Here is a 55,010-nt window from a genome sequence, read left to right on the forward strand (position 1 = left end):
AAGGCCGGGCTGATCACCCTCAAGCCGGGCGTTGGCTACAAGGCCACCGAAGAAGACATCGTCAGCAACCCGAAGAAGATCAAGATCCTCCAGGTCGAAGCCGTGCAACTGGTGCGCGCCTATGACGACGCTGACCTGGTCCAGGGCTACCCGGCCTACATCCGCCTGGCCAAGACCTTCGATGCCGGCTCGGCGCTGCTGTTCGACGGCCTGGACCACAAGGAATACGTGATCCAGTTCGTCATCCAGCCCAAGAGCAAGAACGACCCGCGGCTGATCAAGTTCGTCGACATCTACCAGCACTCGCCTGCCGTTCGCAACGCTCTGGATAAAGCCCACGGCAAGCTCTACCAAGCCGGCTGGGAAGGTTGAGATGAGTGTCGCGACGCTACAGCGCAAGCTGCCGGAAGCGGCGCCCCGGCGCGCCGAGCAGACCGAGCTGCACCCCGAACTGAATCGCGCCCAGGTGCGCTTTATCGGCCTGGGCAAGACCTACCAGGGCCAGCAGGGTCCGGTGCAGGCCTTGCACGATATCGACCTGTCGATCCAGCGCGGCGAGGTGTTCGGCATCATCGGCCGCAGCGGCGCCGGCAAGTCGTCGCTGATCCGCACCATCAACCGCCTGGAGCAGCCCAGCAGCGGCCGGGTGCTGATCGACCAGGTGGACATCGGCGACTTCGACGAAGACCGACTGGTGGCCCTGCGCCGGCGCATCGGCATGATCTTCCAGCACTTCAACCTGATGTCGGCCAAGACCGTATGGCACAACGTCGAGCTGCCGCTGAAGGTGGCCGGGGTACCCAAGGCCGAGCGCGAGCGCAAGGTGCGCGAGCTGCTGGATCTGGTGGGCCTCAAGGACAAGCACCGGGCCTACCCGGCGCAGTTGTCCGGCGGCCAGAAGCAGCGGGTGGGAATCGCCCGGGCCCTGGTCCACGATCCCGAGATCCTGCTGTGCGACGAGGCCACTTCGGCCCTGGACCCGGAAACCACCCAGTCGATCCTCGGCCTGCTGAAAGAGATCAACCAGCGCCTGGGCCTGACCATCATCCTGATCACCCACGAGATGGCGGTGATCCGCGATATCTGCGACCGGGTGGTGGTACTGGAGCACGGGCGCATCGTCGAGCAGGGGCCGGTCTGGGAAGTCTTCGGCAACCCGCAGCACGAGGTCAGCAAGACCCTGCTGGCGCCCCTGCAGCACGGCCTGCCGGAAGAACTGCAGAACCGCCTGCAAAGCCATCCGACGTCTTCCGATGCGGCGCTGGTGCTGAGCCTGCGCTTCACCGGCAGCAGCCATGAGGAACCGGACCTGGCGGCGCTGTTCGGCGCCCTGGGCGGCCGCGTACGCCTGCTGCAAGGCGGCGTGGAACGCATCCAGGGCCACGCCCTGGGGCAACTGCTGCTGGCAGTCCAGGGCTCGTCCCTGGAGGCTGCGCAACTGCGCCAGCGCGCCGGGCAATGGGCACAGCAAGTGGAGGTACTGGGCTATGTGGTTTGATCGCTTGTTGCAGGGCGTCCTCGACACCCTGCTGATGGTCGGCGTGTCCTCGCTGATTGCCCTGCTGGCGGGGATTCCCCTGGCGGTGATCCTGGTCACCAGCGGCAAGGGCGGGATCTACGAGGCGCCGAACCTGAACCGGGCGCTGGGGGCCTTTGTGAACCTGTTCCGCTCGATCCCGTTCCTGATCCTGATGGTGGCGCTGATCCCCTTTACCCGGCTGATCGTCGGCACCACCTACGGCGTGTGGGCCGCCGTGGTGCCGCTGACCATCGCCGCCACGCCGTTCTTTGCGCGGATCGCCGAAGTCAGCCTGCGTGAGGTCGACCACGGCCTGATCGAGGCCGCCCAGGCCATGGGTTGCCGGCGCTGGCATATCGTCTGGCACGTGCTGCTGCCCGAGGCGCTGCCGGGCATCGTTGGTGGCTTCACCATCACTTTGGTGACCATGATCAACTCCTCGGCGATGGCTGGGGCGATTGGCGCGGGTGGCCTGGGGGACATTGCCTACCGCTACGGTTATCAGCGTTTCGACAGCCAGATCATGCTCACGGTGATCGTGCTGCTGGTGATTCTGGTAGCCGCGATCCAGCTGGGTGGCGACCGTCTGGCGCGGGTGCTGAACAAGCGTTGAGGGCTGTGGTGTCCGTTCGGACGCCTTAGCGAGCAAGCTCGCTCCTACCAAGGACGGTGATCATCCCGTAGGAGCGAGCTCGCTCGCGAACAGGCCGCCAGGCCGTCATTGGCGGTATATTGGCCGCCTCCTCTCTAGCCACGCAGCCCGCCATGAAACTCGCCCCCGACGATCTCGACAGCATCACCGCCACCACCCTCGGCCACTACCAGCAGGTGGCCGAGGACTTTCGCGAAGGCACCCGCAACCACGATGTGAGCCAGAACATCGACGCGCTGCTGCGGCACATTCAGGGCTCGGCGCCATTCACCGTGCTGGATTTTGGCTGCGGCCCCGGCCGCGACCTGCAGGCCTTTACCCGCCTGGGCCATGTCGCCGTCGGCCTCGACGGCTGCGAGCGCTTCGCCCAGATGGCCCGGGAAGACAGCGGCTGCGAGGTCTGGCAGCAGGACTTCCTCAAGCTCGACCTGCCGGCTGAACGCTTCGACGGGATCTTCGCCAACGCGGTGCTGTTCCACATTCCCCGCCAGGAACTGCCGCGGGTGCTCAAGCAACTGCATGCCAGCCTCAAGGACGGTGGCGTACTGTTCAGCTCCAATCCCCGGGGTGACAACCAGGAAGGCTGGAACGGCCCGCGCTATGGTGCCTACCACGACCTGGCGGCCTGGCAGGCGTTGCTGACGGATGCCGGGTTCGTCGAGCTGGAACACTACTACCGCCCCGCCGGCCTGCCCCGGGAACAGCAACCGTGGCTGGCCAGCGTCTGGCGCAAGGCCTGATCCCCCTGCGAGGAGCCGGCTCGCCAGCTGCTACGAGGCCGTGGGGGGCCTACGCCCCCTGCAACGCCGCATACCCCGTAGGAGCCGGCTTGCCGGCGAAGGCACTTGCGAGTCAGGCGCCTGTCTCTCGGGCCTCTTCGCTGGCAAGCCAGCCCCTACGGAAATAGCCAGCGCCTACGAGGCCGTGGGCCGGGTGCGCTCGGTGTCCTTGCTCGGTTCCTTGATCTTGTACCAGGCCACGTACAGCGCCGGGAGGAACAGCAGGGTGAGCAAGGTGGCAACGATGATGCCGCCGATCATGGCGTAGGCCATCGGCCCCCAGAACACTTCCCGGGCAATCGGGATCATCCCCAGGCTGGCCGCCGCCGCGGTCAGCAGGATCGGCCGCCGTCGATGGTGGGTGGCTTCCAGCACCGCGTCCCAAGGGTGATAGCCCTCACGCTCGTATTCGTCGATCTGGGTCACCAGGATCACCGAGTTGCGGATGATGATGCCGATCAGCGCCAGGATCCCGAGGATCGCCACAAAGCCCATGGGCGTGCCCGTGGGCACCAGGGCCAGGACCACGCCGATCAGCCCCAGGGGCGCCACGCTGGCCACCAGGAACAGCTTCTGCACGCTGTGCAGCTGGATCATCAGGAAGGTCGCCATGAGGAACAGCATCAGCGGCACCACCTTGGCGATCGGCCCCTGGGCCTTGCCGCTTTCCTCCACGGTGCCGCCGGTGGCCACCGAATAGCCGGCGGGCAGTTGCGCGGCGAAATGGTCGATGTCCGGCTTCAGTTGCTTGACCAGGTCGGTGGGCTGGATCGCATCGCGCACCGCGGCCTTGATGGTGATGGTCGGCTTGCGGTCGCGACGCCACACCAGCGGCTGCTCCAGCTCGTAGCGCACGCTGGCGAACGCCAGCAACGGGATCGAAGTGCCGTTGGGGGTGACGATCTGCAGGTTCTGCAGGGTTTCCGGGGAGCCGCGCTCGTTGTCGTCGGCGCGACCGACCACGTTGATCAGGTAGATGTCGTCATGCACCTGGGTCACGGTGGAGCCGCTGACGATGCTGTTCATCAACTGCGCCACGTCTTCGGAGGACAGCCCCAGTTGCCGCGCCTTGTCCTGGGCGATGTCGATGCGCAGCACTTTGCCGGGCTCGTTCCAGTCATAGATGATCTCGCCGATGTGCGGGTTCTTGTCCAGCTCGGTGGCCAGTTCGATGGCGTGCTTGCGCACCTGGTCGATGTCCTTGCCACTGACCCGGTACTGAATCGGCCGCCCCACCGGCGGGCCCATTTCCAGGGCCTGCACATAGCTGCCGATGCCGACGAAATCTTCCCGCAGGCGTTTCTGCAAGCGCTGGGTCAGGGCCGTGCGTTGCTCCAGGCCCTTGCTGACGATCACCAGCTGGGCGTAGTAGGGGTTCTGCAGTTGCTGGTCCAGGGGCAGGTAGAAACGGATCGCGCCCTCGCCGATATAGGTGCTCCAGCGCTCGATGTCCGGGTCGTCCTTGAGGGTGGCCTCCAGGCGGTCCACGGCCTGACGGGTCTCGTTGATCGAAGCGTTCTGCGGCAGGTTGAGGTCAACGAGGATCTCCGGCCGGTCCGATGACGGGAAGAACTGGTTCTGCACGAAACGCATGCAGAACACCGAAGCCACGAACAGCAGCACGGTGATGCCGATGGCCCACCAGCGGTTGCGCATGGCCCACAGCAGGCCACCGTTGAAGGCCCGTCCGATACGCCCCGGCTCATCGGAATGGGGTTTGACGTTGGTGCTGAGGATGTGGATGCCGATCACCGGGGCAAACAGTACCGCGACTATCCACGACACCAGCATGGCCACCGCGATCACCGCGAACAGGGTAAAGGTGTACTCACCGGCAGAACTGGCGTTGAGGCCGATGGGCACGAAGCCGGCCACGGTCACCAGGGTCCCGGTGAGCATGGGAAAGGCGGTGGAGGTGTAGGCGAAGGTCGCTGCCTGCTCCTTGCTCTCGCCCTTCTCCAGCCGCGTGACCATCATTTCCACGGTGATCATCGCGTCATCCACCAGCAGCCCCAGGGCGATGATCAGCGCCCCCAGGGAGATCCGCTGCATGGTGATGCCGCTGTACTCCATGAACACGAAGACCATGGCCAGCACCAGCGGAATCGAGCAGGCCACCACCAGCCCGGCGCGGACCCCGAGGCTGATGAAACTCACCACCAGCACGATGATCACCGCCTCGAACAGGGCGCTGGTGAAACCGCCCACTGCCTCTTCCACCACCTCGGCCTGGTCGGAAACCTTGTGCACCCCGACGCCCACCGGCAGGTCGGCGGTGAGCTGGTCCATGCGGGCGTGCAAGGCCTTGCCGAAGTCCTGGATGTTGCCGCCCTTCTTCATGGCGATCGCCAGGCCGATGGCCGGCTTGCCATTGAAGCGGAACAGCGGCGTGGAAGGGTCGACATAGCCGCGGCTGATCTCGGCGATGTCCGCCAGCCGGTAGAAGCGGTCGTTGAGCCGCAGGTTGACCGTGGCCAGGTCCTTCTCCGAGGCGAACTGCCCGGACGTGCGCACCGAGATGCGCTCCGGCCCAGCCTCGATCACCCCGGCCGGAGTCACCGCGTTCTGCGATTGCAGGCTCTGCAGGACCTGGCGCTGGTCGATGCCCAGGGCCGCCAGCTTGCGGGTGGAGAAGTTCAGGTAGATGACTTCATCCTGCTCGCCGACCATCTCCACCTTGCCCAGGTTCGGCACTTCGCGGATCTGCGCCCGTACCTGTTCCACGTAGTCGCGCAGCTGGCGCATGCTCAGGCCATCGGCGGTGAAGGCGTAGATCGAGCCGAACACATCGCCGAACTCATCGTTGAACCCCGGGCCCTGCAGGCCCTGGGGAAAGTCGCCGCGGATGTCGTTGATCTTCTTGCGCACCTGGTACCAGATCTCGGGAATGTCCTTGGCACTGGTGGTGTCGCGCAGGTAGACGAAAACCGTCGATTCGCCGGGGCGGGTGTAGCTTTTCACGTAGTCCAGCGAGTCCAGCTCTTCGAGTTTCTTCTCGATGCGGTCGGTGACCTGCTTCAGGGTTTCTTCCTGGGTCGCACCGGGCCAGCGGGTCTGGATGACCATGGTCTTGATGGTGAAGGACGGGTCTTCCTCGCGCCCCAAATTCATGTAGGAAAACACGCCCATCAGCAGCGCGACGAACATCAGGTACCAGACGAAGGACTGATGCTTGATCGCCCACTCGGACAGGTTGAAGCTCCCTTTGCTGTCGGGCGTCATTGTGCGCGGTCCTCATCGATTTTGACTTTCTGCCCCGGCTTGAGGCTGTTGACCCCGGCACTGACCACCCGCTCGCCGGGCTTGACGCCCTGGCTGATCAACGCCGAAGCGCTGTCGCGGCTGAGCACCGTGACCTCGCGCGGAGCCACCGTCTGGCTCTGGGGGTCGACGACCCAGATCCGGGTCTTGCCCTGCACCTCTTGCAGGGCGGTCAGCGGCACCTCGGTGCGCGGCTCGATGGCCGAGCTCAGGGTCACGCTGATGGCGGTGCCCAGGCGAAAGGCCTCGGGCGTGTCCTTGAGGGTCAGGCGGGCGCGGCGGGTACGGGTTGCACTCTGGGCCTGGGGTTCGATCTCACGCACCGTGGCGGTGGTGCTGATGCTCGGATCCAGCTGTGCCGCGACCTTGAATTCCACACCGGCCGGCAACTGGTCCACCAGGCTGGCCGGCAGGTCGATCACCGCTTCCTTGATCTCCGGCCGGGCCAGGGTCACCACTTGCTGGCCGGCGGTCACCACCTGCCCGGCCTCGGCGTTCCAGGCGGTGATCACGCCGCCGTGATCGCTGCGCAGTTCGCTGTAGTTGAGCTGGTCCCGAGCCTGGCGTACCGAGGCCTTGGCCTGGTCCAGGGAGGCACCGGTGGTCTTCAGGTCGGTCTGGGCGATGTCCAGTTGCGCCTGGGCGCCCACGCCGCGATCGAACAGTTCCTGCTGGCGCCTGGCATTGGCCTGGGCGTTGATCCACTGCGCCTCGACCTTGGCCAGGTCGCCCTGGGCGGCCCGCAGCTGGTTCTGCTGGTCGGTGGGGTCCAGAGTGGCCAGCAAGTCCCCGGGGCCCACTTCGGCACCGACATCAACATTGCGGTTGGCAATGCGCCCCGGCACCCGGAAGCCCAGGTTGGTCTCGTAGCGGGCCTGGATGGTGCCGGCAAAACGCCCCAGGCTTTCCTCGGCCTGGGGCGCCACCCGGAACGACAGCACCGGGCGCACCGGCTCCGGCGCCGGCTCTTCCCTGGAGCAGCCCAGCAACAAGGCGCTGGCACACAACAACGGCAGCAGGCGCTTCATGGCTGTGCTCCCTGGTCGCTCGTTTGCGAGGCGATCTCCACGAACATCCCCGGGTGCAGCAACTGCCCACCCGCCACCACCACTTTCTCGCCGCCCTTGAGGCCGTCGCTGATGATCACCTTGCCGGTGAGGTAGCGCCCGACCTTCACCGTGTGCAGGGCCGTCTTGCCGTCCTCGCCCACCAGCCACACGGCAGGCTCGCTGAGATTCTTGGTCAGGGCCGACCAGGGCAGCACCACACTGGCCTTGCCATGGGCCCGGGCGGTGGCGCTGACCACCGAGCCCAGGTCCATGCCCGCCGGCAACGAATCGAGCACCACCTTGACCTGCACCGTGCCGCTCTGGGCCGAGACCACCGGCGTCACCTCGCGCACCTTGCCGGTGGTGGTCACCTTGGGGTTGTCCAGCAGGCTGATGTGAATGGTTTCCTGGCCCGGTGGCTGCATCAGCAGCGACTCGTAGACGTTGAACACCGCATCGCGCTCGCCATCCCGGGCCAGGCTGAAGATCGGCACCGTGGCCTGCACCACCTGGCCGACCTCGGCCTGGCGCGCGGTGATCACCCCCGGAGCCTCGGCCACCAGCTCGGTGTAGCTCAGTTGCTCGCGGGCGTTGGCCAGTTGCGCCTGGGCCGCGCTCAGGGCGCTCTGGCTGCTGCGCAGGGCGGCCTGGGCCGAATCGTATTCGCTCTGGCTGGTGTAGCCCTTGGGCAAGAGCTTCTGCTGGCGGACAAACGCCGCGCCGGCCTGCTTGACCCGGGCCTGCTCGGCGAACACCGAGGCCGCGGCAGAATCGACATTGGTCTGCAGGTCCTTGGGATCGAGCTTGGCCAGCACCTGTTGCGCGGTAACCCGATCGCCGACATCGACCATGCGCTGGATGATCTTGCCGCCGACGCGGAACGACAGTTCGGTCTGCACCCGGGCCTGGACGTCACCGGTCAGGGTCACCGAAGGGGCGAAGTCACTGCTCTGCACCTCCAGGATGCGCACCCGCGGGCGCTCCTTTTCCCCGGGCTTTTCCGCCCCGCAGCCGCCAAGCAGCAGCAACAGGGTCAATCCCACTATCCACTTCGAATTGAACGCAGCCATGCAGGCTCCTTTTGCGTGATGCTGTCTCGCCAGTGACGTTACGACTGTGAGCTTAGAACAGGGTTCAACCGCTGCACGCCAGTCTCATCAGAGAGGGTTTCGGTGGCGCGGAGCTTGCTCCCGCTGACCGGCCGGCACCCCGGGGCGCAGCAGCCGCAACGGCCCTCGACGCGCTCTATCCTGGCAAGCACAACGTCGGTTTCGAGGGCCGCCGCAAGCAAGCTGCGGCTTCACAAATCAGGCACACTGCGCACCACGCAACAGGAGACCCGGCATGCTCAAGACCCTGGCAGTGGCCAACTACCGCTCCATCAACAAACTGGTAATTCCCCTGGGTCGGCTGAACCTGGTCACCGGCGCCAACGGCAGCGGCAAGTCCAACCTGTACCGCGCCCTGCGCCTGCTGGCGGAGACCGCCCAGGGCGGCGTGGTCAACGCCCTGGCCAAGGAAGGCGGGCTGGAATCGACGTATTGGGCCGGGCCGGAACAGATCAGCCGACGCATGAGCCAGGGCGAGGTACCGATCCAGGGCGGGCCGCGCAAGGCCGCCAGACGCCTGCAACTGGGCTTTGCCGGTGAGGACTTCGGGTACGCGATCAGCCTGGGGCTGCCGGATTCCAGCGGCCATTTCATGTTGCCCGGGCACAGCTCGCCGATTGCCTCGCGCTTCACTCTCGACCCGTGGATCAAGCGCGAGAGCATCTGGGGCGGGCCCCTGTACCGCTCGGCCAGTGCCCTGGTGGACCGCCAGGGCCCGATGATACGAGCCCGTGCGGGCCGCCAATGGGAGGTGCTGGCGCAGCACACGAGCAGCGGCGACAGCCTGTTCGACCGGGTGGGCAACCTGAGTTCATCGCCCGAGGTCCTGCATCTGCGCGAGCAGATCCGTGGCTGGCGTTTTTATGACCACTTGCGCACCGACAGCCAGGCACCCGCGCGCCGACCACAACTGGGCACCCGCACCCCGGTGCTGCACCACGATGGCCGGGACCTGGCCGCCGCGTTGCAGACCATCATCGAAGTGGGCGATCAGCAGGCATTGCACGAAACCATCAGCGATGCCTTCCCCGAGTCGCGGCTGGAGATCGATGCCGTTCCGGGGGGGCTGTTCGGGGTGCAGTTCTATCAGGAAGGCCTGTTGCGACCGTTGTCGGCCGCGGAACTGTCCGACGGCACCTTGCGCTACCTGTTGCTGGTAGCGGCCCTGCTGACCCCACGACCACCGACCCTGATGGTGCTCAACGAACCGGAGACCAGCCTGCACCCGGACCTGTTGCCGGCCCTGGCGCGCCTGATCATTCGCGCCTCGCAGCAGTGCCAGGTGTGGGTGGTGTCCCACGCCCGGCGGCTGATCGCGGCCTTGCAGCAAGACCCCGAATGCAACTGCATCGTGCTGGAGAAACAACTGGGCCAGACCGCCATCGTCGGCCAGCGCATGCTGGACGAACCGGCGTGGAACTGGCCCGATTGACCCCTCCCCGCCGGCCCCGACTGCCATGCCCCCCGTAGGAGCCAGCTTGCTGGCGAAGAGGCCCTCAAGCCCTGCACCGTCCTCGCGGACGCCTTCGCTGGCAAGCCAGCTCCTACAAATACACCCTCTGTAGGAGCCAGCTTGCTGGCGAAGAGGCCCTCGAGCCCCGCACCGTCCTCGCGGACGCCTTCGCTGGCAAGCCAGCTCCTACAGGTCGGGCAGGATCAGCCCTGCCACTTGCCGCCTTCGACAATCACGCTTTCGGGCTTGGTGTCGTCGCTCAGTTCCTTGCGCACGTACTGGTCATACAGCTTGAGCAGGTACTTCTCCTCGCCCAGCTTGGCCAGTTCGGCATTCACCCAGTCCCGCAATTCGATGTTGCCCTTCTTCACCGCCGGGGCGATCGGTGCCTGCTCGCCCAGGGTCTGCGGCAATACGCGGTAGCCCGGGTTCTGCTTGGACCAACTGAACAGGATCAGGTTGTCCTGGGCATAGGCGTCACCGCGACCGTTGGCCAGGGCCTGCAGGGATTCAGTGTTCTTCTCGAACTTGAGCAGCTTCCAGTCCGGGTGGTTCTGGGTCAGCCAGATGTCCGCGGTGGTGCCGGTGGTGACGATGGTGGTGCGGCTCGCCAGGTCATCCAGGCTCTTCACTGCACTGCCTTCAGGCACCAGGGCCTGGACCGCCACCTTGAGGTTGGGGTTGGTGAACTCCACCGCTTCCTTGCGCTCCGGGGTCACGGTCATGTTGGCCAGGATCAGGTCGACCTTGTCGCTCTGCAAGAAGGGAATGCGGCTGGCCGGTTCCACGGCGACGAATTCAACCTTGTTCTCGTCCCCCAACAGGTCCTTGGCGAATTGCCGGCCGATGTCGGTATCGAAGCCCACGTAGCGCCCGGTTTCATCGACGAAACCGAACGGCGGCTTGTCGGTGAATACACCGACGATCAGCTTGTCCCGGGCCTTGATCTTGTCCAGGTAGCCGGCCGCCGGCGCGGCGCTGGCAGCGGTGGCCGCAGGCTTGGGTGCATCATTGGATTTATCGCAGCCGGCCAGCAGGGCCAGACCGAACAGCGGCAGTAACAACAGCGAAGACTTGGCAGTTTTCATAAGAGCTCCAGTTCCTTTTTAGGGGCTTTCTTGGGCAGTGCTTCAACGAAGGAGAACTTCTCCAGGAACTGCTGCGCGCGTGCGCTCTGCGGGTTCGTGAAGAAAGCCTCGGGGGTGTTCTGTTCCACGATGCGCCCGCCGTCCATGAACACGACACGGTCGGCCACGGCCCGGGCGAAGGCCATTTCATGGGTGACGATCAACAGGGTCATGCCGTCGCGGGCCAGGCCCTGGATCACTTGCAGCACTTCCTTGACCATCTCCGGGTCCAGCGCCGCGGTGACCTCGTCGAACAGCATCACCTGGGGGTTCATGCACAACGAACGGACGATGGCGATGCGTTGCTGCTGGCCGCCGGAAAGCTGCCGGGGAAAGGCCTCGCGCTTGTCCAGCAGGCCCACTCGTTCCAGCAGCGCCTCGGCCTGGGCCCGGGCTTCCCGGGGCTCGCGCTTCTGTACCTTGAGCGGCCCCAGGAGGATGTTGTCCAGCACGTTCATGTGGGGAAACAGGTGATAGCTCTGGAACACCATGCCGATCTGCTGGCGCACCTGGCGCCAGTCGGTGGCGGGGCTCAGCAGTTCGCGCCCGGCAAAACGCAGGTGGCCGCTGTGGGCGGTTTCCAGGCCGTTGAGGCAGCGCAACAGGGTGCTCTTGCCGCAGCCGCTGGGGCCGAGGATGACGATCACCTCACCCGCCGCCACGCAGAGGTCCACTTCCTTTAGCACCTGCTGCGGGCCGAAGAACTTGTTGAAACCCTGGAACTCGATCAATGCGCTCATGCTTGCGTCCAGCGCCGTTCCAGCACGCGGGAGGCGGCTGACAACGGGTAGCAGATAAAGAAGAAAAACAGAAACAGCACGCCGTAGATCAGCACCGACTCGTAGGTGCGCTCGATGATCTGCTGGCCGACCTTGATCACGTCCACCACGCCGATCAGCACCGCCAGGGAACTGGTCTTGATGATCCGCGTGTAGACGTTGATGGTCGGTGGCGTCATGCGTTTCAGCGCCTGGGGCAGCAACACGTAGCCGTACAACTGGGCACCGGAAAGGCCGATGGACAGCCCTGCCTCACGCTGGCCCCGGGGCAGGGACTGCAGCGCCCCGCGCACCACCTCGCCGACCTCGCTGGCGGCCCACAGCGACAGCACCAGCACCGCGCAGGTGAAGCTGGGAATGCTGAGGCCGAAGAAGATCGGAAAGCCGAAGAACAGCAGGTACAGCCAGACCAGCACCGGAATGGCCCGGAACAGCTCCAGGTAGATCCGCAGCGGCACGTCCAGCACCTTGCGCTGCAGGCTGCGCAGCACGCCGTAGAGCACGCCGCCCAGGGTGCTGAAGGCAATGCTCAGCAAGGAAATCGACAAGGTCTGCGCAGCGCCCCTGGCCAGTTGCGGCAGGGACACCAGCAACAGCTCAAGACCCGAACTGGCCATGCTGCAACCTCCTTTCCAGACGGCTGAGCAACAGCGACAGGGGCAGGAACAACAGCACGCAGATCAGCGTCAGCACCGCGAGCATTTCGTAGGTCTTGTAGTACAGGGCGATGTAGCTCTTGGTGGTGTAGAGAATTTCCGGCACCGCCACCGCCGAGACCACGGTGGTTTCCTTGAGCAGGAAAATGAAATTGGCGAACAGCGATGGCAGGCTGAGGATCCCGGCCTGGGGCAGGATCACGTAGCGCAGCAACTGCCACTGCGACAGGCCGATGGAACGCCCCGACTCCAGCTGCGCCTGGGGCACGGCTTCCACGCCGGCCCGCAGCACCTCGGTGAGGTAGGCGCCGCCAAGAAAAGTCATGGTGATGATCGCCGCGGTGAAGCCGGAGACCTTGATCCCCAGGGCCGGCAAGGCGAAGTAGACGAAGAACAGCTGGATCAGCAGCGGTGTGTTGCGCGCCAGTTCAACGTACAGGCCGATCAGCCGGTGCAGGTAAGGGGTGCGAAATACCAGGAGCGTGGAGTTGATCAGGGCCACCAGCAGGGAAGTGCCGATAGCGATCAGGCCGACCTGCAGGGTTACCCCAACGGCTTTGAGAAAGGCCGGCAGGGTGCTGAGGATAAAGGCGTAGTCGAGGGTCATTGAAAGTCCTGGACGCCGCTGGGATACAGCGGCGGTGGTGCAGTCCATGGGGCGATGGGTAACCGCCCGGCTGCCGCGACTTTATAGCTATAAAAAGCAGAATTTAAATACCGTTAAGGCATATTGATATCACCCAAAAACCTAACCCGCGGATTTGCCGGGCTGGCGCCCAGCTACTACCTTCTCTGCCGGGCCTGCCGGGTTCTTTCGCGCTCGAACAGCCCCACTGGACGCTGCACTTCTCAAGGACGACCACCATGGCCGATGCAAAGACCCCGCAACCCCTGGACCCCCATGAACTGATGAAATGGCTGGCGGCCCTGCGCCGGGCCACCCAGCCCACTGCCAAAAACGCCCCTGTGTAGGCGCCGGCTCCTACGGTTTTTTCCGGCGCAATAAAAAACGCCGACGCTGCGCTAGCCGTCGGCGTTTAAACCTTGAAGGGGTTTGTCGCGTCAGTAGCCTAGTTCATCAGAACGCCGGCAGTACTGCGCCGCTGTATTTTTTCTCGATGAAGGCTTTGACTTCCGGGCTGGTCAGGGCCTTGGCCAACTTCTGGATGGCCGGGCTGTCCTTGTTGTCCGGGCGGGCCACCAGGTAGTTCACGTAAGGCGAATCGGAACCTTCGATGATCAGCGCATCCTTCGCCGGGTTCAGGCCGGCTTCCAGAGCGTAGTTGGTGTTGATCATGTCCAGGTCAACCTGGTCCAGGACCCGCGGCAGCATGGCCGACTCAAGTTCCTTGAACTTGAAGTTGTGCGGGTTCTTGGCGATGTCCTTGGGCGTGGCCACGGCGTTCTTCGGGTCCTTGAGCTCGATCAGGCCGGCCTTCTGCAGCAGGATCAGGGCGCGGCCACTGTTGCTGCCTTCGTTGGGGATGGCGATGGTTGCGCCATCTTTCAGCTCGGCCAGGGTCTTGACCTTCTTCGAGTAACCGCCGAAAGGTTCGACGTGCACGCCGATCACGGTTTCCAGGTGGGTGCCTTTGCCTTCGTTGAAGCTTTTCAGGTAGGGCAGGGTCTGGAAGTAGTTGGCGTCCAGGCGCTTCTGGTCGACCTGCACGTTGGGCTGCACGTAGTCGGTGAAGACCTTGATTTCCAGGTCCACCCCTTCCTTGGCCAGGGTCGGCTTGATCAGCTCGAGGATCTCGGCGTGGGGCACCGGGGTCGCAGCGACCACCAGCTTCTCGCCAGCCTGGGCGATACCTGCGCTCAGGGCTGCCGCCAGTGCGGTGAACAACAGAACTTTTTTCATGCAAGGTCCTTAGGTGTCGAGGTCGACGACGGCTTCAAATAGGGAACTGATTGAGGTGCCAGTGAAGTGCCACTGCTGGCGTGAGGCGGACAATACCGAGATTTTTTATTCCCGAACAATATCTTTTTCGCAAGAACTTATAACTTTTTTACGGGTACAAAATGGATAGCTGGCTAGCCTGCCGGTACGTCTCGTTGCTCCGTTACACAACGCCTGCGATCTATCGATTACCGACTTCAATGGCAACCTTGGTAATGACCGACGTCAGTGCCTTCTCCAGTGCACCATCACCCTCCAGGCTGGCGTAAATGTCATACCTCACTTCATGCTTCGAGTTCATCCAGCGCAACCCGGTCTTCCTGACTCCGCCCACTACTTTTTCCGACGTTTTCACCAAGGGCTTACCGAGGTCTTGAGGCTTGGCGTAATCATCGTCGTAAACAACTACACGCTGCGTCAGCTCACGTTCATAGTGGGACTCGTAGGTGACAACATAGTCAGCACCGCACGAATAAAGTGACATGACACCGTTCAAACCGCCTTCCTTCATCTCGACACCGGAGGGGGCTTCTTTGGAAAACTGACATCCCAATTTTTCAATTGCCGCTCTCGACTCCGATTTGAACCTGACTGCTTTAGATAGCCTTTTATCGGTCTTCTGAGCGAGTGTGACCATCGAACTGAATTGCTCGAAGCTTGGAAAGCTCGATCTTTTCTCAGGCTCAATTCGGGATGAGGCGGGTCTCTTGTTAATGATACTTTGAATATGTGCATTACCACTTAGAGGGTGAATTTCCAACTCCGCAATTGCCGAGAATGAAACAAGCAACATGCTTATGCAGATCATCAACAAGCGCATCATCACCACTCCGTCAGATTGCAAGAGGTCGTGTAGGTTTCGAGGCAGGGCGAACCGTCAGCTACGCTTGGAGACCAGCCAGGAGTACAGACATTGACAAGCAGATGATCCTGTTGAGCGCTGTAGTCAGGATCGCCATATTTCCCGTCCGCATAATGGAAACCGTAGACTTCCCAATCCATGCCACAAAATCCGCAACCTGCATAAGACCGCCAGGTACTGTCGGATTTATCGTAAAACTCCCTGTAACTGCCATCCACAGTGTTGTATTGCACAGACGATGTTTCTAATTTCCATGTACGTATCGTGTCCCAACTGACTGACTCGTTGAAGCCGAAACAGTTGGCACGAGAAAACATCGCCAGTTCAGTGAGATACGCATAGGCGTTGGGGGTCAGAGCAGATAGAAAAATGACCGCACAAGATACTCTTCTCATAAAAATCCCTTTAATGCTTGAAGCAGATTTCCTTTTCGAAGAAGTTAATGCAAATCATTTGCATGTACAACCATTGCTTTTGCAATAACTCTCGTGCTCGCTCCGCTCTACAATCCCAACCGCTGCGCAACCTTCTCCAGCACAGCCTTCAACCTTCCGCGCTCACTCTCACTTCCCCGCAGCAACACCTCTATTTGCCGCTCCAACTCACTCAGCGGTGACACTTTTTCCGGCAGGTTGAGGTGCTCGGGGAGTATCTCCTCGCCGCTGCTGACCAGCAGCGCAAAGTGAATGACGTTCTCCAGCTCCCGGGTGTTGCCCGGCCAGCTGTGGCGATTCAGGGCCTGCTGCGCGGCTTCGCTGATCAGCGGCACCGGCAGGTCCAGGCGCTGGCTGTAGATGCCGAGGAAGTATTCGGCCAGGGACTCGATGTCTCCCACCCGTTCCCGCAGCGCCGGCAGTTCCAGCTGGCCTTCGCTGAGGTAGCGATACAGGCGCTCGTGAAACTTGCCCGCCGCCACCGCCTGGGCCAGGTCGATGCTGGTGGCCGCCACCAGGCGCACGTCCACCGGGCTCGGTTGCTGGGCGCCAACCCGGGTCACTTCGTGGTTCTCCAGGGCGGCCAGCAGCTTGGTCTGGATCGGCAGCGGCAGGTCGCCGATTTCATCCAGGTACAGGGTCCCGCCGTTGGCCGAGCCGAACCAGCCGGCGCGGCTGCTGGCCGAACCGCTGAAACTGCCGGCGGCATAACCGAACAGTTCGGCGTCGGCGTAGGTCGGGCTGATGGCGCCGCAGTTCACCGAGACGAACAGGCCACTGCGATCGCTGGCACGGTGGATGTGCCGGGCCAGCAGCTCCTTGCCGGTGCCGGTTTCACCACGGATCAGTACCGAGACCGAACGCGGCGCCAGTTGCTCCAGCTCTTCGCGCAACTGCCGCGAGCGCGGGTCGACGAACACCAGCGCCTTGGCGCGGATGCTCAGGGGGCTTTTCTCGGCATCGGGGAAGGTCAGCAACGGCTGACCGAATGGGGTATGGGCACTCATGGCAGGCTCCCGCCCCAGACCGCCGGGGGACGGGGCGTTTAAACGAAAAAAGGACGATCAGGCACGACGCAGGGCGTGTTGTTCCATGCGGTTCTGCAAGCGGTACAGATAGGCGAAACCCTGCTCCCAGCGATGGTGGCCGGACTTGACGTTGATATGGCCGGCGCCGGCCAGGATCCCGGCCTCGGCGCCCCAGTCACGGGCCAGCTCCAGGGCCCGCGGCGCGCTCACGGCACTGTCGTTATCCGAGCTGACCACTTGGCTGGGGAACGGCAGCAGGTGCCGGGGGATCGGCGCGAAATTGCGCAGCGCCGGGGCACAGGCCGGGCGCTCGACGTCCGCCGGGGCCACCAGCAACGCACCGCGCACCTGGCGCAGGGCCGCTATGGGCGCGCGCGCGGCCCAATGAGCCACGGTAATGCAACCCAGGCTGTGGGCAATCAGGATCACCGGAGTGTCGTCGGCGGCAATGGCCTCGGCCAGGGCCGCCACCCAATCTTCGCGGCGCGGCGTCAGCCAGTCGGCCTGCTCCACCCGCGCGCTGTTGGGCAGGCTGTTCTGCCAGTGGGTTTGCCAATGATCTTCTGGCGATCCTTGCCAGCCCGGCACAATCAAGTAGCGAATGGATTCGTTGCGCATGGGGAACTCTCCTGCTGCGTGTCTGTTCCCGGACGAGTATAGGGAGGGGATTTATATTCGTTAAGGAATAAGAAGCTATTTATTAATTCCTTAAACGAATATAAAACTTCCCCCGGCCTCCGTAGGAGCCGGCTTGCCGGCGAAGGGGCCCGCAAGCCTTGCACCGCGCTCAAGGACGCCTTCGCTGGCAAGCCAGCTCCTACATCTGGCGCGATTACGGCGGTGTTCTTGTAGGGGTCGGCTTGCCGGCGAAACGGCCCGCAAGCCTTGCACCGCACTCAAGGACGTCTTCGCTGGCAAGCCAGCGCCTACATCTGGCGCGATTACGGCGGTGTTCTTGTAGGAGCCGGCTTGCCGGCGAAGGGGCCCGCAAGCCTTGCACCGCGCTCAAGGACGCCTTCGCTGGCAAGCCAGCGCCTACGGCTGGCGCGATTTCGGTGGGGGCCTTGCGGGGGCTTTTCGCCAGGCAAAAAAAAGGCCGCACCCTGCCAAGGAGACGGCCTGAAAAGTCGTGGCGTTGTTGCTCGGTCTCAGCGCGCGGTAATCACCGACAGTTTGGTGATGCCCGCACGCTCGATGGACGCCATGGCTCGGGCCACTTCGCCGTAGTTGACGCCATCGTCGGCCTGCAGCTGGACCCGCACTTGCGGGTCCTTGGCCTTGGCCGCTTGCAAGTTGGTTTCCAGCAGGTCCGGCTGGATCTCGTCCTTGTTGATAAAGAGTTTGCCGGCACCGTCGATGCTCACCACCAGCGGGTCTTTCTGCTCCACCGGGGCCACGGCCTCGGTCTTGGGCAGGTTGATCGGAATGGCGTTGGTCAGCAGCGGCGCGGTGACGATGAACACCACCAGCAGCACCAGCATCACGTCCACCAGCGGCGTGACGTTGATCTCACTCAGCACTTCATCGCTGTCTTGGGTGGAAAAGGCCATGTCAGGACGCCTCCTTCACTTTTTGCGGGCTGCCCTGGGCCGCGGCCTTGTGCACGCTCGGGTGGATCAGCACGCGAAAGGAGTTCTTCTGCGCCAGGCTGTAGAAGTCGTGGGCGAAGTCGTCCAGGTCCGCGGCCGTGAGCTTCAGGCGCCGCAGGAAGTAGTTGTAGACCAGCACCGCCGGCACTGCGACGGCGATCCCCACCCCCGTCGCCACCAGGGCTGCGCCAATGGGACCGGCCACGGTTTCCAGGCTCGCCGAACCAGCAGCGCTGATGCCTTTCAAGGCTTCCATGATCCCCCACACGGTGCCGAACAGGCCGATGAAGGGCGAGGTGCTGCCGATACTGGCAACCACCGCCAGGCCGGTTTCCAGGGAACGACGCTCACGCACGATCTGCTGGCGCAGGGCACGTTCGAGACGGTCCTGGTGGTTGATTGCCTGGCTCAGGTCCGCCGCGTGGGGCGCTTCGCCAACCTGGATCGCCGCATAGCCGGCCTGGGCCACCCGGGCCGCCGCGCCGGGCTGGGTTTCACTCAACGAGGCAGCGGAGTCGAGGCTGGACGCTGCCCAGAACTGATTGTGGAACTTGCGATCCTGGGACTTGAGGCGGGCGAACTGCACGCCCTTGACCAGGGCCAGGCCCCAAGTGGCGACGGAGAAGACCACCAACAGCCAGATCACCGCGCTTTCGATGGATTCCAGTGGAGATGCCAGTAACGTCATGATGTGTTCCCTCTGTGTAAGCGTTTAGCGCGTGTTGGTTGATCGGCCTTGCGGCTCAATGAATCTTGAAATCTATGGGTACGCTGACCCAGCCGTCCTGGGCCACGTCGCCCTGCTTGGCAGGGACGAAACTCCAGCGCTTGACCGCGGCCAGGGCGGCGTCATCGAGTTGCTGGCGACCACTGCTCTTCTGGATCTGGATCTCGCCCGGCTTGCCGCTGGCCAGTACATGCACCCGCAGCAGCACCGTGCCTTCCCAACCGCGACGCTGGGCCAGCGACGGATATTCCGGCGCCGGGTTCTTCAAGTACGCGGCATTCGCCGAAGCCGGGGTCACGGGCGCCGGGACCGGTGGCGCGGGCGGAGCCGGAGCGGCTACCGGGGCCGCGGGCTGTGGCGGCGCCGGAGTCTGCTGCACCGGTTTGGGCGCAGGTTTCGGCTCGGGCTTGGGCACCGGCTTGGGTTTGGGTTTGGGCACCGGCTTGGGCGGTGGCGGCTTCACGGCCAGCTCGTCCTCCACTGGCGGTGGCGGCTCCACCACCGGCTGTACCGGCTGTGGCGGTGGGGGCTCGACCACCGGCGGCGCCGGGCGCGAGAACTCGATGGTCATGGGCGGGATTTCCGGCGGCACGATCGGCAGCACCGGGGTAGGCTTCTGGCTCAGCCAGTAGATCACTGCCGCGTGCAGTACCAGGGCCGCGGCGCCGAGGATGATGGCCTCACGGCGACGCAATATCCCCTTGGGCGTGCGTTGCAGACGCAATTGGCCCAGCGGCAAGCGGTGAGGCCGGCCGAGGTCGACCAACTCGCCGCTCGGTGCCTGGCGCCACAGCACCTCGTGTGCACTGGCGGCGGTCTGGACATTGCCCATGGATTCACTCCCTACGATCTTTTGAAAAACCCGGCACCGGCGTTTGAACTGCCCCCACGCAACGGTGCCGCGGGGTCAATGATCAGTGCCCCGTGCTTATCTCTTAAAGTAATCTTTCAAGTTATAGATAGATCGAAATCGAATACCTGATTTCGCGAAAAAGCCCCAGGCCCCGTGGTTCAAGGGCTGCAGCCAAGAGGGAAAAACACCATGCCTTGCGGGCATCGAAAATATTCCCGCAAAGCATCGAAACAAGACGCTTGGCGGGGGATGGAACAGCTCTCCAAGCAGCAGCGCCCCCTCAAGATCAGCCCTTGCGCTGCTTGAACAATCTTGTGAAGGGGCATTCCAGGGCCGCTGGGGCACTGTGCTACCGGCATGAGGCGACGAGATCCCGGCGGCCGCCTGTTATCGAACGCGCGACGGCTAGGCGAACCTGTTCCGCAACTCGCCCCCCGGATGATCGGCCTGTACAGCCCTGGTGCAGACGAACCTGGCCAACCAGCAGACAGTCATCGCCTGGCCACTTGCGGCTTGACGCTTGCCACTGCCCGCAACTGTTCCTGTAGCTCCTTGCCGGCCCGGCTCAAGCCACTGCCGGCGTACAACGCCAGGCGCACGCCCTGGATGTCCGGCAAACCGCTGTCGGCGTCGAGCACGCGATGCCCCTTGCCCAGCACCCGCACCGGCAACAGGCTGATGCCCAGGCCCGCCGCCACCGCCGAACAGACGCTGGCCAGGCTGGCGCTGGAATAGGCGATGCGCCACGGCCAGCCACCGACTTCCAGGTGATGGAGCATTTCCTGGCGATACAAACCGCCCACCGGGAACGCCACCAAAGGCAGCGGATCGCGGCCAAAGGCGGGCTGGCGAACGCTATCGACCCAGCACAGCGGCTCGGGCCAGGAGTCCACGCAGTCATCGCTGTGGCCCATCTGCTTGACCAGCAGCAGGTCGAACTCACCCCGCCGGTACTGGCGCAACAGCTCAGGGCCCAGGCCGCTGCTGACCTCCAGGCGCACTGCCGGGTAGTCCAGGCCAAAGCGCGAGAGCATGGGCATCAGGCGCTCGGCGGCGAAATCTTCCGGCACCCCGAGGCGCAGGACCTCTTCGCCGCGCTGGTTGACCAGCATATCGCTGGCCTCTTCATGCAGCGCCAGGATGCGCCGGGCGTAGGCCAGCAGCCGCTCGCCCTCCACCGTGGCCACCACCCGGCGCTGGTCACGGTCCAGCAACTGGCAGCCCAGGCTCTCTTCCAGGCGCCGTACCTGCTGGCTCACAGTGGACTGGGTGAGGTGCAGGCGCTCGGCGGCGCGGGTGAAGTTCTGGCTGTCGGCGACCGCGACAAAACTGCGTAACAACACCGGATCCAACATGTTGACCTACCATCCTGACTGCCACTGGTTGGCATGATTATATTTAATTTCAGAATACCCAGGGCCGTCACCATACTTCCCTTTCATCAGCCGGAACGGGAGGTTCTCATGCAACTCAAGCGTTTTCTCAAACGCGGCCTGATCGCCGCCGGCCTGTTCACTGCGGGGGTGGTCATGGCCAGCGATGGCGCGTTGCTGGAAGCGGTACGCAAGGGGCAACTGCAACAGGTGCAACAGTTGCTTGAGCAAGGCGCGGCGCTCGATGGCCGTGGCCTGGACGGCAGTAGCCCGCTACTGGTGGCCACCCGGGACAACCGCATCGACATCGCCCGGGCGCTGATCGAGGCCGGGGCCGACGTCAACCGCAAGAACCTGATCCAGGACAGCCCCTACCTGCTGGCCGGCGCCAGCGGTCACAACGAAATCCTCAAGCTGACCCTGGCCCACGGCGCCGACCTCAAGAGCACCAACCGCTACGGCGGCACCGCGCTGATCCCGGCCTGCGAACGCGGCCACGTGGAAACCGTGCGCCTGCTGATCGAGGCCGGCGTCGAGCTGGACCACGTCAACCACCTGGGCTGGACCTGCCTGATGGAAGCCATAGTGCTGTCCGACGGCGGCCCGGCGCACCAACAGATCGTCGCCCAACTGATTGCCGCCGGCGCCGACCTGAACCTGCCGGACCGTGCCGGCCTCAGCCCGTTGCAACAGGCCGAGCGCCGTGGCCAGGGCGCCATCGCCAAGCTGCTGCGCGATGCCGGCGCTGCCTGAGCCCGCCCCTCTTTTGAAGGAACCTTGCATGCACGACGATCAACACTACCTGCAACAGACCGTGGCACTGGCCCGGCGCAATGTCGAACAGGGCGGCCGCCCGTTCGGCGCATTGCTGGTGCGCAACGGCCGGGTACTGGCCGAGGCGGTGAATGAAATCCACCTCAGCCAGGACCCCACCGCCCACGCCGAGATGCTGGCCATCCGCGCCGCCAGCAGGCAATTGGGCCCGCGCCTGGATGATTGCGTGATCTACGCCAGCGGCCAGCCCTGCCCCATGTGCCTGGCCGCCATGTACCTGTGCGGCGTGTCCCGCGCGGTATTCGCTGCCAGCAATGAGCAAGCAGAGCCGTTCGGCCTGTCCACCGCGGCCATCTACCAGCAACTGAGCAAGCCCCTGGAAGCCCAGCGCCTGCCGGTGCTGCACCTGCCCCAGGCAGCGATGAGCGCCCTCTACCAGGATTGGCAGGAGCGTCATGCAGCGAACTGAATCCACCTTCCAGCGCTGGGCCGGCTGGGCCCTGCTGGTGTGCCTGGGGCTGAACCTGCGGCCGATCCTCAGCTCGGTCAGCCCGCTGCTCAACGAGATCCGCGGCGCCACCGGCATGAGCTTCCAGAGCAGCGCCTGGCTCACCAGCCTGCCGGTGATCTGCATGGGCCTGGTGGCCTTGCTCGGTGTACGCATCGAAGCCCGCCTGGGCGAGCGTCGGGGCGTTTCCCTGGGCTTGCTGCTGGTGCTGCTGGCCTGCCTGGTGCGGCTGTTCTTCGGCCAGGCCGCGGCCTTGCTCGCCACCGCCCTGCTCGGCGGCGCCGGGGTGGCCTTGATCCAGGCTCTGGTACCGGCGTTGATCAAGCGCCAGTTCCAGCACCGGGTGGCCCTGGCCATGGGCGTCTACTCGGCCTCGCTGATGGGCGGTGGCGGCATTGCCGCCCTGCTCAGCCCGCAGGTGGCCAGCCACTTCGCCAACTGGCAGGCGGGGCTTGGCGTCTGGCTGCTACCGGCCATGGCGGCGCTGCTGCTCTGGGCCTGCCTGCCCCTGGGCGCCGGCCGCCGCAACGGCAGCCCGGCTCCCCTGGCCGGGCTCTGGAACAACCGCCGCGCCTGGCTGCTGGCGCTGTACTTCGGCCTGGTGAACTGCGGCTACATGAGCATGGTGGCCTGGCTGCCGGCCTACTACCTGCAGATGGGCTGGAGCGCCAGCCAGAGCGGTTCGCTGCTGGCCTTCATGACCCTGTTCCAAGTCAGCGCCGCCCTGCTGATGCCGGCCCTGGCCCAGCGCAGCAGCGACCGCCGACCGCTGCTGGGCATCAGCCTCGCGGCCCAGGCCGTGGGTTTTCTCGGGCTGGTGCTGTGGCCCTTGCAGAGCCCGCACCTGTGGGTGGCGCTGATCGGCTTCGGCCTCGGAGCGTGCTTTGCCCTGAGCCTGATCCTCACCCTGGATCACCGGCGCGACCCTCGGGAAGCCGGGCAACTGGCGGCTTTTGTCCAGGGCGTGGGCTTTCTGATCAACGCCGTTTCGCCATGGCTCAGCGGCTGGCTGCGGCAAGTCACCGGCAGCTTTGTCAGCGCCTGGTGGGTGCTGATCGTGGGTGTCCTGGCGATGCTGCTCCTGACCCGGATCTTCAGCCCCGCCAGCTATCAGGCCCGGGCCCAGCTCGATACCGCGCCCCAACCGGCCTGACACCGGCCCTCCAACCCACCGCCTGCCAGCACGGCAGGCGGCGTTCTTCATGTCGCCACAGCACCACTATCCTTCTCGACCGGCTAAGATCGGCCGCCAACGCCTCTCGCGACAACGGGCACACACTCAACTCAGGACACAGGAATAGCGATGGACGCTGCAACGATCGGCCGCTGGGTAAGCAGCCTGGGGCTCAGCCATGAAGAACTGATCGCCCGGGGAGAACGCATCGAGACCCCGACGGACAAGATCTACGACGAATTCGATTGGCTGACCGTGATCGTCGAGCCCGGCCTGATGCTGGACTTCTGGGAAGACAGCCTGGCCCTGGAAAAGGTATTGATCGAGCTCATGCCCCTTGAACAGGGGCGCTCCTTCTACAGGGGCGAGCTGCCCGCCCCGTTCTCGCGCAGCATGACCCACGCCGACATCCGCAACCTGCTGGGTACGCCCCTGCGATCGGGGGAGCGCAGGCCATCAGCAGATGGGCAATACACGCTCAACGCCTGGGAGAGCTACCGCCTGCCGGAGCACCTGCATCCCGGTGCGCGGGTTGGGTTCGTCTATAGCGCCGACCGGCAGATCAAGGTCCTGTCGTTCGACTTGCTGGAGCCGCAGCGCGACTGATTCGGCCACACAGAGTGGCTCGTGGAAACTCGCGGCGATCCGCCAGGCATCAGAGGACCGGCGCGAGATCGCCAAGCAAGGCCCTGCGGTCCTTTTCGCAGCCTCGCAGGCTCGGCAGCGGCGACAGGAAACGTGGAGGACGACAGAGATAGGCCGGCCGGCAGGCCGCCGGCAGATTTTGATCTTGCTCTGGCTTTTGATCTTCCTGCCCCCTTAGACACGATGGCCAAACGCAGGCGAGGCACCGAGTGGAGGGGCAGGTGCCTTTGGTTACTTTGGGCTGGCCGGCATTCCGGGCTTCAAAGTGACTCGCTGCAAGAGCGAAACCATAAGTGGCCGTGACCGCAGCAATGGATAGGTACACCAATAAGACCCCAACCTCAGGTTTTACGGCCACTACGCGCCCGAGCGGGAACAAGCTCCCTCGCCACAGCATGATTCCTGGCCTGGAGTCGTGAGGATTATTGAAAATAAATTATTGTAATTCGATAATTTTTTATCAATAATTTGCCACCCCCAAAGTTTTGCAAGGAATAACGCATGAACTCCCAAATCAACGGCTCGGCCCAGTACCGCTTACGACGGGTCGGCCTGCTGGCCGCGATCCTGGCCTGGGTCATGGGCGTGGTGGAGCTGGGCGGCAATGCCGGGCTCTGGATCTACAGCAAGGACCAGGTCCTGGGCGCCCTGCTCAGCGTATTCGCCGAACACTCGCCGCGCCTGCTGGAAGCCGACTTCAAGCTCTCGTCGCTGAGCTTCGCCCTGCTGGTGATCCTCGACTTCCTGCCACTGCTGCTGTCGAGCTTCGCCCTGTACCTGACCGGCGTGTTCTTCCTGCGCCTGTCCCGTGGCGAAACCTGGAGCGATCGCAACATCCGCATCCTCTGGCGCGTGGGCATGCTGTGGATAGTCGCCCCGGCCACGTTCCCGATGATGGAAACCCTGCAAGGCCTGGCCCTGTCCATCGACCTGCCGCCCGGCCAGCGCATCCTGCAGATTTCCGCGGGCTTCTCGTCCTACGCGGCCTACGAGGTGGTCAAAGGAATCTTGCTCTGCTCGTTTTCCATTATCATGCGCGACGCCAAAGTCCTCAGTGATGAGCACAGTCACTACATATAGAACAATGAGATGACCATTATCGTTCGGCTTGACGTTGTCATGGCTAAAAACAAGATTCGCTCGAAAGAGTTGGCCGCCATCCTGGGCATTACCGAGGCCAATCTGTCGTTGCTGAAAAATGGCAAGGTCAAGGGGATGAAAATCGAGACCCTGGACAAACTCTGCGCCGCACTCGACTGCCAGCCCGGCGACCTGCTGGAATATCAGGCCACCGAGCCCGCGTGACACCCCCGCGTTTGTTTGATCCGAGTCCCGATCGTTAAAGCCTTACCACTCCTCACGTTGCACATTGGCTTATTCATGACTCGCTACCTGCTCTGCCCGCTGCTTTTGCTCGCCTGTCTTTTGACCGGCTGCGCCAACAAACTCGAAGTGGCGATTGCCGCCACTCCGGCCCCGGACTACTACTTCGACCCTCAGGCCCCGGTGCTGGTAAGCATCAACGGAGCCAACGATGCCCACGGCCTCAACGCCAGCTACTACCTGCGCGACATGGTCGCCGCCCTGCATGGCATGGGTTTCAAGCAGGTCTACACCGATACGTCGCTGCCCAAGAACCATCCGCCGTTCCGAATGAACTTCACCCTCGACGTGGGCAGTGAAAAGGTCAGCTACCGCTACACCGCCACCGACTACGGCCAGGTGCCCAGCAGCACCAAGACGGTGTGCAAGCAGAGCTCCCATAAAGACAAGAACCTGGTGTGCAACAGCACCCCGACCACAACCTGGGGCCCGGTGGGTTCCTCGGAGCGCACCGGCTACACCACCCTCAGTACCTTCAACATCAAGGCCAAGGACGAGCAGAGCCGGCGCACGGTATTCCTGCTGCGGGCCTCGTCCTATAACGAGGACTGCCAGGACGCCAAGGTCGAGGATTTCCTGGTGCAGGAAAGCCTGGACAACCTGGACTTCCGCAACCGGGTGCAGCGCAAATACACCGTCACCCTGCCCGAAGGCCATAGCTGCAAATAAGCGCCTACCCCGCACCGGGCGACACGCCTACAATCGCCCCTCGACGCCCACCCGATCCTCCATCGGGCGGGCGCGGTCCCTCAACGACAAGGCGCATGTCGAGCATGACCCTGGATTGGAATGCCTGGGAAATAGAACCCGGATCTATCGTGGACGAACAGCTGATCGCCCAGGTGCAGCATCGCCTCGGCGTCGAGTTTCCGTCGCTGTACCTGGAGCTGGTGCAGTACGCCGAGGCCGCCACGCCGGGGATCGGCGGCTTCGCCTATGACGGCGGCTACACCTGCATCAGCGAGTTCTTCGAATTCGGCCTGAGCAGCCAGCCCTGGACCCTGCTCTGGTACGCCAGCCCTGGCCGTGTGCCGGGGCTCGCCGCAGGCTGCCTGCCGATTGCCCGGGATGCCGGCGGCCTGCTGATCTGCCTGGACTTCAACAGCCCGGCCGTGGCGGTGGAAATCTTCGACCCCGAGAGCGCCAGCCGTTACCCGGTGGCCGCCGATTTCAAGGCCTTTGTCGAGCTGTGGCAGCCATGAACACACCGCGCAAATGGATAGTCGTGCCCACCAGCAAAGACGCCCAGCAACGCCTGGACCTGGACCAGTGCCTGCCAGGAGACCTGGAGGAACTGGCGCTGTCCCCGGAGCAGTGGGCAGCCCTGTCCCGCAGCGACCTGCTGCCCAGTTTGAACCGTGCCCTGGGCACCCTGATCGATGACTACGAGGACGCGTCGATCCAGGGCCAGGCCGCCCTGGCCACGGCCCTGTCGATCCTGACCCGGGCCGCTACGGCGCAAGACGAACTGCTCCCCAAGCTGATCGCCTTGAATCGACTGGCCCTGGAACGCGACACCGGCCTGTTTTTCTACTTCTGAGGCCATCCCAGGGCTGCTCCCGCACCTGATTTGTGGCGAGGCCGCCCGCCCCCGGGAACCTGCTCAAATCCCCGCCTGTTTGAGCCCCGAGTCCGGCACGCTCACTGCCGTTTCCGAACGCGGCGTGCCCTGGGGCACCCAGTCGTAACTCACCGGCAGAGCCCGGTACACCCAGTTGCTGATGGCCTCGCTGCCCGGTGCCTTGCCCAGATAGGGGCTGACGTATTCCCAGACGATTTCACCGCCGGCCGTCACCTGGAAGAAGCGCCCGTTCATGCCTTCATCGATCAGGGTATTGCCGTTGGGCAGGCGCCGCGCACTGCTGATGAACGAGCTGTAGAAAGCCCAGCCCGGCTGCCGGGAACTGGCGGCGCTGTACTGCCAGACGATCTGGTTCTTGATCGGGTCGATCTCCAGCACCCGGGAGCCGGCGATCAGCCCCAGGGGCACCGAGGGGTAACCGGCGGTGCCCTGGTTGTCGAACACCAGCAGATGCCCGGCCCCTGGCAAGCCGGCGGGAATGATGTGGGCGTCATGCTGGCCGACGAACTGGTCCACCGGGCGCGGCACCTTGGCGGCGGTCTTCGGGTTGATCGGCGACAGGTTCGGCCCCAGGCGCCAGACCACCTTGCCGCTGTGCTTGTCGAGGATGGCGATGAAGTTGGCGTTGCGCGAGTCGATCAGCAGGTTGTCCGGGGCGAAGCGTTTATCACCGGCGTCGAACCACTGGTTGGGGCCCACCACGCTGAGGTTGTTGATGTGCAGGTAGTCCGGGTTGTCGGTGCCGTACACCAGCTTCAGTTGCGCCGGGGTAAAGCCGAATTCCTTGAGGTGTTCGGAGGCCAGCCACTGCCATTTGACCTGGCCCTCGGGGCTGACTTCATAGATCGCGTCGTCGATCACCTGGGGCACCTTGAACCCCGCCACCTTGTGCACCTTGTTGGCCAGCACCAGGGTGTTGCCGTTGCTCAGCCGGCGCTGGTCATGATGCTGCTGGGCCGCACCGCCCGGGGCCTGGTCGCCCCACTGCCAGACCAGCTTGCCGTTCCAGTCCAGCTCGCCGACGCTCTGGTTGCCCAGGCCGTTGCCCGCCGAACCCAGGGGCCCGGGCTCCTTGTCCTTGAGCTGCAACAGCACCCGGCCACGCTCGCCGCCCACCAGTTGCGGGTCGATGATGGCCGAGGGGAAACCGGCCTGGGGCCAGTTCTTCACTTCGTTGCCATTCATGTCGATCAGGTGGGTCTGCTTATCGGCACCACTGAAGATCACGTACTGGTTATAGGCCCTGGCCGGGTCGTAGCGAGTGACGCCGGTGGGGTAGACGCTGGGCGCGGCCTGCACCGCCGAGGCCAGCAGGGCGGTGGACAGCAGCAGGGGCAAAGCGGTGGTGAGGCGCAACATGACAAGCACTCCTGTTCAAGTCGAAAGGCGCCGGAGAACCCGGCGCAAGGTGCGAAAAGCCGGGTATCAGAAATCGTAGCGACCGGTCACGCCCAAGGTCCGCGGGGTGCCCAGCAGGCCTTCGTAACCGCCGTTGCCGCCGGTCCAGAGGGTGGTGTAGTAGGTCTTGTCGAAGGCGTTCTTCAGCCACAGCGAAACGTCCCACTGGCCCTGCTCGTAGTTGCCGCGCAAGCCGGTGGAAAGGTTGACCACGGCGTAGCTGGGGATCTGCCCGTACTCGGAATCCTCCACGGTGCCCACCGCCTTGGAACGGAACGCATAGCTGGCGGTGACGTACTCTTCCAGGCCGTTGTCCAGGTTCCACTTGTATTCGCCGTTGGCGTTGCCGATCCATTTCGAGGCGCCCACTACCTGGTGGCCGCTGAGATCGCACGAGGCCGGGGCACCGGGGCGCAGGCTGACTTCCGGCGGGCACGGCGCATCCTTGTAGGAGAGGTAGCGCACGTCGTTGTAGGAACCGTTGAGGTTCAGGGTCAGGCCACGGATCGGCACCAGGGTGCTTTCCACTTCCACCCCGCGCGAGCGCACCGAACCGGCGTTGGTCAGGTACTGCACGCGGTTGACGTCGTCGTAGGCGTTGGTCTGGTAGCCGTTGACCTGGGTCCAGAACAGGTTGGCGTTGAGTTGCAGGCGGCGGTCCCACAGGGTGCTCTTGAAACCCAGCTCGGCGTTGTTGGCGCGCTCGGTGCCGATCAGCAGCGAATCGGCCCCGGCGGTAGGCGCCGACCCCACCGTCAGGTTGACCCCACCGGACTTCTCGCCGTGGGACAGGGTGGCGTAGCCCAGCAGGTCGTCGGTGATGCGGTAGCTGAGGTTGAGCAGGCCCGAGGGGCTGGTGCTGTACTGATTGAGGTCGCCGGAGTCATAGGCTCCGGTGCGCCCGCGCCGCGCGTTGGCGGCGGCGCCGGCCACCGCCGCGCCACCCAGCGGTGCGTTGCGGCTGACCCAGGCACTTTTCTCCTCATAGGTACCGCGCAGGCCGGCGGTGAAATCCAGGCGCTCGGTGAGGTGCCAGGTGCCCTGGGCGAACAGGGCGAAACTGTTGGTCTGGATATGCCCGTTGCCGATGCTGGTGACGTTGCTCAGGGCGCCGGCCGGGGTGCCATTCCAGATGTCCGCCTTGGGCCCGTAATAGGCGAAGGATTTGTTGTCCAGGTCGGAGCCGAAGTAGTAGGCGCCCAGCACGTAGTCGAAGAAGCCGCCGGTGGGCGAGGCCAGGCGAAATTCCTGGGACCACTGCTTGTCTTGCACCGAAACCCCGGCGTTGTAGCTGGCCGGAACGTTGAGGCCATCGTCGTTGCGCGGGGTGAAATTCCACCAGCGGTAGGAGCTGACCGAGGTCAGGGTGAAGTCGCTGGGCAGGGTCCAGTTGGCCTCAAGCGAAGTGCCGCCCTGGAACACCGTCACGTGCTGGTCGTTGTCCAGGTTGACCTTGCGGTGCGAACCATTGACCAGGGTCGCGCCGGCCGCCGCCGCGCGCGACTCGTAGACATTGGTGCCGTTGATGGTCGGGCCGGTGCTGTACAGCACTCGGGTGCCGGCGCTGGAATCCTCTTCGTTGTAGTCGCCGATCCAGCGCAGGTTGAAGCTCTCATTGGGCTTGTACAGCAACTGCCCGCGAAAGCCCTGGCGTGAGCCGCCATTGAGGTCGTGGCCGTCGAATTCGTTCTTGATGTCGCCGTCGCTGCGGGTGCGGTAGGCGGAAAAACGCCCCGCCAGCTCATCGGTCAGCGGCCCGGAAATCGTGCCCTTGGTCTGGAAGTATCCATCCTCGCCGAGGGAGGTTTCGATGCTGCGCTCCGGGGTGAAGCTCGGCGCCCGGGTGCTGATGTTGATCACCCCGGCGGTGGTGTTCTTGCCGAACAGGGTGCCCTGGGGGCCGCGCAGCACTTCCAGCTGCTCGATGTCCATCAGGTCGAACACTGCCATCCCCGGCCTTCCGAGGTAGACGTTGTCGATGTACAGCCCGACGCTGCCTTCCAGGCCGTCGCTGGCCGGGTTGTTGCCCAGGCCACGGATCGACACGCTGGATTGGCGCGCATGCATGTAGGCGACGTTGACGCTGGGCACCAGTTGCTGCAGATCCTGGATGCGGTACACCCGCTGGCTCTCCAGGGCCTGGCCGCTGACCACGCTCATGGGGGTGGGCACGCTCTGGGAGCTTTCCTCGCGTCGACGGGCAGTGACGGTCACCGTCTGCAACTGGCCATCATCGGCCTTGGCCTTGCTGGCACTGCTCTTGGCCGGGGTGGCTTGCGGCGCCGGGGCCTCTTCGGCCCAGGTCGGTGTCCAACTGGCACTGCCGGCCAGCAACAGCGCCAGGGGCAGGCGCTTGAGCCGCCGGGGCGAGAGGGGTGAAGCGAGGGACAACGGGCTCATGGGCGGCTCCTGGTCAGAAAATATACAGCCTTGTATATTCCTTAAAGTTATTTATTTATGTTTTTACAAAGATTTACTGCATAAGAGATTGCCTTTATAAGGAGTCGACCTAATGCATAGCCAATGCATTTCCCCGATATTTTTTATGTGAAAAATGCATATCGACCTGCGCCAGCTCCGCCACTTCATCGCCCTCGCCGAACAGCGCAGCTTTGTCGCGGCCGCAGCGGCGGTGAACCTCTCGCAATCGGCCTTCAGCCGCAGCATCCAGGCCCTGGAACACAGCGTCGGCTGCCAGCTGGTGGATCGCGGGCGCAAGGACCTGGCGCCGACCAAGCAGGGCCAGTTGCTGCTGGAGCACGCGCGCCGGCTGGTCAGCGGCGCCCAGCAGATGGCCAACGAGATCAGCCAGTTCAATGGCCTGGAAGCGGGAGAGTTGCGCTTCGGCTGTGGCCCGGCGCCAGCCGCCGGGCTGATCCCCCGGGCCATCGGCAGCTTTATCGGGCGTTATCCCAAGGCCCGGGTGCAGTTCCAGGTGGATGACTGGCAAAGCCTGAGCAAGCGCCTGCTCAGCGAAGAGTTCGAATTCTTCGTTGCCGACACCCGGCACTTCGAGGCCGACCCGGATTACCTGACCCAGCGCCTGCGTCCGCGCAAATGGCATTTCTGCTGCCGCGCCGGGCACCCCCTGGCCCAGCGCGACAGCGTCAGCGCCAGTGAACTGATGAGCTACCCACTGGCGGTGACCATCCGCCCGCCCAACCTGCGCAAAGTCATCGTCGACCTGAGCGGCAAACCGGACTTCACGCCCAATGTGGAATGCGAAAACAGCTACAGCCTGCTGGGGGTGGTCATGCGCTCGGACGCCATCGGCATCGTCGGTTCCTACAGCGACGCGTTGCACAACGCCAAGGGCGAGCTGGTGTGCCTGAAGATCGACGGCCTGGCCGACGACCTGGAAGAGCTCTACACCCGCTACGGCATCGTCAGCCGTGCCGGCTATCGCCTGTCGCCTTTGGCCGCGGCGATGATCGACGAGATCAAGCGCGTCGACGAACAGGACGAAGAGGTATGCAACCTGGACAACCTCGCCGTGTGAACTGCCCCCACCCGTAGGAGCCGGCTTGCCGGCGAAGAGGCCCTTGAACCTTGCAGCGCGCTCGAGGGCGCCTTCGCTGGCAAGCCAGCTCCTACAAGACCCTGCCGTCCGCACACGACGTGGGGGGCCGGTCGGCATTGCATGAAACGCATCGAAACTATTCGGCAAATGCGCTTGCCGGAAGCCCCCGCCGGAGGCGAAAAACCTCGCCTGTCTTCCCCTCGGTGAACCCCATGTCCAATACCCATCCGCCCGTGCGCAACGTGCTCTACATCATGTGCGACCAGCTGCGCCGGGATTACCTCTCGTGCTACGGCCACCCGCACCTGCATACCCCGAACATCGACCGCCTGGCCGCCGCCGGGGTGCGCTTCAGCCGCGCCTACACCCAGGGCACCATCTGCGGCCCGTCGCGCATGTCGGCCTACACCGGGCGCTACGTCAGCAGCCACCAGGTGGCCTGGAACGCCGTGCCCCTGCCCCTTGAAGAACTGACCCTGGGCGACTACCTGCGGCCCCACGGCATTCGCACCGCGTTGGTGGGCAAGACCCACGCCACACCCAATATCGACGCCCTGCAACGCCTGGCCATCGCCCCGGAAAGCCCGCAGGCCGAGGTACTCAACGAGGTCGGCTTCGAGCCCTATTTCCGTCACGACGGCATCTATCCCGACGACCCGATCTTCGACGACAAGCGCGAGTCGGCGCCCTACACCCACTACTTGCGCGACCTCGGCTACGACGGCCGCAACCCCTGGCATGACTGGGCCAACGCCGGGGCCGGCGAGCAGGGGCAAATCCTCAGCGGCTGGAAGATGCGCAACGCCCACCTGCCGGCCCGGGTCGCGCAAGAGCACTCGGAAACCGTCTACACCACCGACCGCGCCATCGACTTCATCAGCGAACAAGGCGAGCAGCCCTGGTGCCTGCACCTGTCCTACATCAAGCCCCACTGGCCCTATATCGCGCCTGCCCCGTACCACGCCCTGTATGGCCCGGAGCAGGTGATCCCGGCGGTGCGCGCCGCGCCAGGGCAGCTCAGCGATCACCCGGTCTACGCCGCCTTCCGCCAGCATGAAGAGAGCCTGAATTTTTCCCGGGATGAGGTGCGCCTGAACGTGGTGCCCACCTACATGGGCCTGATCAAGCAGGTGGATGACCAGCTCGGCCGGCTGTTTGACTTCCTGCAGAGCAACGGCCGCTGGGACGACACCCTGATCGTCTTCACCAGCGACCACGGCGACTTCCTTGGCGACCACTACCTGGGGGAAAAGGAGTTTCTGCTGGAACCGGCGGTGGGCGTGCCGTTGATCGTCCGCGACCCGCGCACGGCGGCAGACAGCAGCCGCGGCACCGTGGACGAACGCCTGGTGGAAACCATCGACGCCCTGCCGACCTTTCTCGAGGCCCTGGGCCTGCCGGGGGCCGAGCATCGCCTGGAAGGCCGCTCGCTGATCCCCCTGCTGCACGGCGCCGAACCGGCCTGGCGCCGCTACGCCATCAGCGAATACGACTACGCCTTCCAGGCCCCGGCGCGAGAGCGCCTGGGCCAGCCCATCGACCGCTGCCGCATGACCATGGTGCGCAGCGAGCGCTGGAAGTACCTGGCCTACGATGGCTTGCGCCCGCAGTTGTTCGACCTGCACAACGACCCCCAGGAGTTGCACGACCTGGGGGCCGATCCGGCCTATGCCGCGGTGCGCGAAGAACACCTGGGATATGTACTGGAATGGCTGCGCGGCCTGAAACGCCGTACCACCATCAGCCATCAAGAAATCGACCTGCGCGGCCAGCGTTTTCGCTACGGCGAGCCGGAAAGCGAAAAGCTGGTACAGATCGGCGTGTGGTAACCCCCACCCGTACCTGCACCTTCCCCCGTAGGAGCCGGCTTGCCGGCGAAGAGGCCCTCAAGTCTTGCAGTGCTCTCGAGGGCGCCTTCGCTGGCAAGCCAGCTCCTACAGTGGGCAGGTTCATCGGGTAAATGCCCGTAGGGGCTTGAGGGGGCGGGTCAGAGACCTTTGGTGGTCTGGCTGCGCTGGCCGTGGACGCCCACCGGGACGTCGCCCTTGAGGGTCACGCGGCGCACGATGCGGTCCTGGGTGCCGTAGTCGTCCACGGCATAGTGCTGGGTCGAGCGGTTGTCCCAGATCGCCACGTCCCCTGCGCTCCAGCGCCAGCGCACGGTGTTTTCCAGACGGGTGACGTGGCTTTGCAGCAAGCCGAACAAATGCGCCGAGTCCGCCTGGGAATAGCCCTTGATGCGCTTCACGAAGTGCCCCAGTACCAGACTCTTTTCACCGCTCTCGGGGTGCACGCGAACGATCGGGTGCTCGGTCTCGAACACCGTGGAGGTGAACACCTTGCGGTAACGCTCCAGCTTCTCCGCCGAAACGTCCGGCTTGGCCCCGGCGTAGTCGTATTCATTGCTGTGCACCGCCCAGAGCTTGTCCGCCAGCTCCCGCAGTTCCGCCGACAGTTCGTTGTAGGCCGTGGCGGTGTTGGCCCAGACGGTGTCGCCACCGGAGGCCGGGGCCACCACCGAGCGCAGGATCGAGGCCTTGGGGTAGGCGTCGACGAAGGTCACGTCGGTGTGCCAGGAGTTGGCCCGCTGGCCCTCGGCACCGTCCAGTTCCAGCAGGTAGCGGGTGCCGTCGCGTACCGGCACGGTGGGGTGGGCCACCGGTTCGCCCAGCAGGTGCGAGAAGGCTTCCTGGCTCTGGTCGTCGAGGTGGGTCTGGCCACGGAAGAAAATCACCTTGTACTGCACCAGCGCTTGTTGGATCGCTTCCACGGTGGCGGCGTCGAGATCGCCGGACAGTTGCACGCCACGGATCTCGGCGCCGATACGGCCGGCCACCGGGTGAATATCAAGGGCATGAACAGCAGGTTGAACGGCTAAGGCGGCATTGCTCATCAGGTACACCCTCATCGGACTGCTTACAGTGGAACCGCCGCGAAACAACGCTCTATCTATATTCAATTTAGATCTAATAGATAACTACATGCTTCGTTGACGGAATAAGAGCTTGCATTTAAAACCTCATTCCTCACTCGTCGCAAATGCCTTCGAGCTATTTTTCGGATGCCGGGAAAGCATATGGATCTTCGCCAATTGCGTTACTTCATCGCCCTCAATGAACACCGCAGTTTTGTCCGCGCCGCCGACGCCATGGGCATCACCCAGCCGGCCTTCAGCCGCAGTATCCAGGGCCTGGAGCAGGAGTTCGGCTGCGTGCTGGTGGACCGCGGCAACAAGGACCTGCGCCCCACCCCGGAAGGCCAGGTGGTGCTCCAGCACGCCTTGAGCCTGGTGCAGGGCGCGGCCTTGCTCAGCAGCGAAGTGACCCAGATGACCAAGCTCGACGCCGGCGAAGTGCGCTTCGGCTGCGGCCCGGCCCCGGCGGTGAAGCTGGTGCCCGACGCGGTGGCGCAATTCACCAGTGCCCACCCGAAGGTGCGCACCTGCTTTGCCGTGGACAACTGGGAAAAACTCAGCCGCAGCCTGAACCGCGAAGAGATCGAATTCTTTATTGCCGACATCCGCCATTTCGAGGCCGACCCGAACTACCAGACCCAGCCCCTGACGCCCAAGCGCGGGGTGTTCTTCTGCCGCCCCGGGCACCCGCTGCTGGCCAAGGAGAGCCTGTCCACCAACGACATGTTCGATTACCCCCTGGCCACCACCCTGATCCCCCCGGGGATTCGCAAGCTGCTGGCCAACCTCAGCGGACGCATCGATTTTTCCCCGACCATCGAGACCGAGCACTTTCCGGCGCTGGTGAAGATCGTCCGCCAGTCCAATGCCATCGGCGTGGGCACCGCCGAGGCCTTTGCCGAAGACATCGCCCAGGGTTCGCTGGCGCTGCTGCACTGGCGCAACCTGCCGCAGAACATCGACAGCCTGAATGCCCGTTGCGGCATCGTCAGCCGCAGCGGTTTTCGCCTGTCGCCGGCGGCGCGCAAAATGATCGAAGTGCTGGTGGAGGTCGACCAGCAAACCCACAGCATCGCCGTCTGACCCTGTAGCCGCTGCCGAAGGCTGCGAACGACGACACAGTCGGCGCAAGACGGCACCCGGCTCCTCCAGGTAGACCGCGTTGCCGGCCCTGGCGGCCCCTACGGTGCCGAACGCAGCCTGCGGCAGCGGCTACAGGGGTTCAGGAAGGGGTTTACAGGCCGGCAGCGGCCAACTGCGGGGCGACCCAGGCATCCACCTTGAACGGCTTGCGAATCAAGCGTTCCTTGGCCGCCAGGTCTACCGAATCCTGCAGTTTGCCGAGGAACACCGGGTCCAGGGTCGAGGGGAAGATCTCGCTCAGGCGCTGGTCCTTGAGGTCATCCTGCAAGATCACCGGCGGGTAGCTGGCCAGCCCCGAAACCAGCTGGATGTAGGCTTCCTTGTTGCTGTCCTGGGTCAGCCACTCTACGGCCTGCTGCTGGGCCTTGAGCAGTTTTGCCACGGCCTCGGGATGTTCGTCGACAAACTTGCCGGCGCCCACCAGCACGCTCTGCACGCTGCCGGCGCCGCCCAGGTCCTTGGTGCTCAGGGGCAGTTCGGCCAGGCCTTTGCTGCGCAGGGCCGAGAGCCCGGTGCTGCCCCAGGAGGCGTCGATCTGCTTGGCCGCCAATGCAGCTACCGCCGCGTTGAAGTCAAGGTTGACCACCTTCAGGTCCTTCTCGCTCAGGCCCCGGCTGGCCAGGGCCGCGTCGAACGACAGCTGGGTGGCGGTGCCACGGAACACTGCCACGCGCTTGCCCTTGAGGTCTTCCAGGGTCTTGATCCCGGAACCCGGCACCACCCCCAGATAGTGCTTGACCCCACGGGCCGAGGCGCTGAGCAGGCGGGTATCCAGGCCGTTGGACTTGCCGATGATGGCGGCCAGGTCCCCCAGGTACGCCAGGTCCACCTGGCCGTTGGCGAAGGCCTCGTTGATCACCGGGCCTGCGCCCTTGAAGAAATTCCACTGGATCTTGATGCCCTGGTCGGCGAAGGCCTTTTCAAAGATCTGTTGCTGGCGCAGCACATCCACCACCCCACCGCCGCTGTGCTGGGTGCCGGCACTGAGGTCGGGCACGGCAATGCGGATTTCCTTGAGTTCGTCGGCCTGGGCCAGCAGCGGCAGGCAGCCCAGGAGCCCCGCCAGGGCCGGGGCGGCGAACAGGCTGATGACGCGTTTGAAGGGAAGGTTCATGGGTGCGGCTCCTGGTGGCAAAGGCTGAGAGGAGCAAAAGGTAGGCACGGAATCGCTCAACATTTAAATACTATAAATTCACATTTTAATAACCATATCGAATAAATCAGCTGCCACGGGCGTCCCCGGGGATATGCATGAAATGCATGAAAAATATTCTTCAAATGCATTGGATGCGTGTCGGCGAGAAGCCTTAAATGGCCTTTCTTATCTCTTAATAGAATCGATAAGAATTTTAATAGATCATAAATGCATAACACGTAGAAACCGCCTTGCCAGCGAACAGACCCTCAAACGCTGATTCGCCGACAAGCCAGCCCCTACGGCATCGACCCACGCCATGCAGTACCCGACGACGGAGGTCATCCATGGCCCGTGTTTCCCTGCTCAGCCTGCCCCTGGCGGCGCCGTCCGACGGACGCCCGGGCTGGCCCCTGATCAGCCAGCGGCTGCTGCCCTGGCTGTTGCCCATCAGCCTGTTCGCCCTGTGGTGGCTGGCCAGCCGCAATCAATGGATGAGCGAACAGATCCTGCCGGCCCCGGCCCTGGTCTGGAGCAGTGCCCTGGAACTGGGCCATGGCGAGCTGTGGAGCCATCTGGCGATCAGCCTGCAAAGGCTGTTCTGGGGCCTGCTGGCGGGTATCGCCGCCGGCGCCCTGCTGGGGGGTGCCCTGGGCTTCAGCCGACGCCTGGAGCGCCTGGTGTTTCCCACCTTCGGCGCCCTGTCGCAGATCCCCACCCTGGCCTGGATCCCGTTGTTCATGGTGTTTTTCGGCATCGGCGAAGTGCTCAAGCTGGTGGTGCTGATCAAGGCGGTGGTGGTGCCCGTGACCCTGCACACCCTGGTGGGCGTGCGCGATGCCCAGCCCCGGCTGCGGGAAGCCGCCGCGGTGCTGCGCCTGCCGCCGGCGCTGCTGGTGCGCCGCCTGGTGCTGCCCGCTGCGCTGCCGGCCTTCATGGCCGGGGTGCGCCTGGCGCTGGCCACCGGCTGGACCTCGCTGCTGGCAGTGGAACTGCTGGCCTCCAGCGAAGGCATCGGCTACCTGATGGTCTGGGCACGCCAGCTGTTCATGCTGGACATCGTCTTCGTGTGCATCCTGGTGATCGGCCTGCTGGGGGTGTGCATGGACCGCGGCATCGGCTGGCTCGACCGCCGGCTGGTGCACTGGCCGCACCCGGCCACCGCCGAATTCCGTCGCGGCCCGCGCTACCAGGGCTGGCAGCGCCTGCAACCCTGGCTGCTGCCCCTGGCGCTGCTGGCCCTGTGGCAAGTGGCGAGCGACCAGCAGTGGGTCGACCCGAACATCCTGCCCAACCCCCTGGCGGTACTCGCCACCACCGGCAACGGCCTGCTCGATGGCAGCCTGCTAGGAGGCATGGGCCTGAGCCTGGGCCGCACCCTCGGCGGCCTGCTGCTGGGCGGCGGCCTGGGCTTTGCCTTTGGCCTGCTGCTGGGCCTGTCGCGGTTCAGTGAACGCCTGCTGGGCCCGACCCTGGCCGCCATCCGCCAGATCGCCATCTTCGCCTGGGTGCCGCTGCTCACCGCCTGGTTCGGCCTGGGGGAACTGGCCAAGTGGGTGTTCGTCGCCCTGGCCGCATTCTTCCCGCTGTTCATCGCCACCCAGCGCAGCGTCGCCCAGCTCTCGCCGCAACTGGCGGAAGCCGCCCAGGTACTGCGCCTGAACCTCTGGCAACGGCTGCGCCGGCTGGTGCTGCCCGGCGCCGCGCCGGGGATTTTCGCCGGCCTGCGCATCAGCCTGATCTACGCCTGGCTGGGCACCATCGGCGCGGAATACTTCATGCCGTCCAACGGCGGCATCGGCAGCCAGATGATCAGCGCCCAGCAACTGCTGCGCATGGACCTGATCATGGCCGGCATGCTCCTGGTGGGCCTTACCGGGGCCCTGCTCAACCTGATCGGGCAACAACTCGAACTTCGCGCCACCCGCTGGAGACACGCATGAACGCACCCCTGGTCAGTTTCACTCACGTGGGAAAGACCTTCGCCGTCGCCGGTGGCGAGGTGGAGGCGATCCGCGAATTCAACCTGGACATCGCCGAAGGCGAGTTCGTCGCCATCGTCGGTTCCAGCGGTTGCGGCAAGTCCACCCTGCTGCGCCTGCTGATCGGCCTGGACACCGAGTTTCGTGGCCAGATCCGGGTCGACGGCAAGGCCGTCAGCGGCATCGGCGGCGAGCGCGGCATCGTGTTCCAGGAACACCGCCTGTTCCCCTGGCTGACGGTGGCCGAGAACATCGGCCTGGGCCTGGTCAACGAGCCCCTGAGCGCCGCCGAGCGCCAGCAGCGGGTCGGCGAATTCATCGAACTGGTGGGCCTCAAGGATTTCACCCGGGCCTATCCCCACCAACTGTCCGGCGGCATGGCGCAACGGGTGGCCATTGCCCGGGGGCTGGTAGCCAGCCCGCGGATCCTGCTGCTGGACGAACCCTTCGGCGCCCTCGACGCCCTGACCCGCCAACAGATGCAGGACGAACTGCTGGCGATCCGCGAGCGGGCCAAGATCACCACGGTGCTGGTGACCCACGATGTCGAGGAAGCGATTTTCCTCGCCGACCGGGTGGTGGTGATGGAACCGCGCCCGGGGCGGATCAAGCGCGTGGTCGAGGTGGCCCTGCCCCACCCGCGCCAGCGCAGCAGTTTCGACTTCCACCAACTGCGTGAGGAGCTGCTTCACGAACTGACCCGCGACGAGCTCTACCAGGCGCCTTCGCCGGTACAGATCCGCGACCTGCCCCTGACCTTCATTGCTTGCTGAACAGGAGTGACTCGATGCCGCAACGTCCCAACTTCCTGGTGATCCTGGCCGACGACCTGGGCTTCTCCGACCTCGGCGCCTTCGGCGGCGAGATCGCCACGCCGAACCTCGACGCCCTGGCCTTCAACGGCCTGCGCCTGACCGATTTCCATACCGCCCCCACCTGCTCGCCGACCCGCTCCATGCTGCTCACCGGCACCGACCACCACATTGCCGGGATCGGCACCATGGCCGAAGCCCTGACCCCCGAGCTGATCGGCAAGCCGGGCTATGAGGGTTACCTCAACGACCGCGTGGTGGCCCTGCCGGAACTGCTGCGCGAGGCCGGCTACCAGACCCTGATGAGCGGCAAATGGCACCTGGGGCTGACTGCCGAACGCGCGCCCCATGCCCGGGGCTTCGAGCGCTCGTTCTCGCTGTTGCCGGGGGCGGCCAACCACTACGGCTTCGAGCCGACCTACGACGAGCACACCCCCGGGCTGCTCAAATCCACGCCGGCGCTGTACATCGAGGACGACCGCTTCATCGATGAACTGCCAGCGGATTTCTATTCCTCCGATGCTTTCGGCGACAAGCTCTTGCAGTACCTGAAAGAGCGCGACCAGAGCCGGCCGTTCTTCGCCTACCTGCCGTTCTCGGCGCCCCATTGGCCGCTGCAGGCTCCAGAGGAAATCGTCGCCAAGTACCGGGGCCGCTATGACGCCGGCCCCGAAGTGCTGCGCCGCGAGCGCCTGGAAAAACTCCAGGCCCTGGGCCTGGTGGACCCGCAGGTCGAGCCCCATCCGCTGATCAACCTGAACGCCGAATGGAATGCCCTCAGCGAAGAACAGCGCCAGGTGTCGGCACGGGCCATGGAGGTGTATGCGGCGATGGTCGAGCGCATGGACTGGAACATCGGCCGGGTGGTGGACTACCTGCGCCAGCAGGGGCAGCTGGACAACACCCTGATCCTGTTCATGTCCGACAACGGTGCCGAGGGCGCGCTGCTGGAAGCCTTCCCCAAGTTCGGCCCGGAGCTTTTGACCTACCTCAACCAGCACTACGACAACCGCCTGGAGAACATCGGCCGGGCCAACTCCTACGTCTGGTACGGCCCGGCCTGGGCCCAGGCGGCCACTGCGCCATCGCGGCTGTTCAAGGCCTTCACCACCCAGGGCGGAATTCGCGTGCCGGCGCTGCTGCACTACCCGCAACTGCCGCTCAAGGGGCAGATCAGCCACGGCTTCAGCACGGTGATGGACATTACTCCGACCCTGCTCGACCTGGCCGGCGTGCGCCACCCGGGCAAGCGCTGGCGCGGGCGCGATGTGGCGCCGCTGCGGGGCAAGTCGTGGCTGGGCTTTCTCTCCGGCGAAACCGCCCGGGTGCATGACGAACAAACGGTAACCGGCTGGGAGCTGTTCGGCCGCCGGGCAATTCGCCAGGGCCAGTGGAAGGCGGTGTACATCCCCGGCCCCGTGGGCCCGGCGACGTGGCAGCTGTACGACCTGGGCCAGGACCCGGGGGAGATTCACGACCTGGCCCACAGCCAGCCGGAAAAACTGCGCACCCTGCTGGAAGAATGGCAGCGCTACGTGGATGAAACCGGAGTGATCCTCAGCGAATCACCGTTCCAGCCGGATTGATCTTGCAGGAGCTGGCTTGTCTATGAACCGGCCCCTGGAGGAGCCTGCTTGTGTAGGAGCTGGCTTGCCAGCGAAGGCGTCCTCCAGAACAACACAAGTCTCCAGGGCCCTTTCGCCGGCAAGCCGGCTCCTACGGGGTGCGTTTGGGTTGTCGGTGAATACACCGAGCTGCGCCAGGCGCTGGCCTCAGCCTCGGGTGATGCGGCAAGCCGGGGTATTCGGCAGTTCCTTGACCACGACGTAATGCCCAGCCCGGTTTTTCTCGACCCGCAACGGCGAAGCGGCCAAGTAGCTGCCGCGCAGGCTCTGGTCGACAAAACAGATGGCGATGCCCTGCTTCCCCTGCTCCATCACTCTGACGCTGTAGACCCAGCTCTGTTCTTCGTCCACCGCGCTGTAGGTGCCCTCGGCGCCTGCGGCCTTCTCGTAGATCCGATAGGGCGTCTGGCCCAGCGTGGTGCCGTCCGGGTAATGCCGCGGCCGCAAGGAATTGCGAAAACCGTTCACTTCCAGATGCTTCAAGATACTCAGCGCCAGTGCCTCGTCACTGCCCTGCGCCACCGAGTCGGCCAGCGACACGCTGCCCACACTCATCAAGGCAACGGCGATCAATCGCCTTACCGCACTGCTCATACTGTCTCCCTGTCGTTGCCTCTTCGCGGATCCGTGCGTTTCCCGGCACCGCGTGACCTTGGCTTAACGTTATCGGTCCTTGGATATTTAACCAGAAAGACAGTCCGCCCCCTCAAGCCCGGGCGTTATGCGCCGGTTGCATCGCTTCGCGCTCCTGCCGGGTAAAGCGGTTGGCCCGGGCAAAAGTGCCGAAATCGTTGAAGCGCACGCCCATCTCGGCCATCACTTTATGCGCCACCGCTGCCGTCATCTGGCGGATGTAGAACGGCTCCCTGACCACGAAATGGTGGATGCCGTGGGTGCTGCCGAAGTTGCAGCAGAAGGCCTGCAACGGCCACATCCACCAGGGGTTGAGTACCTGGGTCTGCTGGATCACGTTGCCCGGCTCGATGTCGCCGTAGTAGTGCATGTTGGAACTGACAAAGTGCAGGCAGAAGGTGCGCAGCACGTTGGGGCCGATGATCACCACCACGGCGATATCGACGTAGTGCATCAGCGACACGGTGTCTTGCGACCACTGGATCGGGCTGCCCAACAGGGCGGCCACGCCGTTGGCCCCATGAAAGCCCAGGAACACATACCAGGCGCCCCAATGCAGCAATGCCAGCGGCGCGTACACCGCCAGGGTACGAACGAGGATGCCCAGCTTGCGCCTGGCCCCCGGCGCCCGCAGCAGGCGGATGAAGGCCGCCATCATGTTGTCCCCCACCATCAGCAGGCGGGCGATGCCCCAGGGCTCGCCGTTGGTGATGGCGCGCTCTTCGATGTCGCTCTCGCTGCCGGACACCTTGTGATGATTCAGGTGCAGGTGGCGGCGCACCCAGGGGTTGATGGTGCTCGGCCGCGCCAGCCACACCAGCCCCAGCATCAGGTTGTGGGGCAGGCGCTGCTTGCGAAAGTACATGCTGTGGATCAGGTCGTGTTCCAGCTCGTGGGTCAGCGAGGCGAAAAAGGCATTGAGCAGCAAGCACGCCCACCAGGCCAGGTGACCCGTGACATAGAGCAGCGCTGACCCCAGCATCCCGGACAGGGCAAATAGCAGAATCCCCGCGCCCAGGGCGTCCTGGTGCCGCAGCAAGGGAAAGCGCCGGCGCAGTTCATCGCCCCGGGCCAGGACCACCTGGCGAATGTGCGCCGCCCGCTGTTGCGCGTTCATCCGCTCGGGGCTTGCAGAAATACCCTGCATGATTCCATCCTCTGGTCAGTGATGTGTGCATCCTGCCCCGAGCCCCGGCTCCGGGCGCTAGCCGTAAACGCCAACCTGTTGACCGGACGCGCCAATCGCATGACCGAAGCCACTTCCCTTGCCAGCTGGACCCGCGCCTTGCGCAAACAACTGGACGCTCTGGACCTCGACAGCGCCGCACTGTGCCGCGAAGCCGGGCTCGACCCGCAATTGATGGACGACCCCAACGCCCGCTACCCGCTGTCGGCCACCACCCGCCTGTGGCATCTCGCCGTGCAGGCCAGCGGCGACCCGGCCATCGGCCTGCGGGTGTCGCGCTTTGTCAGCCCCACCACCTTCCATGCCCTGGGCTACGCCCTGGTGGCCAGCGGCAGCCTGCGGGAAGTGTTCGAACGCATCGTGCGTTATCACCAGGTGGTCAGCGATGCCCTGGAACTGGCCCTGACCCGGGAAGCGGACCGCTACCGGTTCTTCCTCAAGGTGCCGGAGGGCGCGCCGCAACCGGCCTTCGAAGCCATCGACGCCTTTGCCGCGATCTACGTGCGCACCTGCCGCAACCGCCTGGGCCGTGACTACGCGCCGTTGGCCGTGCAATTGCGGCGCCCGGCCCCGGCGGACCCGAGCCAGTGGCACAAGGTTTTCCGCTGCCCGGTGCAGTTCGCCGCCGTGGACGACTGCCTGGAGTTCGGCCTGCACGATTTCGACAGCCATCTGGACGACGCCAACCCGGAGCTGGCCGAGCACAACGAAGCGGTGCTCAAGCGCACCCTCCTGCAACTGCGGCCCCTGACCTGGGAGCGCAAGGTACGCGGGGTGATCGAAGCCCAATTGCCCGAAGGCGAACCTTCGGCGGAGCGAGTGGCCCAGGCCCTGCACCTGAGCCTGCGCAGCCTGCAACGGCACCTGGCGGATGAAGGCACGCGCTTTGACACCCTGCTCAACGAATGCCGGGAAAACCTCGCCCTGCTGCACCTGCGGGACCTGGAATGCTCCCTGAGCGAGATCAGCTACCTGCTGGGGTTTGCCGATGCCAGCAGTTTCAGCCGGGCATTCAAGCGCTGGACCGGGATGACCCCGGGGCAATTTCGCGACGGCCTGCGCTAAGCCCCAGCAGCCTTGTAGCCGCTGCTGAGCCTGCGAAGCTGCGAACGACCGCAACACGGGCGCAAATACTGCAGGCCGCTGAAGGCCTGGCGGCCTTGTCGCAGCCTCGGCAGTGGCTATAGGAGGGGGAAGCCCAGTTCGAATACCGTGGCCTGCTCATCGCTCGTGACCCGCACCTGGCCGCCATGCAGCAGCATGATCGAGTGCACGATGGCCAGCCCCAGGCCCCCGGAGTCCCCCGGCTCGGCTCGGGACGGGTCGACCCGGTAGAAACGGTCGAACAGCCGGGGCAGGTGCTCGGGGGCGATCGCCGGGCCCTGGTTGTGCACCTGCAACCAGCACCAGCCCGCTTCGTCGTGGCGCCGCAGGCGGATCAGCGACCCTGCATCGGCATGACGCACGGCATTGGCCAGAAGGTTGCCCAGGGCCCGTTGCAGCAATTGCTGGTCAGCCCGCAGCTCGCCGGAAAAACCGTTCTCCAGGCGCAACTGGCGGTCGTCGGCCAGGGCTTCGAAGTAGTCGCACAGTTGCGCCCCGACACCGGCCAGTGACAGTACCTGCAGGTCCAGCACCGCATCGGCCTGCTCGGCCCGGGCCAGGAACAGCAGGTTCTCGGCCATGCGTCCCAGGCGCTCGAACTCTTCCATGTTGGAGGCCAGCACTTCCTGGTACTCCGCCGCACTGCGCGGCTGGTTCAAGGCCAGGCCATTGCTGCCCAGGAGGTTGTGCAACGGCGTGCGGATCTCGTGGGCCAGGTCGGCGGAAAATTGCGACAGGCGCTCAAAGCTCTCTTCCAGGCGCGCCAGCATGGCGTTCAGGGCCTGCACCGGCTCGTGGAATTCCGCCGGGATGCCGTTGGTGTGCAGGCGCCGGTCGAGGCTGCGCAGGTCGATCTGGCGGGCCGCTTCGCTGAGCTGACGCAAGGGCTGCAAGCCCCGGCGCAACAGCAGCAGGCCCAGGGCGAAGGCCAGCAAGGCCCCCAGCCCCACCGCCAGATACAGGCGCAGGCGGTAACTGGCGAGCATCTGCTCGCGCTCGCTGAGAACCTTGCCGGCCACCACGGTCAGGGCTTCGCCCTTGGGCCCCCGGGCCTGGCCCGCCAGCAGCGCCACCGGCACATCGTCCGGCCCCGGCCAGAGGCGGACATCGGTGCGTTGCGGCGCCTGTTGCAGCGCAATGGGGTCGAGCGCGGGCAGGGGCTGCCGGCGCGGGTTGATGTCGATCACCGTCGAGCCATCGGCCCGCAGCACCAGCAGCAGGCTTTCCTGGTTGCCCAGCATGTTCTGGTACAGCCGGGGCCGGGCTTGCAGGGCATCCAGGCTGTCGCTGTCCTGCAGCAGGGCCCGCACCTGTTCCAGGCGGCCGAGCAGGGCCAGGTCGTCGCGGTAGGCGATTTCCCCGGCCAGGGAACGGTAGAGGAACACCCCGATCACGCTGAGCACCAGGGCGCAGACCGCGGCAAAGGCCAGGGCCAGCCGCCAGGCGATGGAACTAGAGCGCTTCATCCGGGGCTTCCAGCTGGTAGCCGACGCCACGCACGGTGTGGATCAGCTTGGGCATGTAGGGGTCGTCGACCTTGGCCCGCAACCTTCGTACCGCTACTTCCACCATGTTGGTGTCGCTGTCGAAATTCAGGTTCCACACCTGGGAGGCGATGAGGGTCCGCGACAGCACTTCGCCCTGGCGGCTGGCCAGCAGGTGCAGCAGGGCGAACTCCTTGTTGGTCAGGGCGATGCGCTGGCCGCCACGGCTGACGCGACGGCGCAGCACGTCGATCTCCAGGTCGGCGATGCTGAAGGACTCGGCCTCGCGCAGCGGTCCGCGGCGCAGCAGGGTGCGCACCCGGGCCAGTAGCTCGGCAAAGGCGAAGGGCTTGAGCAGGTAGTCGTCGGCGCCCAGTTCCAGGCCGCGGACCCGATCTTCGATAGCGTCGCGGGCGGTGAGGAACAGCACCGGGGTGGCACCGCGCTGGCGCACCAGTTGCAGCAACTGCCAGCCGTTGAGGCCGGGGAGCATGACGTCGAGGATGATCAGGTCGTACTCCTGCTGCTCGATGAAATAGCGCCCGTCCAGGCCGTTCAGGGCCACGTCCACGGCAAAGCCGGATTCTCCCAGGCCCTTGGCAAGGAAATGGGCGGTCTTGGCTTCGTCTTCAACTACCAGCAAACGCATGGCGCACCTCGGAAATGATCGGCACAGGCTAGGCGCCCGACGCGCGCTTGCCCATTACAAACTTGTAATCAAGACGACGGAGTTCTGACGGAGTGCGCTGGCTAAGGTGGCCACCGGTCTTTATGGAGCTCGTTCGATGATCTGCAAACCTCTTGTCCTGGGCCTCGGCCTGAGCCTCGCCGGCACGGCCCTGGCGGCGCTCGAACTGCCGCGCCATGCCGAACTGGACCTGGCCGCCGCCCGCCAGTTGGCCGATGCCAGCCTGGCCCAGTGCACCGCGGCGGTATCGGTGCTGGACCGTGGCGGCAACCTGCTGGTGGCGATGCGCGGCGATGGGGTGGGCCCGCACAACGGCCCGGCCAGCCAGCGCAAGGCCTACACCGCGCTGTCGACCAAGACTTCGAGCCGGCTGTTCGCCGAACGGGCGCGCAACAACCCCGAGGCGGCCAATCTCAATACCTTGCCGGAGCTGTTGTTGCTCGGTGGCGGCCTTGCGTTGTTTGCCGGCAAGCAGTTGGTGGGGGCCATCGGGATTGCCGGGGCCGGTGGCGCGGCGCAGGACGAGGCATGTGCGCTCCAGGCCGCGCAGCGGGTGGGGTTGGCTACCGAGGCCGGGCGTGAGTGATCGTGAAAACCTGCGCCCGCGTTGCGGTCGTTCGCAGCCTCGCGGGCTCGGCAGCGGCTACAGGTTCTGTTGTTTGTTCAATCGAGGAAGGAGTGGGGCATGAATGTTTTGCGTAATAGTCTGGCGGCCATCGGCCTGTGTGGTTTGTCGAGCCTGGCCCTGGCGGCAGGCAATCCGATGAGCGTGCACGTGCTGAACCTGGAGAACGGCCTGCCATCGCCGGGGGTCAAGGTGACCCTGGAGCAGCAGGTGGGCCAGGACTGGAAGCCCTTGTCCGAAGGGGTGACCAATGAGCAGGGGCGGATTGCCGAGCTGTTTCCGGCGGGCCGGGCGCTGACGGCCGGCGAGTATCGGGTGGTGTTCAAGACCGGCGAGTACTTCAGGCAAGCCAAGCGCGAGACCTTCTTTCCGGAGATCCCGGTGATCTTCGAGGTCAGGCAGACCGAGCAGCATTACCACATTCCGTTGTTGCTCAGCCCTTATGGGTTCTCGACCTATCGTGGCTCGTAGGAACCGGCTGCCGGCGAAGGCGATCTTGCGGGCCTCTTCGCTGGCAAGCCAGCTCCTACGGGAGGCAGGGATATCGCGGGGGCTTCAGTAGGAGCCGCCTTGCCGGCGAAGGCGGTCTGGCGGGCCCCTTCGCTGGCAAGCCAGCTCCTACGGGAGGCAGGAACAACGCGGGGGTTTCTGTAGGAGCCGGCTTGCCGGCGAAGGCGATCTCGCGGGCCTCTTCGCTGGCAAGCCAGCTCCTACGGGAGGCAGGGACATCGCGGGGGCTTCTATGGCGAGGTCAGGGCGCGCAGGCGCTCGGTGTCGAGGATTTCGATCTCGCCATAGCTCAGGCGCAGGATGCCCTGGTGCTGCAGCTCCTTGAGGATCTGGTTGGTGGTCTGGCGCGACAGCGAGAGCATCAGCGCCAGTTGTTCCTGGGGCAGTTGCAGCACGCGGCGGGCCTGGGCCACTTCACCGTAGCCGGCGGCCATCGCCAGCAGGCGGCTGGCCACCCGCGCCGGGGCCGGCATCAGGCTCAACTGCTCCAGGTTGATAAAGGCCAGGCGCAGTTTGTGGCTCATCAGCAGGGCGAACTGGCGCCAGTATTGCGGCTGCTGCTCCAGTAGTTGCAGCAGGTTCGCCTGCGGCACCTGGAGCAGGGTGCAGGCGCCCTCGGCGTAGGCATCGTGGGTACGGGGCTGGCCGTCGAACAGGCAGATCTCGCCGAACCAGTGGGGCGCTTCCATCAGGCTCAGCAAGGCCTCCTTGCCCTGCTCGCTGACCGCGCCCACCCGCACCGTGCCCTCCAGCACCGCGTACAGCCCGCAGGGCGGATCGCCGCGCCGGAACAGGCACTGCCCCGCCGTCAACCGGCGCAGGCGCGCACTGTCGAGCAAACTATTCTGTAAGGAAGCCGGCAGGTGGCTGAACCACTGGCCGGTCATCAGGCATTCACGCCACTGGTGCAGGTCCATGAACAGGTCTTTCCCTCAGGGCATCGCAATGATTGTCGCCTAGCTGACAGAGCCGAGCACCGCCGCCGGGCATGATCGAGCCACCCTAACGGAGGAACAACAATGAAAAGCCTCGTTGATCATCTCAGTCAATACGCCGCCTACCACCGCGATCCGCGCAATATCGCCAGCCACTTTATCGGCATTCCGATGATCGTGGTGGCGGTGGCCGTGCTGTTGTCGCGTCCCGCCTGGAGCATGGCCGGGCTGTCGTGGTCGCCGGCGTTGCTGCTGGCCCTGGCCGCGTCAGTGTTCTACCTGCGCCTGGAAGTGCGCCTGGGGGTGCTGATGACGGTGCTGATGGCGCTATCGGTGTGGGCCGGCCAGGTGCTGGCGGCGCAAAGTACCGGGCTCTGGCTGAGCAGCGGCCTGGGCCTGTTCGTGATCGGGTGGGTGATCCAGTTCATCGGCCATTACTACGAGGGCCGCAAGCCGGCCTTTGTCGACGACCTTTCGGGGCTGATTGTCGGCCCGCTGTTCGTGGTGGCCGAACTGGCCTTCCTGCTGGGCCTGCGCCATGACCTGAAGCAGGCCATCGAGCAGCGTTCCGGGCCGGTGGCCCTGCGGCACAAGAAAGCCATGGTCTGAAGCCCGGGAACGCTTCGGGAATATTGGGCCGGCCCCCGCAGGAGCCGGCTTGCCGGCGAAGAGGCCTTCGAGCCAGGTGCAAACCTGAAGGACGCTTTCGCTGGCAAGCCAGCTCCTACAGCGGGCGTGATGTCGGCGGGGTCAGAGGCTGGCGTGTTTCTGCCAGACCTTGGGCTTGAAGAACAGGGTTTCGCCACGGGCCAGGCCGATCAGGCTGTCGTGGTCCTTCACCACTTCGGCTTCGATCAGTTCGCTCTGCCCTTCCACCTTCAGGGTCACCCGGGTGGTGGCCCCCAGCGGACGGATATCCCGCACTTCGGCGGCGTGGTGGTCTTCCAGTTCGGAACGCGACAGCGACACTTCGTGAGGCCGGAACAACACGTGGTTGTCCTCCCCCAGGTGCAGGCGGTTGGAGTCGCCGAGGAAGTGGTAGACGAAGTCGCTGGCCGGGTTCTCGTAGACCTCGCCCGGGGAACCGATCTGCTCGATCACGCCCTTGTTCATCACCACGATGCGGTCGGCCACTTCCATGGCTTCTTCCTGGTCGTGGGTAACGAATACCGAAGTCAGGTTGATGTCTTCGTGCAGCCGCGCCAGCCAGCGCCGCAGCTCCTTGCGCACCTTGGCGTCGAGGGCGCCGAAGGGTTCGTCCAGCAGCAGCACCTTGGGCTCCACCGCCAGGGCGCGGGCCAGGGCGATACGCTGGCGCTGGCCGCCGGAGAGCTGTTCCGGGTAACGGTCTGAGAGCCAGTCCAGCTGCACCATGTTCAGCAGCTCGTGGACCTTCTCGGCGATCTTGCTCTCGCTGGGGCGCTGGTTCTTCGGCTTCATGCGCAGGCCGAAGGCAACGTTGTCGAACACGCTCATGTGGCGGAACAGGGCGTAGTGCTGGAACACGAAACCGACGTTGCGATCACGCACGTCGTGGCCCGAGACATCCTCGCCGTGGAACACGATGCTGCCTTGGTCCGGGGTTTCCAGCCCGGCGATGATCCGCAGCAGGGTGGTCTTGCCGCAGCCGGACGGGCCCAGCAGGGCCACCAGCTCGCCGCTCTGGATGTCCAGGTTGATGCTGTTCAGGGCCTTGAAGGCGTTGAAGTTCTTGCTGACGTTACGGACTTCGATCGACATGACTTATTCCTCCGCGGCGCTGGCGCGCAGGCGGTTGATTCGGGATTCGCTCCACTGCTTGAGCAGCAGGATGAACAACGCAAGGATCAGCAACAGGCTGGCGACGGCAAAGGCGGCGACGTGGTTGTACTCGTTGTAGAGGATTTCCACGTGCAGCGGCAGGGTGTTGGTGACCCCGCGAATATGCCCGGAAACCACCGACACCGCGCCGAACTCACCCATGGCCCGGGCGGTACACAGCACCACGCCGTAGATCAGGCCCCATTTGATGTTGGGCACGGTGACGTGCCAGAACATCTGCCAGCCATTGGCCCCCAGCAACCTGGCGGCCTCCTCTTCCTGGGTGCCCTGCTCCTGCATCAGCGGGATCAGTTCCCGGGCAACGAAGGGCACGGTGACGAAGATGGTGGCCAGGACAATGCCCGGCAAGGCGAAGACGATCTGGATGTCGTGGTCCGAAAGCCACGGGCCGAACAGGCCCTGGGCGCCGAACATCAGCACATAGACCAGGCCGGCGATCACCGGCGACACCGAGAACGGCAGGTCGATCAGGGTCACCAGGATGCTCTTGCCGCGGAACGAGTACTTGCTCACGCACCAGGCCGCGCTGACCCCGAACACCAGGTTCAGGGGCACCGAGATCAGCACCGCGATCACCGTGAGTTTCAGCGCCGACAGGGCGTCGGGCTCGAAGATCGCATCGAAGAACGCCCCCAGGCCGAGCTTCAGGCCCTGGGACACCACGATGAACAGCGGCAGCAGCAGGAACAGGGCGAAGATCAGCCAACCGAGGCCGATCAGCAGGCGCCGCGAGGTGGCGCTGCCACGGCGGGCGGCGTTGGCGGAGGACGCGGCGGAAATGGACGATTGGGACATGGTCGCGCCTCCTTAAGGTCGTTCGATGCGCCGCTGCAGCAGGTTGATCAGCAGCAGCAGAATGAAGGAAACCACCAGCATCAGCACGCCGATGGAAGTGGCGCCGGTGTAATCGTACTGGTCGAGCTTGACCATGATCAGCAGGGGCAGTATCTCGGTCTTCATCGGCATGTTGCCGGCGATGAAGATCACCGAGCCGTACTCGCCCACGCCGCGGGCAAAGGCCAGGGCAAAACCGGTGAGCCAGGCCGGCAGCAGGGCCGGTACCAGGATATGGCGGAACACCTGCCACGGCTTGGCACCCAGGCAGGCGGCGGCTTCTTCCACTTCACGGGGGATGTCCGCCAGCACCGGCTGCACCGTGCGCACCACGAATGGCAGGGTGACGAAGGTCAGTGCCAGGGTGATGCCCAGGGGGGTGTAGGCGATCTTGAAACCCAGGTCGGTGGCGAACTGCCCCACCAGGCCGGTGGGCGCGTAGAGCGCAGTCAGGGCAATGCCCGCCACGGCGGTGGGCAGGGCGAATGGCAGGTCGATCATGGCATCGATGATCTTGCGCCCGGGGAAGCTGTAGCGCACCAGGACCCAGGCCAGCAGGGTGCCGATGACGCCGTTGATGATGGCCGCATACAACGCGGTACCGAAGCTCAGCTTGAGCGCGGCGAGCACCCGTGGCGCCGAAATGATCGCCCAGAACTGTTCCCAGGTAAGTTGCGCGGCATGCACGAACATCGCCGCCAGGGGGATGAGCACAATCAGGCTGAGGTACACCAAGGTGTAGCCCAGCGTCAGCCCGAAGCCGGGTATGACGGGGGAGATACGACGCGACATAAGAGTCCTTGGTTAACGGAACGGATACGCAAAACCCGCAACTCAATGCGGGCTCTGCCTGGTAGGAGCCGGCTTGCCGGCCAAAGGGCCCGCAAGTCGTGCTTTGCCCTCAGGGGCGCCTTCGCTGGCAAGCCAGCCCCTACAACAGGGTTATTGCGCCGTGTAGATCTGGTCGAACACGCCACCGTCATTGAAGAATTTCGGTTGGGCAGTTTTCCAGCCGCCGAAGTCCTTGTCGATAGTTACCAGGTCCAGTTTCGGGAACTGCTGGGCATATTTGGCAGCGATGTCCTCGTCCCGTGGGCGGTAGAAGTTCTTCGCGGCAATTTCCTGGCCGGCCGGGCTGTACAGGTGCTTGAGGTAGGCCTCGGCGATCTGGGTGTTGCCTTTCTTCTCGGCGTTCTTGTCCACCACCGCCACTGGCGGCTCGGCGAGGATCGACAGCGAAGGCACGACGATATCGAACTTGTCGGCGCCGCCGTCTTCCTTGAGGGCCAGGAAAGCTTCGTTTTCCCAGGCCAGTAGCACGTCGCCCTGACCGTTGTTGACGAAGGTGATGGTCGAGCCGCGGGCCCCGGTGTCCAGCACAGGCACGTGCTTGAACAGCTCCTTCACATATTCCTGAGCCTTGGCTTCGCTGCCACCGGCTTTCAGGCCATAGGCCCAGGCGGCGAGGAAGTTCCAGCGTGCACCACCGGACGTTTTCGGGTTCGGGGTGATCACCGAGACGTCTTTCTTGATCAGGTCGCCCCAATCCTTGATGCCCTTGGGGTTGCCCTTGCGCACCAGGAACACGATGGTCGAGGTGTAGGGCGTGCTGGCGTCGGGCAGGCGCTTCTGCCAGTCCGCCGGCAGGGTCTTGCCGAGCTTGGCGATTTCGTCGATGTCACCGGCCAGGGCCAGGGTCACCACGTCGGCCCGCAGGCCGTCGATCACCGCCCGGCCCTGCTTGCCGGAGCCACCGTGGGATTGCTGGATCTTCACGTTGTCGCCCGGGTGGTCCTTCTTCCAGAAGTTCACGAACTCGGCGTTGTAATCCTGGTACAGCTCACGGGTCGGGTCATAGGACACATTGAGCAGCTCATAGTCCTTGGCAACGGCGGAACCGGCGAAAACGGCGCTGGCGAGGGCGGCCAGGGCATAACGGCGAATCGACGACATGGTGAAGCTCCTGAAATTTTTTAAGGTGCTGGCATTTTTCTTATGGCGATTTCAGCCCGCATTCGAAAAGGAACGCTGGGATTCGTGCAGGGGGTCATGGATGACGCCCTCCGGTTGACCAGTCGGGCCTCTCGTTCGCGAGAGGGTGACGCGGTGTTCAGCGAGGTACTTTCAACTCGGTTTGTGGCCGGGCTGCTGCAGACGGAATTTTTCCTTGCGTTCGATCTGCACGACCTGGGCGTTGTGCACGGTGATTTCCACCGCACCGAAGCGCAGGTCGCGCAGTGCGCTTTGAATTTCCCGCAAGATGGTTGCTTCGTCCTGGCCGTCAACGCTACGTAGAGATGCGCTCATGGTGTTGCTCCTGAGTGGGATGTGCCTGGCAGTGGCGGCACTGCTTGCGGCGTGGGAGCAATACTAGATAGGGCCGGATATTCTTAAAAATACTATTTAAGAATGTTTATATAACCAGAAGAAATTATTCGAGCTGACAGCAGCTTAGCCCCAACCCTGTAGCCGCTGCCGAGCCTGCGAGGCTGCGACAAGGCCGTCAGGCCTTCAGCGGTCTACAACATTTGCGCCCGCGTTGCGGTCGTTCGCAGCTTCGCAGGCTCAGCAGCGGCTACAAAGGCATCAGCGGATGGCTGGGGCGTTGCTCCAGTCGATCTGCTGCGCCGGCATCGGCCGGCCGAACCAGTAGCCCTGGCCCAGGTCGCAGGCGTGCTCCAGAAGGAAACGCGCCTGTTCCACCTGCTCGATACCCTCGGCATGCACCTGCATGCCCATGCTCTGGGCCAGGGCAATGATGACCCGGGATATCGCTGCATCGTCCTCGTCGAACGGCAGGCCGGCGACAAAACCCTGGTCGATCTTGAGCTTCTGCACCGGCAGGCGCTTGAGCCGCAGCAGGGAGGAGTAGCCCGTGCCGAAGTCGTCGATGGCCAGGCGAATGCCCAGCTCGCGCAAACGGTGCATCTGCTCCAGGGCCACTTCGGGATCGTCCATCACCGCGCTTTCGGTGACTTCCAGCTCCAGGTAGGCCGGGTCCAGCCCGGTCTCGTGCAGCACCTGGGCCACCTGCTGGTACAGCTCGCTGCGGGCGAACAGGCGGGTCGAGACATTCACCGCGATAAACGACAGCACCACGCCATCGGCCTGCCACTGGCACATCTGCCGGCAAGCCTGCTGCATGACCCAGGCATCGATCTCGGCAATCATCCCGGTGCGCTCGGCAATCGGTATGAACTCCGCCGGCGACACCAGCCCACGCTCGGGATGCTCCCAGCGCACCAGGGCCTCGACGCCTACCAGGCGGCTGGTCTTGAGGTCGTGCACCGGCTGGTAATAGACCCGCAGTTCCTGCTGGTCCAGGGCGCGGCGCAGCTCGAAGGCGATTTCCACCCGCTGCTGGGCATGGGCGGTGAGCTCCTCGGTGTACAGGGCGTAACCGTTGCGCCCGGCGCTTTTGGCCTTGAACAGCGCCGCATCGGCG

At 64.6% G+C, this 55,010-nt stretch carries 55 protein-coding genes (2 of these 55 cut by a window edge); 24 read left to right on the forward strand and 31 right to left on the reverse strand.

Features of this window, described 5'->3' with window-relative positions; translation table 11 throughout:
* The 4 genes from ACUXVH_RS06435 to ACUXVH_RS06450 all read left to right on the forward strand — a co-directional run.
* Positions 1-372: the final stretch of a MetQ/NlpA family ABC transporter substrate-binding protein gene (locus ACUXVH_RS06435; protein WP_445494250.1), read on the forward strand. The gene continues 438 nt to the left of window position 1, outside the view; 372 of the gene's 810 nt are visible here — the last part of the coding sequence; its start codon lies beyond the left edge, outside the window; it ends in the stop codon at positions 370-372.
* Position 373: 1 nt separating this feature from the next.
* The gene (locus ACUXVH_RS06440; protein WP_445494252.1) at positions 374-1,498 is read left to right on the forward strand and encodes a methionine ABC transporter ATP-binding protein; all 1,125 of its coding nucleotides are present in this window, start codon (positions 374-376) and stop codon (positions 1,496-1,498) included.
* Positions 1,488-2,132: a methionine ABC transporter permease gene (locus tag ACUXVH_RS06445; protein ID WP_047300926.1), complete on the forward strand. Its 645-nt coding sequence runs from the start codon at positions 1,488-1,490 to the stop codon at positions 2,130-2,132. The genes ACUXVH_RS06440 and ACUXVH_RS06445 overlap by 11 nt, the downstream gene beginning before the upstream one ends.
* A 152-nt stretch (positions 2,133-2,284) precedes the next feature.
* Positions 2,285-2,911, forward strand: coding sequence for a class I SAM-dependent methyltransferase (locus ACUXVH_RS06450; RefSeq protein ID WP_445494255.1), 627 nt, complete (start codon positions 2,285-2,287; stop codon positions 2,909-2,911).
* A gap of 174 nt (positions 2,912-3,085) precedes the next feature.
* Here ACUXVH_RS06450 and ACUXVH_RS06455 read toward each other — a convergent pair whose 3' ends face one another.
* Genes ACUXVH_RS06455 through ACUXVH_RS06465 form a run of 3 tightly spaced genes read right to left on the reverse strand, consistent with a single transcriptional unit; the run spans position 3,086 to position 8,330 of the window.
* The gene (locus ACUXVH_RS06455) at positions 3,086-6,172 is read right to left on the reverse strand and encodes an efflux RND transporter permease subunit (protein ID WP_011058618.1); all 3,087 of its coding nucleotides are present in this window, start codon (positions 6,170-6,172) and stop codon (positions 3,086-3,088) included.
* The gene (locus tag ACUXVH_RS06460) at positions 6,169-7,239 is read right to left on the reverse strand and encodes an efflux RND transporter periplasmic adaptor subunit (RefSeq protein WP_210692854.1); all 1,071 of its coding nucleotides are present in this window, start codon (positions 7,237-7,239) and stop codon (positions 6,169-6,171) included. The genes ACUXVH_RS06455 and ACUXVH_RS06460 overlap by 4 nt, the downstream gene beginning before the upstream one ends.
* A complete protein-coding gene (locus ACUXVH_RS06465; protein WP_011058616.1) occupies positions 7,236-8,330 on the reverse strand; it encodes an efflux RND transporter periplasmic adaptor subunit in 1,095 nt (364 codons plus the stop codon). The genes ACUXVH_RS06460 and ACUXVH_RS06465 overlap by 4 nt, the downstream gene beginning before the upstream one ends.
* A 274-nt stretch (positions 8,331-8,604) precedes the next feature.
* On the opposite strand from ACUXVH_RS06465, the gene ACUXVH_RS06470 reads away from it, so the two are divergent.
* Positions 8,605-9,801: an AAA family ATPase gene (locus ACUXVH_RS06470; RefSeq protein ID WP_445494259.1), complete on the forward strand. Its 1,197-nt coding sequence runs from the start codon at positions 8,605-8,607 to the stop codon at positions 9,799-9,801.
* Between the two features lie 224 nt (positions 9,802-10,025).
* Here the strand turns inward: ACUXVH_RS06470 and ACUXVH_RS06475 are convergent, their stop codons facing one another.
* The 13 genes from ACUXVH_RS06475 to ACUXVH_RS06535 form a co-directional block, all read right to left on the reverse strand.
* Positions 10,026-10,910, reverse strand: a complete 885-nt coding sequence (locus ACUXVH_RS06475) for a transporter substrate-binding domain-containing protein (protein WP_011058614.1) — start codon at positions 10,908-10,910, stop codon at positions 10,026-10,028.
* Complete coding sequence (locus ACUXVH_RS06480; RefSeq protein WP_011058613.1) at positions 10,907-11,689, reverse strand: amino acid ABC transporter ATP-binding protein; 783 nt, start codon at positions 11,687-11,689, stop codon at positions 10,907-10,909. The genes ACUXVH_RS06475 and ACUXVH_RS06480 overlap by 4 nt, the downstream gene beginning before the upstream one ends.
* On the reverse strand, positions 11,686-12,345 hold the full coding sequence (locus ACUXVH_RS06485; RefSeq protein ID WP_445494262.1) for an amino acid ABC transporter permease: 660 nt from the start codon (positions 12,343-12,345) through the stop codon (positions 11,686-11,688). The genes ACUXVH_RS06480 and ACUXVH_RS06485 overlap by 4 nt, the downstream gene beginning before the upstream one ends.
* The gene (locus ACUXVH_RS06490; RefSeq protein ID WP_445494264.1) at positions 12,326-12,991 is read right to left on the reverse strand and encodes an amino acid ABC transporter permease; all 666 of its coding nucleotides are present in this window, start codon (positions 12,989-12,991) and stop codon (positions 12,326-12,328) included. The genes ACUXVH_RS06485 and ACUXVH_RS06490 overlap by 20 nt, the downstream gene beginning before the upstream one ends.
* A gap of 471 nt (positions 12,992-13,462) precedes the next feature.
* Positions 13,463-14,245: a MetQ/NlpA family ABC transporter substrate-binding protein gene (locus ACUXVH_RS06495; protein ID WP_011058610.1), complete on the reverse strand. Its 783-nt coding sequence runs from the start codon at positions 14,243-14,245 to the stop codon at positions 13,463-13,465.
* A gap of 220 nt (positions 14,246-14,465) precedes the next feature.
* On the reverse strand, positions 14,466-15,107 hold the full coding sequence (locus ACUXVH_RS06500) for a hypothetical protein (protein ID WP_103407120.1): 642 nt from the start codon (positions 15,105-15,107) through the stop codon (positions 14,466-14,468).
* Positions 15,107-15,541 (reverse strand): hypothetical protein, encoded by a 435-nt coding sequence (locus tag ACUXVH_RS06505; protein ID WP_146042000.1) that lies wholly within the window; start codon positions 15,539-15,541, stop codon positions 15,107-15,109. The genes ACUXVH_RS06500 and ACUXVH_RS06505 overlap by 1 nt, the downstream gene beginning before the upstream one ends.
* Positions 15,542-15,648: 107 nt before the next feature.
* Complete coding sequence (locus tag ACUXVH_RS06510; protein WP_103290577.1) at positions 15,649-16,587, reverse strand: sigma 54-interacting transcriptional regulator; 939 nt, start codon at positions 16,585-16,587, stop codon at positions 15,649-15,651.
* Positions 16,588-16,644: 57 nt separating this feature from the next.
* Positions 16,645-17,226, reverse strand: a complete 582-nt coding sequence (locus ACUXVH_RS06515; protein WP_445494268.1) for an alpha/beta hydrolase — start codon at positions 17,224-17,226, stop codon at positions 16,645-16,647.
* A 530-nt stretch (positions 17,227-17,756) separates the two neighbouring features.
* Positions 17,757-18,158 carry an ExbD/TolR family protein gene (locus ACUXVH_RS06520; RefSeq protein ID WP_011058607.1) on the reverse strand — a complete coding sequence of 134 codons (402 nt, stop codon included), beginning with the start codon at positions 18,156-18,158 and terminating at the stop codon, positions 17,757-17,759.
* Between the two features lies 1 nt (position 18,159).
* Positions 18,160-18,885 (reverse strand): MotA/TolQ/ExbB proton channel family protein, encoded by a 726-nt coding sequence (locus tag ACUXVH_RS06525; protein ID WP_011058606.1) that lies wholly within the window; start codon positions 18,883-18,885, stop codon positions 18,160-18,162.
* A gap of 55 nt (positions 18,886-18,940) precedes the next feature.
* Complete coding sequence (locus ACUXVH_RS06530; RefSeq protein ID WP_123431256.1) at positions 18,941-19,756, reverse strand: energy transducer TonB; 816 nt, start codon at positions 19,754-19,756, stop codon at positions 18,941-18,943.
* Between the two features lie 512 nt (positions 19,757-20,268).
* Entirely contained in the window at positions 20,269-21,132 is an 864-nt protein-coding gene (locus ACUXVH_RS06535) for a LysR substrate-binding domain-containing protein (protein ID WP_011058604.1), read from the reverse strand.
* A 108-nt stretch (positions 21,133-21,240) separates the two neighbouring features.
* On the opposite strand from ACUXVH_RS06535, the gene ACUXVH_RS06540 reads away from it, so the two are divergent.
* From ACUXVH_RS06540 to ACUXVH_RS06580, 9 genes are all read left to right on the forward strand, one after another.
* Positions 21,241-21,903 (forward strand): ankyrin repeat domain-containing protein, encoded by a 663-nt coding sequence (locus ACUXVH_RS06540; RefSeq protein WP_011058603.1) that lies wholly within the window; start codon positions 21,241-21,243, stop codon positions 21,901-21,903.
* A gap of 28 nt (positions 21,904-21,931) precedes the next feature.
* Positions 21,932-22,393 carry a nucleoside deaminase gene (locus ACUXVH_RS06545; protein ID WP_445494272.1) on the forward strand — a complete coding sequence of 154 codons (462 nt, stop codon included), beginning with the start codon at positions 21,932-21,934 and terminating at the stop codon, positions 22,391-22,393.
* Positions 22,380-23,585 carry a CynX/NimT family MFS transporter gene (locus ACUXVH_RS06550; protein WP_401333618.1) on the forward strand — a complete coding sequence of 402 codons (1,206 nt, stop codon included), beginning with the start codon at positions 22,380-22,382 and terminating at the stop codon, positions 23,583-23,585. Before ACUXVH_RS06545 ends, ACUXVH_RS06550 begins: the two co-directional genes overlap by 14 nt.
* A 150-nt stretch (positions 23,586-23,735) precedes the next feature.
* The gene (locus tag ACUXVH_RS06555) at positions 23,736-24,212 is read left to right on the forward strand and encodes a DUF6392 family protein (protein WP_015633728.1); all 477 of its coding nucleotides are present in this window, start codon (positions 23,736-23,738) and stop codon (positions 24,210-24,212) included.
* A gap of 540 nt (positions 24,213-24,752) precedes the next feature.
* The gene (locus ACUXVH_RS06560) at positions 24,753-25,331 is read left to right on the forward strand and encodes a hypothetical protein (RefSeq protein WP_065364767.1); all 579 of its coding nucleotides are present in this window, start codon (positions 24,753-24,755) and stop codon (positions 25,329-25,331) included.
* 9 nt (positions 25,332-25,340) lie between these two features.
* Positions 25,341-25,556, forward strand: coding sequence for a helix-turn-helix domain-containing protein (locus ACUXVH_RS06565; RefSeq protein ID WP_011058598.1), 216 nt, complete (start codon positions 25,341-25,343; stop codon positions 25,554-25,556).
* 75 nt (positions 25,557-25,631) lie between these two features.
* Entirely contained in the window at positions 25,632-26,303 is a 672-nt protein-coding gene (locus tag ACUXVH_RS06570; RefSeq protein WP_015633726.1) for a hypothetical protein, read from the forward strand.
* Positions 26,304-26,398: 95 nt separating this feature from the next.
* Positions 26,399-26,836: an SMI1/KNR4 family protein gene (locus tag ACUXVH_RS06575; RefSeq protein WP_011058596.1), complete on the forward strand. Its 438-nt coding sequence runs from the start codon at positions 26,399-26,401 to the stop codon at positions 26,834-26,836.
* On the forward strand, positions 26,833-27,174 hold the full coding sequence (locus tag ACUXVH_RS06580) for a hypothetical protein (RefSeq protein WP_445494276.1): 342 nt from the start codon (positions 26,833-26,835) through the stop codon (positions 27,172-27,174). The genes ACUXVH_RS06575 and ACUXVH_RS06580 overlap by 4 nt, the downstream gene beginning before the upstream one ends.
* A gap of 63 nt (positions 27,175-27,237) precedes the next feature.
* Here ACUXVH_RS06580 and ACUXVH_RS06585 read toward each other — a convergent pair whose 3' ends face one another.
* On the reverse strand, positions 27,238-28,575 hold the full coding sequence (locus tag ACUXVH_RS06585; RefSeq protein ID WP_011058594.1) for an aryl-sulfate sulfotransferase: 1,338 nt from the start codon (positions 28,573-28,575) through the stop codon (positions 27,238-27,240).
* Positions 28,576-28,641: 66 nt separating this feature from the next.
* The gene (locus ACUXVH_RS06590) at positions 28,642-31,014 is read right to left on the reverse strand and encodes a TonB-dependent receptor (RefSeq protein ID WP_445494278.1); all 2,373 of its coding nucleotides are present in this window, start codon (positions 31,012-31,014) and stop codon (positions 28,642-28,644) included.
* A gap of 154 nt (positions 31,015-31,168) precedes the next feature.
* Here ACUXVH_RS06590 and ACUXVH_RS06595 point away from each other — a divergent pair, with 154 nt between their 5' ends.
* On the forward strand, positions 31,169-32,113 hold the full coding sequence (locus ACUXVH_RS06595; protein WP_445494280.1) for a LysR family transcriptional regulator: 945 nt from the start codon (positions 31,169-31,171) through the stop codon (positions 32,111-32,113).
* Positions 32,114-32,346: 233 nt separating this feature from the next.
* On the forward strand, positions 32,347-33,963 hold the full coding sequence (locus ACUXVH_RS06600) for an alkaline phosphatase family protein (RefSeq protein ID WP_445494282.1): 1,617 nt from the start codon (positions 32,347-32,349) through the stop codon (positions 33,961-33,963).
* 158 nt (positions 33,964-34,121) lie between these two features.
* Here ACUXVH_RS06600 and ACUXVH_RS06605 read toward each other — a convergent pair whose 3' ends face one another.
* Complete coding sequence (locus ACUXVH_RS06605; protein WP_015633720.1) at positions 34,122-35,027, reverse strand: TauD/TfdA dioxygenase family protein; 906 nt, start codon at positions 35,025-35,027, stop codon at positions 34,122-34,124.
* A 183-nt stretch (positions 35,028-35,210) separates the two neighbouring features.
* Here ACUXVH_RS06605 and ACUXVH_RS06610 point away from each other — a divergent pair, with 183 nt between their 5' ends.
* Entirely contained in the window at positions 35,211-36,131 is a 921-nt protein-coding gene (locus ACUXVH_RS06610) for a LysR family transcriptional regulator (protein WP_445494285.1), read from the forward strand.
* A gap of 151 nt (positions 36,132-36,282) precedes the next feature.
* Here the strand turns inward: ACUXVH_RS06610 and ACUXVH_RS06615 are convergent, their stop codons facing one another.
* Positions 36,283-37,305: an ABC transporter substrate-binding protein gene (locus ACUXVH_RS06615; RefSeq protein ID WP_041115133.1), complete on the reverse strand. Its 1,023-nt coding sequence runs from the start codon at positions 37,303-37,305 to the stop codon at positions 36,283-36,285.
* A gap of 368 nt (positions 37,306-37,673) precedes the next feature.
* On the opposite strand from ACUXVH_RS06615, the gene ACUXVH_RS06620 reads away from it, so the two are divergent.
* The 3 genes from ACUXVH_RS06620 to ACUXVH_RS06630 are packed head-to-tail and all read left to right on the forward strand — an operon-like array spanning position 37,674 to position 41,706.
* Positions 37,674-39,269: an ABC transporter permease gene (locus ACUXVH_RS06620; protein ID WP_445494288.1), complete on the forward strand. Its 1,596-nt coding sequence runs from the start codon at positions 37,674-37,676 to the stop codon at positions 39,267-39,269.
* Entirely contained in the window at positions 39,266-40,081 is an 816-nt protein-coding gene (locus tag ACUXVH_RS06625) for an ABC transporter ATP-binding protein (RefSeq protein WP_011058586.1), read from the forward strand. Before ACUXVH_RS06620 ends, ACUXVH_RS06625 begins: the two co-directional genes overlap by 4 nt.
* 14 nt (positions 40,082-40,095) lie before the next feature.
* Positions 40,096-41,706 carry an arylsulfatase gene (locus tag ACUXVH_RS06630; protein WP_445494290.1) on the forward strand — a complete coding sequence of 537 codons (1,611 nt, stop codon included), beginning with the start codon at positions 40,096-40,098 and terminating at the stop codon, positions 41,704-41,706.
* 186 nt (positions 41,707-41,892) lie between these two features.
* On the opposite strand, the gene ACUXVH_RS06635 is transcribed toward ACUXVH_RS06630, so the two are convergent.
* Both ACUXVH_RS06635 and ACUXVH_RS06640 read right to left on the reverse strand, forming a co-directional pair.
* Entirely contained in the window at positions 41,893-42,339 is a 447-nt protein-coding gene (locus tag ACUXVH_RS06635) for a pesticin immunity protein (protein ID WP_125062571.1), read from the reverse strand.
* A 112-nt stretch (positions 42,340-42,451) separates the two neighbouring features.
* A complete protein-coding gene (locus tag ACUXVH_RS06640) occupies positions 42,452-43,525 on the reverse strand; it encodes a fatty acid desaturase (RefSeq protein WP_445494293.1) in 1,074 nt (357 codons plus the stop codon).
* A gap of 99 nt (positions 43,526-43,624) precedes the next feature.
* Between ACUXVH_RS06640 and ACUXVH_RS06645 the strand changes: the two genes are divergently transcribed.
* Positions 43,625-44,629 (forward strand): AraC family transcriptional regulator, encoded by a 1,005-nt coding sequence (locus ACUXVH_RS06645; protein WP_011058582.1) that lies wholly within the window; start codon positions 43,625-43,627, stop codon positions 44,627-44,629.
* 116 nt (positions 44,630-44,745) lie between these two features.
* Here ACUXVH_RS06645 and ACUXVH_RS06650 read toward each other — a convergent pair whose 3' ends face one another.
* Positions 44,746-46,134, reverse strand: a complete 1,389-nt coding sequence (locus tag ACUXVH_RS06650) for a heavy metal sensor histidine kinase (protein WP_015633713.1) — start codon at positions 46,132-46,134, stop codon at positions 44,746-44,748.
* Positions 46,121-46,801, reverse strand: coding sequence for a heavy metal response regulator transcription factor (locus tag ACUXVH_RS06655; RefSeq protein ID WP_011058580.1), 681 nt, complete (start codon positions 46,799-46,801; stop codon positions 46,121-46,123). The genes ACUXVH_RS06650 and ACUXVH_RS06655 overlap by 14 nt, the downstream gene beginning before the upstream one ends.
* Before the next feature lie 136 nt (positions 46,802-46,937).
* On the opposite strand from ACUXVH_RS06655, the gene ACUXVH_RS06660 reads away from it, so the two are divergent.
* Positions 46,938-47,426, forward strand: a complete 489-nt coding sequence (locus ACUXVH_RS06660) for a GlcG/HbpS family heme-binding protein (protein ID WP_015633712.1) — start codon at positions 46,938-46,940, stop codon at positions 47,424-47,426.
* A gap of 99 nt (positions 47,427-47,525) precedes the next feature.
* Positions 47,526-47,936 carry a hydroxyisourate hydrolase gene (gene uraH / locus ACUXVH_RS06665; protein ID WP_220223523.1) on the forward strand — a complete coding sequence of 137 codons (411 nt, stop codon included), beginning with the start codon at positions 47,526-47,528 and terminating at the stop codon, positions 47,934-47,936.
* Between the two features lie 269 nt (positions 47,937-48,205).
* Here the strand turns inward: uraH and ACUXVH_RS06670 are convergent, their stop codons facing one another.
* Positions 48,206-48,892, reverse strand: coding sequence for a Crp/Fnr family transcriptional regulator (locus ACUXVH_RS06670; protein WP_011058577.1), 687 nt, complete (start codon positions 48,890-48,892; stop codon positions 48,206-48,208).
* A gap of 102 nt (positions 48,893-48,994) precedes the next feature.
* On the opposite strand from ACUXVH_RS06670, the gene ACUXVH_RS06675 reads away from it, so the two are divergent.
* Positions 48,995-49,519, forward strand: coding sequence for an Mpo1 family 2-hydroxy fatty acid dioxygenase (locus tag ACUXVH_RS06675; protein WP_041115120.1), 525 nt, complete (start codon positions 48,995-48,997; stop codon positions 49,517-49,519).
* Between the two features lie 141 nt (positions 49,520-49,660).
* Here ACUXVH_RS06675 and ACUXVH_RS06680 read toward each other — a convergent pair whose 3' ends face one another.
* The 6 genes from ACUXVH_RS06680 to dibA all read right to left on the reverse strand — a co-directional run.
* Positions 49,661-50,650 (reverse strand): sulfate/molybdate ABC transporter ATP-binding protein, encoded by a 990-nt coding sequence (locus tag ACUXVH_RS06680; protein WP_011058575.1) that lies wholly within the window; start codon positions 50,648-50,650, stop codon positions 49,661-49,663.
* A gap of 3 nt (positions 50,651-50,653) precedes the next feature.
* Complete coding sequence (cysW, locus tag ACUXVH_RS06685) at positions 50,654-51,526, reverse strand: sulfate ABC transporter permease subunit CysW (RefSeq protein ID WP_011058574.1); 873 nt, start codon at positions 51,524-51,526, stop codon at positions 50,654-50,656.
* Between the two features lie 12 nt (positions 51,527-51,538).
* Positions 51,539-52,357 carry a sulfate ABC transporter permease subunit CysT gene (gene cysT / locus ACUXVH_RS06690; protein WP_011058573.1) on the reverse strand — a complete coding sequence of 273 codons (819 nt, stop codon included), beginning with the start codon at positions 52,355-52,357 and terminating at the stop codon, positions 51,539-51,541.
* Positions 52,358-52,507: 150 nt separating this feature from the next.
* Positions 52,508-53,518 carry a sulfate ABC transporter substrate-binding protein gene (locus ACUXVH_RS06695; protein WP_445494299.1) on the reverse strand — a complete coding sequence of 337 codons (1,011 nt, stop codon included), beginning with the start codon at positions 53,516-53,518 and terminating at the stop codon, positions 52,508-52,510.
* A 171-nt stretch (positions 53,519-53,689) separates the two neighbouring features.
* Complete coding sequence (gene oscA, locus ACUXVH_RS06700; RefSeq protein WP_011058571.1) at positions 53,690-53,872, reverse strand: sulfur starvation response protein OscA; 183 nt, start codon at positions 53,870-53,872, stop codon at positions 53,690-53,692.
* Positions 53,873-54,151: 279 nt separating this feature from the next.
* On the reverse strand, positions 54,152-55,010 hold the end of the coding sequence (gene dibA, locus ACUXVH_RS06705; protein ID WP_401333599.1) for a phosphodiesterase DibA. Its footprint extends 1,061 nt past the window's final position; the window shows 859 of its 1,920 coding nt (coding positions 1,062-1,920); the start codon falls outside the window, past its right edge — the gene reads right to left on this strand; it ends in the stop codon at positions 54,152-54,154.

Source organism: Pseudomonas sp. 8(2025), assembly GCF_052665325.1.

Bases quoted from the DNA above. Each gene is read 5' to 3' on its own strand.
- ACUXVH_RS06440 (WP_445494252.1), top strand. From the start codon at position 374: ATGAGTGTCGCGACGCTACAGCGCAAGCTGCCGGAAGCGGCGCCCCGG.
- ACUXVH_RS06445 (WP_047300926.1), top strand. From the start codon at position 1,488: ATGTGGTTTGATCGCTTGTTGCAGGGCGTCCTCGACACCCTGCTGATG.
- ACUXVH_RS06450 (WP_445494255.1), top strand. From the start codon at position 2,285: ATGAAACTCGCCCCCGACGATCTCGACAGCATCACCGCCACCACCCTC.
- ACUXVH_RS06455 (WP_011058618.1), bottom strand. From the start codon at position 6,172: ATGACGCCCGACAGCAAAGGGAGCTTCAACCTGTCCGAGTGGGCGATC.
- ACUXVH_RS06460 (WP_210692854.1), bottom strand. From the start codon at position 7,239: ATGAAGCGCCTGCTGCCGTTGTTGTGTGCCAGCGCCTTGTTGCTGGGC.
- ACUXVH_RS06465 (WP_011058616.1), bottom strand. From the start codon at position 8,330: ATGGCTGCGTTCAATTCGAAGTGGATAGTGGGATTGACCCTGTTGCTG.
- ACUXVH_RS06470 (WP_445494259.1), top strand. From the start codon at position 8,605: ATGCTCAAGACCCTGGCAGTGGCCAACTACCGCTCCATCAACAAACTG.
- ACUXVH_RS06475 (WP_011058614.1), bottom strand. From the start codon at position 10,910: ATGAAAACTGCCAAGTCTTCGCTGTTGTTACTGCCGCTGTTCGGTCTG.
- ACUXVH_RS06480 (WP_011058613.1), bottom strand. From the start codon at position 11,689: ATGAGCGCATTGATCGAGTTCCAGGGTTTCAACAAGTTCTTCGGCCCG.
- ACUXVH_RS06485 (WP_445494262.1), bottom strand. From the start codon at position 12,345: ATGGCCAGTTCGGGTCTTGAGCTGTTGCTGGTGTCCCTGCCGCAACTG.
- ACUXVH_RS06490 (WP_445494264.1), bottom strand. From the start codon at position 12,991: ATGACCCTCGACTACGCCTTTATCCTCAGCACCCTGCCGGCCTTTCTC.
- ACUXVH_RS06495 (WP_011058610.1), bottom strand. From the start codon at position 14,245: ATGAAAAAAGTTCTGTTGTTCACCGCACTGGCGGCAGCCCTGAGCGCA.
- ACUXVH_RS06500 (WP_103407120.1), bottom strand. From the start codon at position 15,107: ATGATGCGCTTGTTGATGATCTGCATAAGCATGTTGCTTGTTTCATTC.
- ACUXVH_RS06505 (WP_146042000.1), bottom strand. From the start codon at position 15,541: ATGAGAAGAGTATCTTGTGCGGTCATTTTTCTATCTGCTCTGACCCCC.
- ACUXVH_RS06510 (WP_103290577.1), bottom strand. From the start codon at position 16,587: ATGAGTGCCCATACCCCATTCGGTCAGCCGTTGCTGACCTTCCCCGAT.
- ACUXVH_RS06515 (WP_445494268.1), bottom strand. From the start codon at position 17,226: ATGCGCAACGAATCCATTCGCTACTTGATTGTGCCGGGCTGGCAAGGA.
- ACUXVH_RS06520 (WP_011058607.1), bottom strand. From the start codon at position 18,158: ATGGCCTTTTCCACCCAAGACAGCGATGAAGTGCTGAGTGAGATCAAC.
- ACUXVH_RS06525 (WP_011058606.1), bottom strand. From the start codon at position 18,885: ATGACGTTACTGGCATCTCCACTGGAATCCATCGAAAGCGCGGTGATC.
- ACUXVH_RS06530 (WP_123431256.1), bottom strand. From the start codon at position 19,756: ATGGGCAATGTCCAGACCGCCGCCAGTGCACACGAGGTGCTGTGGCGC.
- ACUXVH_RS06535 (WP_011058604.1), bottom strand. From the start codon at position 21,132: ATGTTGGATCCGGTGTTGTTACGCAGTTTTGTCGCGGTCGCCGACAGC.
- ACUXVH_RS06540 (WP_011058603.1), top strand. From the start codon at position 21,241: ATGCAACTCAAGCGTTTTCTCAAACGCGGCCTGATCGCCGCCGGCCTG.
- ACUXVH_RS06545 (WP_445494272.1), top strand. From the start codon at position 21,932: ATGCACGACGATCAACACTACCTGCAACAGACCGTGGCACTGGCCCGG.
- ACUXVH_RS06550 (WP_401333618.1), top strand. From the start codon at position 22,380: ATGCAGCGAACTGAATCCACCTTCCAGCGCTGGGCCGGCTGGGCCCTG.
- ACUXVH_RS06555 (WP_015633728.1), top strand. From the start codon at position 23,736: ATGGACGCTGCAACGATCGGCCGCTGGGTAAGCAGCCTGGGGCTCAGC.
- ACUXVH_RS06560 (WP_065364767.1), top strand. From the start codon at position 24,753: ATGAACTCCCAAATCAACGGCTCGGCCCAGTACCGCTTACGACGGGTC.
- ACUXVH_RS06565 (WP_011058598.1), top strand. From the start codon at position 25,341: ATGACCATTATCGTTCGGCTTGACGTTGTCATGGCTAAAAACAAGATT.
- ACUXVH_RS06570 (WP_015633726.1), top strand. From the start codon at position 25,632: ATGACTCGCTACCTGCTCTGCCCGCTGCTTTTGCTCGCCTGTCTTTTG.
- ACUXVH_RS06575 (WP_011058596.1), top strand. From the start codon at position 26,399: ATGTCGAGCATGACCCTGGATTGGAATGCCTGGGAAATAGAACCCGGA.
- ACUXVH_RS06580 (WP_445494276.1), top strand. From the start codon at position 26,833: ATGAACACACCGCGCAAATGGATAGTCGTGCCCACCAGCAAAGACGCC.
- ACUXVH_RS06585 (WP_011058594.1), bottom strand. From the start codon at position 28,575: ATGTTGCGCCTCACCACCGCTTTGCCCCTGCTGCTGTCCACCGCCCTG.
- ACUXVH_RS06590 (WP_445494278.1), bottom strand. From the start codon at position 31,014: ATGAGCCCGTTGTCCCTCGCTTCACCCCTCTCGCCCCGGCGGCTCAAG.
- ACUXVH_RS06595 (WP_445494280.1), top strand. From the start codon at position 31,169: ATGCATATCGACCTGCGCCAGCTCCGCCACTTCATCGCCCTCGCCGAA.
- ACUXVH_RS06600 (WP_445494282.1), top strand. From the start codon at position 32,347: ATGTCCAATACCCATCCGCCCGTGCGCAACGTGCTCTACATCATGTGC.
- ACUXVH_RS06605 (WP_015633720.1), bottom strand. From the start codon at position 35,027: ATGAGCAATGCCGCCTTAGCCGTTCAACCTGCTGTTCATGCCCTTGAT.
- ACUXVH_RS06610 (WP_445494285.1), top strand. From the start codon at position 35,211: ATGGATCTTCGCCAATTGCGTTACTTCATCGCCCTCAATGAACACCGC.
- ACUXVH_RS06615 (WP_041115133.1), bottom strand. From the start codon at position 37,305: ATGAACCTTCCCTTCAAACGCGTCATCAGCCTGTTCGCCGCCCCGGCC.
- ACUXVH_RS06620 (WP_445494288.1), top strand. From the start codon at position 37,674: ATGGCCCGTGTTTCCCTGCTCAGCCTGCCCCTGGCGGCGCCGTCCGAC.
- ACUXVH_RS06625 (WP_011058586.1), top strand. From the start codon at position 39,266: ATGAACGCACCCCTGGTCAGTTTCACTCACGTGGGAAAGACCTTCGCC.
- ACUXVH_RS06630 (WP_445494290.1), top strand. From the start codon at position 40,096: ATGCCGCAACGTCCCAACTTCCTGGTGATCCTGGCCGACGACCTGGGC.
- ACUXVH_RS06635 (WP_125062571.1), bottom strand. From the start codon at position 42,339: ATGAGCAGTGCGGTAAGGCGATTGATCGCCGTTGCCTTGATGAGTGTG.
- ACUXVH_RS06640 (WP_445494293.1), bottom strand. From the start codon at position 43,525: ATGCAGGGTATTTCTGCAAGCCCCGAGCGGATGAACGCGCAACAGCGG.
- ACUXVH_RS06645 (WP_011058582.1), top strand. From the start codon at position 43,625: ATGACCGAAGCCACTTCCCTTGCCAGCTGGACCCGCGCCTTGCGCAAA.
- ACUXVH_RS06650 (WP_015633713.1), bottom strand. From the start codon at position 46,134: ATGAAGCGCTCTAGTTCCATCGCCTGGCGGCTGGCCCTGGCCTTTGCC.
- ACUXVH_RS06655 (WP_011058580.1), bottom strand. From the start codon at position 46,801: ATGCGTTTGCTGGTAGTTGAAGACGAAGCCAAGACCGCCCATTTCCTT.
- ACUXVH_RS06660 (WP_015633712.1), top strand. From the start codon at position 46,938: ATGATCTGCAAACCTCTTGTCCTGGGCCTCGGCCTGAGCCTCGCCGGC.
- uraH (WP_220223523.1), top strand. From the start codon at position 47,526: ATGAATGTTTTGCGTAATAGTCTGGCGGCCATCGGCCTGTGTGGTTTG.
- ACUXVH_RS06670 (WP_011058577.1), bottom strand. From the start codon at position 48,892: ATGGACCTGCACCAGTGGCGTGAATGCCTGATGACCGGCCAGTGGTTC.
- ACUXVH_RS06675 (WP_041115120.1), top strand. From the start codon at position 48,995: ATGAAAAGCCTCGTTGATCATCTCAGTCAATACGCCGCCTACCACCGC.
- ACUXVH_RS06680 (WP_011058575.1), bottom strand. From the start codon at position 50,650: ATGTCGATCGAAGTCCGTAACGTCAGCAAGAACTTCAACGCCTTCAAG.
- cysW (WP_011058574.1), bottom strand. From the start codon at position 51,526: ATGTCCCAATCGTCCATTTCCGCCGCGTCCTCCGCCAACGCCGCCCGC.
- cysT (WP_011058573.1), bottom strand. From the start codon at position 52,357: ATGTCGCGTCGTATCTCCCCCGTCATACCCGGCTTCGGGCTGACGCTG.
- ACUXVH_RS06695 (WP_445494299.1), bottom strand. From the start codon at position 53,518: ATGTCGTCGATTCGCCGTTATGCCCTGGCCGCCCTCGCCAGCGCCGTT.
- oscA (WP_011058571.1), bottom strand. From the start codon at position 53,872: ATGAGCGCATCTCTACGTAGCGTTGACGGCCAGGACGAAGCAACCATC.